The sequence below is a fragment of the Streptomyces sp. NPDC001480 genome (assembly GCF_042894725.1).
Classification (GTDB): domain Bacteria; phylum Actinomycetota; class Actinomycetes; order Streptomycetales; family Streptomycetaceae; genus Streptomyces.
Genome location: NZ_JBIAVX010000010.1, coordinates 288,966 through 346,636, shown reverse-complemented (window position 1 = coordinate 346,636; position 57,671 = coordinate 288,966). Strand labels below are relative to the sequence as shown.

Annotated in this window: 35 protein-coding genes and 1 pseudogene (2 of these 36 cut by a window edge); 11 read left to right on the top strand and 25 right to left on the bottom strand. The window is 69.7% G+C overall.

Annotation, left to right across the window (positions count from 1 at the left end; genetic code table 11):
• From ACFY01_RS26425 to ACFY01_RS26415, 3 genes are all read right to left on the bottom strand, one after another.
• A protein-coding gene (locus ACFY01_RS26425) for a glycosyltransferase family 4 protein (RefSeq protein ID WP_390738209.1) crosses the window boundary here: on the bottom strand, positions 1 to 1,168 show its 5' portion. The gene continues 17 nt to the left of window position 1, outside the view; 1,168 of the gene's 1,185 nt are visible here — the first part of the coding sequence; it begins with the start codon at positions 1,166 to 1,168; the stop codon falls past the left edge of the window.
• On the bottom strand, positions 1,165 to 1,563 hold the full coding sequence (locus ACFY01_RS26420) for a 6-pyruvoyl tetrahydropterin synthase family protein (protein WP_390738208.1): 399 nt from the start codon (positions 1,561 to 1,563) through the stop codon (positions 1,165 to 1,167). The genes ACFY01_RS26425 and ACFY01_RS26420 overlap by 4 nt, the downstream gene beginning before the upstream one ends.
• Positions 1,564 to 1,726: 163 nt before the next feature.
• Positions 1,727 to 2,707 (bottom strand): zinc-binding alcohol dehydrogenase, encoded by a 981-nt coding sequence (locus ACFY01_RS26415; RefSeq protein WP_390738207.1) that lies wholly within the window; start codon positions 2,705 to 2,707, stop codon positions 1,727 to 1,729.
• A gap of 121 nt (positions 2,708 to 2,828) precedes the next feature.
• Between ACFY01_RS26415 and ACFY01_RS26410 the strand changes: the two genes are divergently transcribed.
• Positions 2,829 to 3,653: a CDP-alcohol phosphatidyltransferase family protein gene (locus ACFY01_RS26410; protein WP_390738206.1), complete on the top strand. Its 825-nt coding sequence runs from the start codon at positions 2,829 to 2,831 to the stop codon at positions 3,651 to 3,653.
• Positions 3,654 to 3,762: 109 nt separating this feature from the next.
• Here ACFY01_RS26410 and ACFY01_RS26405 read toward each other — a convergent pair whose 3' ends face one another.
• The 5 genes from ACFY01_RS26405 to ACFY01_RS26385 all read right to left on the bottom strand — a co-directional run bounded on the left by ACFY01_RS26405 (position 3,763) and on the right by ACFY01_RS26385 (position 9,949).
• Entirely contained in the window at positions 3,763 to 4,515 is a 753-nt protein-coding gene (locus ACFY01_RS26405; protein WP_390738254.1) for a YcnI family protein, read from the bottom strand.
• Between the two features lie 76 nt (positions 4,516 to 4,591).
• Positions 4,592 to 5,203: a hypothetical protein gene (locus ACFY01_RS26400; RefSeq protein ID WP_390738205.1), complete on the bottom strand. Its 612-nt coding sequence runs from the start codon at positions 5,201 to 5,203 to the stop codon at positions 4,592 to 4,594.
• A gap of 125 nt (positions 5,204 to 5,328) precedes the next feature.
• Positions 5,329 to 7,383, bottom strand: a complete 2,055-nt coding sequence (locus ACFY01_RS26395; RefSeq protein WP_390738204.1) for an Hsp70 family protein — start codon at positions 7,381 to 7,383, stop codon at positions 5,329 to 5,331.
• On the bottom strand, positions 7,380 to 8,174 hold the full coding sequence (locus ACFY01_RS26390; protein ID WP_390738203.1) for a hypothetical protein: 795 nt from the start codon (positions 8,172 to 8,174) through the stop codon (positions 7,380 to 7,382). Before ACFY01_RS26390 ends, ACFY01_RS26395 begins: the two co-directional genes overlap by 4 nt.
• Positions 8,174 to 9,949, bottom strand: a complete 1,776-nt coding sequence (locus tag ACFY01_RS26385; protein WP_390738202.1) for a hypothetical protein — start codon at positions 9,947 to 9,949, stop codon at positions 8,174 to 8,176. The genes ACFY01_RS26390 and ACFY01_RS26385 overlap by 1 nt, the downstream gene beginning before the upstream one ends.
• A 362-nt stretch (positions 9,950 to 10,311) precedes the next feature.
• Between ACFY01_RS26385 and ACFY01_RS26380 the strand changes: the two genes are divergently transcribed.
• Complete coding sequence (locus ACFY01_RS26380) at positions 10,312 to 16,992, top strand: DUF3320 domain-containing protein (protein ID WP_390738201.1); 6,681 nt, start codon at positions 10,312 to 10,314, stop codon at positions 16,990 to 16,992.
• A 43-nt stretch (positions 16,993 to 17,035) separates the two neighbouring features.
• Here ACFY01_RS26380 and ACFY01_RS26375 read toward each other — a convergent pair whose 3' ends face one another.
• Positions 17,036 to 19,237, bottom strand: coding sequence for a DEAD/DEAH box helicase (locus ACFY01_RS26375; RefSeq protein ID WP_390738200.1), 2,202 nt, complete (start codon positions 19,235 to 19,237; stop codon positions 17,036 to 17,038).
• The gene (gene brxD, locus ACFY01_RS26370) at positions 19,237 to 20,589 is read right to left on the bottom strand and encodes a BREX system ATP-binding protein BrxD (protein ID WP_390738199.1); all 1,353 of its coding nucleotides are present in this window, start codon (positions 20,587 to 20,589) and stop codon (positions 19,237 to 19,239) included. Before brxD ends, ACFY01_RS26375 begins: the two co-directional genes overlap by 1 nt.
• Positions 20,590 to 20,768: 179 nt before the next feature.
• Here brxD and ACFY01_RS26365 point away from each other — a divergent pair, with 179 nt between their 5' ends.
• From ACFY01_RS26365 to ACFY01_RS26355, 3 genes are all read left to right on the top strand, one after another.
• Positions 20,769 to 22,586, top strand: a complete 1,818-nt coding sequence (locus ACFY01_RS26365) for a DUF262 domain-containing protein (RefSeq protein WP_390738198.1) — start codon at positions 20,769 to 20,771, stop codon at positions 22,584 to 22,586.
• Positions 22,583 to 23,629: a CBS domain-containing protein gene (locus ACFY01_RS26360; RefSeq protein WP_390738197.1), complete on the top strand. Its 1,047-nt coding sequence runs from the start codon at positions 22,583 to 22,585 to the stop codon at positions 23,627 to 23,629. Before ACFY01_RS26365 ends, ACFY01_RS26360 begins: the two co-directional genes overlap by 4 nt.
• Positions 23,630 to 23,857: 228 nt before the next feature.
• A complete protein-coding gene (locus ACFY01_RS26355; RefSeq protein ID WP_390738196.1) occupies positions 23,858 to 24,073 on the top strand; it encodes a hypothetical protein in 216 nt (71 codons plus the stop codon).
• 77 nt (positions 24,074 to 24,150) lie between these two features.
• Here ACFY01_RS26355 and pglZ read toward each other — a convergent pair whose 3' ends face one another.
• Together pglZ and ACFY01_RS26345 are read right to left on the bottom strand one after the other, a co-directional pair.
• Positions 24,151 to 27,054, bottom strand: a complete 2,904-nt coding sequence (gene pglZ / locus ACFY01_RS26350; protein ID WP_390738195.1) for a BREX-2 system phosphatase PglZ — start codon at positions 27,052 to 27,054, stop codon at positions 24,151 to 24,153.
• Complete coding sequence (locus ACFY01_RS26345) at positions 27,051 to 30,932, bottom strand: phage resistance protein (protein ID WP_390738194.1); 3,882 nt, start codon at positions 30,930 to 30,932, stop codon at positions 27,051 to 27,053. The genes pglZ and ACFY01_RS26345 overlap by 4 nt, the downstream gene beginning before the upstream one ends.
• Positions 30,933 to 31,206: 274 nt before the next feature.
• Here ACFY01_RS26345 and ACFY01_RS26340 point away from each other — a divergent pair, with 274 nt between their 5' ends.
• Complete coding sequence (locus ACFY01_RS26340) at positions 31,207 to 31,596, top strand: spore-associated protein (protein ID WP_390738193.1); 390 nt, start codon at positions 31,207 to 31,209, stop codon at positions 31,594 to 31,596.
• A gap of 77 nt (positions 31,597 to 31,673) precedes the next feature.
• Here the strand turns inward: ACFY01_RS26340 and ACFY01_RS26335 are convergent, their stop codons facing one another.
• From ACFY01_RS26335 to ACFY01_RS26325, 3 genes are all read right to left on the bottom strand, one after another.
• Entirely contained in the window at positions 31,674 to 32,537 is an 864-nt protein-coding gene (locus tag ACFY01_RS26335; RefSeq protein ID WP_390738192.1) for a hypothetical protein, read from the bottom strand.
• A 216-nt stretch (positions 32,538 to 32,753) separates the two neighbouring features.
• Entirely contained in the window at positions 32,754 to 32,945 is a 192-nt protein-coding gene (locus tag ACFY01_RS26330; RefSeq protein WP_390738191.1) for a DUF397 domain-containing protein, read from the bottom strand.
• Positions 32,942 to 33,775, bottom strand: coding sequence for a helix-turn-helix domain-containing protein (locus tag ACFY01_RS26325; protein ID WP_390738190.1), 834 nt, complete (start codon positions 33,773 to 33,775; stop codon positions 32,942 to 32,944). The genes ACFY01_RS26330 and ACFY01_RS26325 overlap by 4 nt, the downstream gene beginning before the upstream one ends.
• A 173-nt stretch (positions 33,776 to 33,948) precedes the next feature.
• Here ACFY01_RS26325 and ACFY01_RS26320 point away from each other — a divergent pair, with 173 nt between their 5' ends.
• Positions 33,949 to 34,563, top strand: a complete 615-nt coding sequence (locus ACFY01_RS26320) for an ATP-binding protein (protein ID WP_390738189.1) — start codon at positions 33,949 to 33,951, stop codon at positions 34,561 to 34,563.
• On the opposite strand, the gene pglX is transcribed toward ACFY01_RS26320, so the two are convergent.
• The 4 genes and pseudogenes from pglX to ACFY01_RS26300 all read right to left on the bottom strand — a co-directional run.
• On the bottom strand, positions 34,490 to 38,122 hold the full coding sequence (pglX, locus tag ACFY01_RS26315; protein WP_390738188.1) for a BREX-2 system adenine-specific DNA-methyltransferase PglX: 3,633 nt from the start codon (positions 38,120 to 38,122) through the stop codon (positions 34,490 to 34,492). The two genes, ACFY01_RS26320 and pglX, sit on opposite strands and share 74 nt — an antisense overlap.
• Positions 38,119 to 42,804: a BREX system serine/threonine kinase PglW gene (gene pglW / locus ACFY01_RS26310; RefSeq protein ID WP_390738187.1), complete on the bottom strand. Its 4,686-nt coding sequence runs from the start codon at positions 42,802 to 42,804 to the stop codon at positions 38,119 to 38,121. The genes pglX and pglW overlap by 4 nt, the downstream gene beginning before the upstream one ends.
• A 180-nt stretch (positions 42,805 to 42,984) precedes the next feature.
• Positions 42,985 to 43,170 (bottom strand): DUF397 domain-containing protein, encoded by a 186-nt coding sequence (locus ACFY01_RS26305; RefSeq protein WP_390738186.1) that lies wholly within the window; start codon positions 43,168 to 43,170, stop codon positions 42,985 to 42,987.
• 130 nt (positions 43,171 to 43,300) lie between these two features.
• Positions 43,301 to 43,420, bottom strand: a pseudogene (locus ACFY01_RS26300) (hypothetical protein); the annotation flags it as partial.
• Between the two features lie 72 nt (positions 43,421 to 43,492).
• Between ACFY01_RS26300 and ACFY01_RS26295 the strand changes: the two are divergent.
• On the top strand, positions 43,493 to 45,289 hold the full coding sequence (locus ACFY01_RS26295; RefSeq protein WP_390738185.1) for an HNH endonuclease: 1,797 nt from the start codon (positions 43,493 to 43,495) through the stop codon (positions 45,287 to 45,289).
• Between the two features lie 29 nt (positions 45,290 to 45,318).
• Entirely contained in the window at positions 45,319 to 45,684 is a 366-nt protein-coding gene (locus tag ACFY01_RS26290; RefSeq protein ID WP_390738184.1) for a hypothetical protein, read from the top strand.
• Between the two features lie 32 nt (positions 45,685 to 45,716).
• Here the strand turns inward: ACFY01_RS26290 and ACFY01_RS26285 are convergent, their stop codons facing one another.
• The 5 genes from ACFY01_RS26285 to ACFY01_RS26265 all read right to left on the bottom strand — a co-directional run bounded on the left by ACFY01_RS26285 (position 45,717) and on the right by ACFY01_RS26265 (position 52,375).
• Complete coding sequence (locus tag ACFY01_RS26285) at positions 45,717 to 47,603, bottom strand: DNA/RNA helicase domain-containing protein (protein ID WP_390738183.1); 1,887 nt, start codon at positions 47,601 to 47,603, stop codon at positions 45,717 to 45,719.
• A gap of 216 nt (positions 47,604 to 47,819) precedes the next feature.
• Positions 47,820 to 49,184: a GH1 family beta-glucosidase gene (locus ACFY01_RS26280; protein ID WP_390738182.1), complete on the bottom strand. Its 1,365-nt coding sequence runs from the start codon at positions 49,182 to 49,184 to the stop codon at positions 47,820 to 47,822.
• A gap of 29 nt (positions 49,185 to 49,213) precedes the next feature.
• A complete protein-coding gene (locus ACFY01_RS26275; RefSeq protein WP_390738253.1) occupies positions 49,214 to 50,053 on the bottom strand; it encodes a carbohydrate ABC transporter permease in 840 nt (279 codons plus the stop codon).
• A gap of 7 nt (positions 50,054 to 50,060) precedes the next feature.
• On the bottom strand, positions 50,061 to 51,053 hold the full coding sequence (locus tag ACFY01_RS26270; RefSeq protein WP_390738181.1) for a carbohydrate ABC transporter permease: 993 nt from the start codon (positions 51,051 to 51,053) through the stop codon (positions 50,061 to 50,063).
• A gap of 5 nt (positions 51,054 to 51,058) precedes the next feature.
• Positions 51,059 to 52,375 (bottom strand): ABC transporter substrate-binding protein, encoded by a 1,317-nt coding sequence (locus ACFY01_RS26265; RefSeq protein WP_390738180.1) that lies wholly within the window; start codon positions 52,373 to 52,375, stop codon positions 51,059 to 51,061.
• A 211-nt stretch (positions 52,376 to 52,586) separates the two neighbouring features.
• On the opposite strand from ACFY01_RS26265, the gene ACFY01_RS26260 reads away from it, so the two are divergent.
• Entirely contained in the window at positions 52,587 to 54,419 is a 1,833-nt protein-coding gene (locus tag ACFY01_RS26260) for a coagulation factor 5/8 type domain-containing protein (RefSeq protein WP_390738179.1), read from the top strand.
• 113 nt (positions 54,420 to 54,532) lie between these two features.
• Here the strand turns inward: ACFY01_RS26260 and ACFY01_RS26255 are convergent, their stop codons facing one another.
• Positions 54,533 to 56,701 (bottom strand): elongation factor G, encoded by a 2,169-nt coding sequence (locus ACFY01_RS26255; protein ID WP_390738178.1) that lies wholly within the window; start codon positions 56,699 to 56,701, stop codon positions 54,533 to 54,535.
• A gap of 966 nt (positions 56,702 to 57,667) precedes the next feature.
• Here ACFY01_RS26255 and ACFY01_RS26250 point away from each other — a divergent pair.
• Positions 57,668 to 57,671, top strand: the 5' end (the start) of a protein-coding gene (locus ACFY01_RS26250) for an MFS transporter (RefSeq protein WP_390738177.1). 1,253 nt of this gene lie beyond the right edge of the window; the window shows 4 of its 1,257 coding nt (coding positions 1-4); its start codon is at positions 57,668 to 57,670; its stop codon lies beyond the right edge, outside the window.

Sequence of the window (57,671 nt, the reverse complement as noted above, 5' to 3'; positions counted from 1 at the left end):
GTTCGTCGGGGAGTCGCAGCAGGACTCCGGCCAGGCTGCGGGCGGTGGCCGCCCAGCCGCCGAGTGCCGCGCGGCGGCCGCGGGCCGCTGCCTTCAGCCGGCGGCGCACGTCGGCCTCGCCGAACCAGCCGCGCAGTTCGGCGGCGAGGGCGGCGGGGTCCTCCGGCGGTACGAGGATGCCGGGCACGCCGCCGTCGGGGGCGCGGCCGACCGCCTCGGGCAGCCCGCCGACGTCGGTGGCCAGTACGGGGATGCCGCGCGCGAGGGCCTCGGTGACCGCCATGCCGTAGGTCTCGGCGTAGGAGGTGAGGACCATCAGGTCGGCGGTGGCGTAGCTGGCGTCGAGGTCGGCGCCGGAGCGCGGGCCGGCCAGGTGCAGGCGGTCGCTCAGGCCGTGCCGCTCGATGAGGGCGCGCAGGTGGGCGACGTACTCGGGGTCCTGGCTGAGGCCGCCCACGCAGGTGCAGGTCCACGGCAGGTCCCGTACCGCGGCGAGGGCCTCGACCAGCCGGTGCTGGCCCTTGCGCGGGGTGACCGCGGCCACGCACACCAGGTGGGAGACGCCGTCGGTGCCGGGGGCGAGGGGGGCGATGTCGGCGCCGGGGGCGGCGACGTGCACCCGTTCGGGGGCGAGGCCGTGGTGGGAGACGAGGCGGCGCACCGCCCAGTCGCTGGTGGCGATCACCGCAGGCACCGCCCGCAGCACCGCCCTCTCCCGGGCGTCGAGGTCGGCGGCGACGGACGGCTCGAGGCCGGTCTCGTCGCCGAGCGGCAGGTGCACCAGAACGGCAAGGCGCAGCCGTTCGGCCTCGGGGACGACGATCTCGGGGACGCCGCAGGCGACCAGGCCGTCGAGCAGGACGACCGCGCCGTCGGGCAGTTCCCGCAGGGTGCGGGCGAGCGCGTCACGGGCGGCGGCGCCGGGGCGGGGCCAGGCACCGTCCACGGGGTGCTTGGTGACCTGCCAGCCGAAGCCGGGCAGGTCCAGGCAGACCCGCCGGTCGTAGGCGTTGCCGCCGCTGGGGTTGGCCGGGTCGTCGACGCCGCCCGGCAGGACGAAGTGGACGGTGCGCAGGGACATGGGGATGATCCCGACGTTGTTCAGGGCCTCGCGCTGGGCGGGCACGTAGGCGAGGGCCGGGCCCCGGCCGATGGTCGTGTCGGTCACAGGGCACGCTCGTAACTCGCCCAGGCGATGTGCGACTCGTGCAGGGTGACCGTGATGCCCGCCAGGCCCCGGGCGCCCTCGCCGAGGGCGCCCTTGTGGACGCGTTCGGCGAGCCGGTCGGCGATGACCTTGGCGAGGAACTCGGTGGAGGTGTTGATGCCGGCGAAGTCGGGCTCGTTGTCGAGGTTGCGGTAGTTCAGCTCGCTCACCACGGCACCCAGTTCCTGGGTGGCCAGCCCGATGTCGACGACGATGTTGTCGTCGTCCAGCTGTTCGCGCCGGAACGTGGCGTCCACCAGGAAGGTGGCGCCGTGCAGCCGCTGGGCGGGCCCGAACACCTCGCCGCGGAAGCTGTGGGCGATCATGATGTGATCGCGGACGGTGATGCTGAACAAGTGACGACCCTCCAGGTGCGGCGCGTCCGGCTCCCCGGCCATTCCCTGCCGGGGGATGCCGTGTAGTACGGCTCTTCGCTTCCCCTTGTTCAGCCGTTCCTCACTCTTTTCTCAGGTCAGGCGCTCTTGCCGGGCCACGGGTCGTCCGGGATCGGACAACCCGTCAGTCGTCCTCGGCGTACCGCACCCGGTGGCACAGTGCCGGGATCTGCCCGGAGGCGAGCCCGGGCAGCACGTCGGGGAGCTCCTCGAACGCGGACTCACCGGTGACGAGCGCGTCCAGGGCGGGGTCGGCGAGCAGGTCGAGGGCGAGGGCGAGCCGGTCGGCGTAGGTGCGGCGGCGGCGGGCCGGGGAGACGGTGCCGACCTGGCTGCTGCGCACGGTCAGCCGCCGGGAGTGGAAGGCCTCGCCGAGCGGGAGGCTGACCCGCCGGTCGCCGTACCAGCTCAGTTCGACGACGGTGCCTTCGGGGGCGAGGAGTTCCAGCGACCGGGTCAGGCCCGCTTCGGTGGCGCTGGCGTGGACGACCAGGTCGCAGTCGCCGAGGGCGTCCGCGGGCGAGGCGAAGCCGGCGCCGAGCGCCTCGGCGGTCTTCGCGCGCGCGGGGTCGGCGTCGACGAGTTGCAGCCGTACGCCGGGGAAACGGGCCAGCAGGGCGGCGACCGAGCAGCCGACCATGCCGCCGCCGACCACGGCGATCCGGTCGCCGACCAGCGGGGCCGCGTCCCACAGGGCGTTCACGGCCGTCTCGACGGTGCCGGCGAGGACGGCCCGGTGCGCGGGCACGTGGTCGGGCACCACGGTCACGGCGCTCGCCGGGACGACGTAACGGGTCTGGTGCGGATACAGGCAGAAGACGGTGCGGCCGACCAGTTCCCCGGGCCCCTCCTCGACGACACCGACGCTGAGGTAGCCGTACTTCACCGGGCCGGGGAACTCGCCCTCCTGGAACGGCGCCCGCATGGCGGCGTGCTGACTGACCGGCACCCCGCCGCGGAAGACGAGCGTCTCCGTGCCACGGCTCACCCCGGAGTACAGCGCGCGGACCAGCACCTCGCCCTCGGCGGGTGCCGCGAGCGTCTCCTCGCGGATCTCTCCGTTCCCCGGCGAGGCGAGCCAAAACGCGCGGGCCGAGTGGTTCATCGGCATCCTCCTGAACGATCGGGAACTTGTCCACGTACCGAGGTGTGCACAGGGAGATGTGCACAGGCCGCGCACAGTACGCGGCGTTGATCGACTCTGTCACTCGGCCGGAGGATGTGCGGTGGCCCTGAACAACACGTACGACGCGAGGCTGGTCCAGCAGGAGACCGCTGTGGGAGCGGGCGTCCAGATCCTGCTGCTGGCCCTGCTGGGCTCTGCCATCGGGATGGGGCCGGCCGGCTGGCTGACGGGCCTGGTGTTCGCGATCGCCACCTGGGCGGTGCTCTCCCGGGCGCTGCACCGCTCCCGGCTGCGCTCCTTCGGGCCCGCCAACCGCGTCACCCTCGGCCGGGCCACCCTGGTCGGCGGGGTGACCGCGCTGGTCGCGGACTCCTTCGAGAGTTCCCCGCCGGTCACGCTGCTGGTCGGCCTGACCGCCGTCGCCCTGATCCTGGACGGCGTGGACGGCAAGGTGGCCCGCCGCACGGGCACGTCGACGGCGCTGGGCGCCCGCTTCGACATGGAGGTGGACGCGTTCCTGATCCTGGTGCTGAGCGTGTACGTGGCCATGCAGCTCGGCCCGTGGGTGCTGCTGATCGGCGGTATGCGGTATGCGTTCGTCGCCGCCGCCCGGATCCTGCCCTGGCTGAACGCGCCGCTGCCGCCGTCCTTCGCCCGCAAGACGGTCGCCGCGACGCAGGGCGTCTGCCTGCTGCTGGCCGGCGCGGAACTGCTGCCGCACGCCGCCAACCTGGGGATCGCGATGCTGGCGCTGGGGTCGCTGCTGTGGTCGTTCGGACGGGACGTGCACTGGCTGTACCGGACGTCCCGGACGAGCCCGGTGACGCCGATGGAGGAGCGGGCGCAGGCGCTGGTGCAGGAGCAGGCGCCGGTGCAGGAGCAGGCGGGCGCGGAGGAGCAGCTGCTGGAGCCCGCGCTGCGGTGAACCGCTCCGGCAGACGTGCGAAAGGGCCCCGGACCATCGACTGGTCAGGGGCCCTTCGCCTGTGCGGTGCTACGAGCGCTGTGCTACGGGCACTGCGCCGTGCGCGGTGCTACGGCCGTGCGGACCGGCCGCGTACGAGGGCGAAGGCCGCCGCCGCGAGGCCGAGCACGCCGACGATCAGGCCCGCGACGCCGAGGCCGCGCGCCGTCGAGTCGCTGCTGGAGGCGGCGGCCGACTTGGTGCCGGCGGAGCTCTTGGCGTCCGAGGACCCGGTGTTGCCGCTCGCCGAGGAGCTGCCGTCGTCCTCGGCCGCGCCCTTGGCGGTGAGCTTCAGCGCCGGCGCCGGGTTCTCCGGTTCGTCCGCGCCTTCCGCGGGCTGCTCGATCCAGCGGACCGTCTTGCCGTCGGAGTACGTCTGAAGGGTTTTGAAGGTCAGCTGGTCGGTGTCGTCGGGCAGCTGGCCGAAGGCGATGTCGAAGTCCTCGAAGTGCCCGGCGGTGATCTTGCCGCCGGTGAAGGTGACCTCGGAGGCGGCCTCGGTGATGGTGCCGTCGTCGGTCTTCACCGGCTTCTTGAGCTTGCTGGTGGTCACCTTGGCGGTCCAGCCGTCCCGCGGGGAGACCAGGACGCCGAGGACGGGGTGGTCGGTGGGGAGGAAGACCTGCACCTTGGTGGTGGCGGCGCTGTTCTCCTCGTTGGGCACGCGGAAGGTCAGCACACAGTCCGTGGCCCCCTTGGCGTAGCTCTCGGGGTGCACGGTGACGTGCGCGGAGGCGGCTCCCGCGGCGGCGAGGACACCGGCGGCGGCGAGAACGGTGACGAGCCCGGCGCGGCGCGCGCTCCTGGACGTGCGGGTGGACATGCGGGTGGACATGCGGGTGGACATGCTGATGGACATGGGTGAGTGGATCTCCGTACGTACTGAAAGGTGTAGGGGGTCAGATCGGGTACGGGATCCGGGCCGGCGGCCCGCGACGGCTCACCGCGTGCCGCAGTGGGAGCAGGCGGGGCGTTTCCGGGTCGGCCGGGGCGCGCAGCGGCCCGTCGAGGAGTCCGGGCAGCGGTGCGTCCCGCCACCAGGCGGCAAGGCCCGGCACCAGGGCGGCCGCCCGCCGCAGCAGCGAGAACAGCGCGGCCTCGCCGCGCCTGAGCCACCAGGAGGCGAGCAGGGCGGCGAGGATGTGGGCGGCGGTGGCGTGCGCGGTCACCGCGTGAACGGGGTGCGGATGGGCCATCCCCGCCATGACGTGACCGGGCATTGCGGTCATGCCCATGGCGTGCACGGACAGTGGCCCGGCCTGGTGTGCCGCGTCGAAGGCGATGTGCAGGCCCGCCTGGGTGGCGAGCATGGCCGAGCCGATCCCGAGCAGCGAACGCTCCCGCCCACCGAGCAGCCACCCGAGCGCGAACACGCCGAGGAAACCGGCGGCGTCGACCCGCACCGGCGGCATGTCACCCATGGCGAGCCCGTGCCCGGCGGCAGCCAGCAGCACACACACCGCGGCGAACACCGCGGCACGCAGGCTCCGGACGGCCGGGGACGCGCTCATGGTGAGGGATCCTCCCACGTCCGGGGGATACGTACGGCACCGATGTCCGGTTCACCCGTCGGCGGGGCGGGGGCAGCAGGGCCCAGCCGGCCCGGGGTACGGGGCCGAGCAGGGCACGGAGCGGCCTACACGAAGACCCAGTTCCTTTCGACCTTGGCCAGTTTCACGAAGCGTCCCTTCTGCGTCACCCAGGGATACGGGGTGCGCAGACGGGTCAGGTCGTCCATGGAGACGACCATGGCGTCGAGTTGTTGGGCCACGCTCAGAACGGCCTGGGGCGAGGAGGACGGAACGGTCACGACCAGGCCTTCCTCGATCGCCTTGTCGAGGACGGACTGCTCGTCGTACTCCACGGCGTCGACCAGGTCGGTCCCGATGACGGTCACCACGTGCCGGTCGTTGAAGCGACGCCTGATCTCGGCAAGTGCGGAGCCCAGCAACCGCATGCTCGGAGGACGCGGGGAGGCGGGGGTGCGTCCGGCCGTCATGATGCCGCGGCCGTCGACCACCAGAACGGGGGTGTCGCCTGCCGTCTCCTGCGGCTCGATCTCCTCGGGGACCAGCGGCGTCTCCGTGTGAGCGGGCGCAGGGGAGGCCGGTGGCACGGCGGGCTCCTCGATGCGCCGCAGGAGCCGCTCCAACTCCCTGTCGAGTCCTTGCGCGATGGGCGTGCCGTCGGGGCCGAAGCAGTCCAGTTCCTCGTCGAGAATGACGGTGCCCGCGTGACGGGACTTGGCGTGGATCTTGAGGATGCCGCTGCGGTCGTAGTGGTAGTCGACGTCGAACACGTTGCTCGACGGTTCGGCGTTGGGCTGGGGCACCGGCAGTTCGAGCCGGGCCAGCGGAAACGTCCGTTCGTCGTCCGCGGCGCGTTGTCCGTCACCCTCGACGATCTCCAGGATCACCTTGGAGGCTCCGCGGACGGCGGGCATGGCGCTTCGGGTTCCTCGTGCGGGCAGGGTCGAGTATCTGGGGATCAGAGTGGCGAAACCACGTCGTCCGCCCGCCTCGAAGGACAGTCCGAGGTCGTGACTCGTGGCCACCGAGATCGTCGTCTGCGGGATCAGTCCGTCGATCTCGGCCGCCGTGATGGCAGCGCCCCTGGCAACCGCCGTCATCGGTTTGCACAGCCGGGGGTCGACCACCTCTCTGCCCAGAGCCCGTTCGACTTCGCGCCGTACCAGGGGGATCTGCGAAGTACCACCGATCATCAGCACGGCGTCCAGGTCGTCGGCGGTGAGGCCCACGTCCTGGAGGCATTCCTCCAGGGGGACCAGCGCGCGGCGCACCAGGGGCTGAACGGCCTCCTCGAACTCCTCCCGGTGGATCACCACCGGTGCGAAGCCGCCCAGAGGCTCGAAGAGCACCTCGTCCGTCCCCGGCTGGGACAGCACGATCTTCGTGAGTTCGACGTGCCGTCGCCAGCGGCGGGCCTCCTGCCGGGTCAGTCTGCCCGGGTGGCTGCCCAGTTTGGACATCACCAGCTTCACGAGTTCCTCGTCGAACTCCAGGCCGCCGAGCGCGGTGATGCCGCGCGACGCCATCTCGTCGAAGATGCCGTCATAATGCTCGAGCACGGTGACGTCGATCGTGCCGCCACCCCAGTCGAAGACGAGGAACCGGCCCTCACCGGGGAAGTCGTGGGCGTAGCTGATGGCCGCGGCCGTCGGTTCGTTGATGAGCGCCTTGACCTTGATGCCGGCGAGCCGTGCCGCGGCCCGGGTCCGGTAGCGGGCGGCTCCGGTGGCGTTCGCCGGCACCGTGACGACCGCTTCTTCCATCTCCCGCAGGTTCCGGCGCACGCCGGTCCGCATCTGGTCGAAGAGGGCAGCGGCCACGGCGGTGCTGCGGAACGGCTCGTCGCCGAGCCAGACCTCGTGTTCCTCCGGCACCGTGCCGGCGGGTGCGATCTCGTCCTCGTCCATGGCTCGTGGCCGCGAGGCGAGCATCCGTTTGACCGCGTCCTGCGGCTCGGCCGTCTCGCACTTGGCGGACCAGCCGAAGCACAGCGTGCGCTGGATGTCCCGCAACGAGACCACGGACGGGAACAGTTCGTCGAAGCCCGGCCGGTTCCATTCCGCGGGCAGGGCCGCGGAGTCCACCCGGATCACCTCGGTGCCGCTGCCGGTCCAGCGCGCGACGACGGAGTTGCTCGTACCGAAGTCGATACCGAAGGTCATTCCTTCTCCTCTCCCTCGGAGCCGGTGACGGTGTCGGTGGGTACACGCCTCATCTCACCCCGCTGAACGATGCGGCCGGAGCGGCTGTCCGTGTAAGCGGGAGCGAGAACCTCGTACCGGGTGCTGCCCGCGTGCTCCGTCGGGTTGACCAGGTTGAAGCAGTCGGGATCCGGCTCGGTGACGCGAGTCAGGCCGGAACGGCGCATCTCCTCCTCGACCCGCAGTCTGACGGCACTGACGTCTGCCGCCGTCTGGGCTGTGCGGTCGATGAGCGCCAGTTGGGCCAGATGCTCCTCGTGCACCCGCGTGGCGTTGAGAACGGCGGTGCGCAGCGCCTCGTCCACCGCGGCTTGCACCGCCTGTTGCACGAGTGTGCCCATTTTCCCGGCGGTCGACTGCGCTCCAGCGATCGCCGCGTCGAGTTCCGCCGTGAGCCTCCGGCCGACTTCCTGGGCAGCGCTGGCGCCCGCCTTCATCGCCGCCCGGTCCACCTTTGCCGCGATCTTGTCGCTGAGGATGCGGAACATCACCTCGGGGTCCGACCGGGGGTCCACCAGCGGTGCGGCGTCGGCGGACCGGACCTCGACGTGTTCGCCGTTGCCCCGAGCTCGCGTGCTGTGCGTCGACTCCGTCCCCGAAGCGTTCTGTTCGTTGCGGACGGACCGCTGTGCTCCGTCGTACGGCCGGGCGCGCCGCGTACCGCTCTTGACGGGCTTGGGACGCACCCCCTCGAACTCCGGAATGCGCCGGGTCTCGGCGGCGGGCTTCTGCGGCTTCTTCTTCGGGGGCATCAGTGGTCGTTCCTCAGTCTCGCGGCACAGCGGCCGATGATCTCCTGTGCCGCCTGTTCGGCGGTCCAGGACCTTTCCTGCTCGGTGCTGGGCGGGGTACGGCGCGTCAGCGGGCGGGGAGCGGGGTGGAGCAGTTCGCCCCGGACGTCGGGCACCCACAGGAACTGCTCGTTCAACGGCAGTTCGTAGAGGGCCTCCCCGTCGTCGCCCAGGCGTCGCGCCGTCTCGATGCGCCGGATGCGGTCCTTGGCGCCGTTGATGTACTCGAGCTGCTCCGGCGGTACTTGCCGGCGCAGGTCTCGCCAGCCCTGCCCCCACTCGCTCGAGCCGTTCTCGACGCAGAGAGCGAAGTAGGGGTTGAGGACGTCGTGCGGCTTGCTCTTGAACCTCAATGCCTGGAGCAGTTCGCTGAGTGCGTGCATCCTGCGCCGCTGCTCCCCGTCCACTCCGCCTCGCCGTCCGCCCCCACGCTTGAGGATGTCTTCGAGAAGGCCGACTCCCTGGTCGAGCCGGACGCGGTCGCCCGGACGCGCGTGGAGGTACGCCAGGTACGCCTGCACCGCCCGTGCCTCCCGGTCGGCGGCGCCGGCGGCTCCTCGGGATTCCGGATTCCGCAGGACCGCGGCCTGCTGCAGGGTCGCCCGTACCACGCGTTCCGTTTCCTGCGGTTCGCAGGCCATCGCCCAGTGCACGTCGTCCAGGAGCCGGTACAACCTCCGGGTGCCCGCCCAGTAGTGGAACGCCGTACCACCGGAGACGAGACGCTTGCCGGGAAGGCAGTCCTCCAGCAGTCCGAACAGGGAGCGATCGTGGCCCAGGCGGTTGTCCACTCCCCCGCCCTGCCGGATGCGCTGCAGGGACAGCACCAGGTCGGCGAGGTCGCGGGGCAACTCCTCGCATTCGGCCGACCGGATGCTGTCCAGTACGGAGATCTCACCGCTGAGCAGTGCCGAGCGCAGGCTCCACTCGTCGTGCCGTCCGTCGACGGGTTCGCACGTGCCACCCGCCGCCAGGATGCGGCGGCACTCTTCGTCCTGCCAGTCGAGAGCCTCGATGTCGGTGTCGTCGAGACGTCCGGGGTCGAGGCGCGCTCGCACGTACCGGACGCGTTCCGTCTGCTCCGGCCAGGTGTGCGGCGCGTCGTGCACACGGAGGCTGCCCCGGTCGATCAGGTCGTCGACGACGGGCAGCGGAAGCTGTTCGACGAGCCGCTGCCAGGAGGCCGTCGAGAGCACCGCCCTGCCCCGGGCCTCGACGGCCTCCAGGTGCAGCTGCCAGGCGTCGACGGTTTCCGGTGCGGTCTGCGGTGCGGGCGCGCGGCCGGAGCGAATCGCCTCGGCACGCACCCGGTCGTCATCGGCGAGGACGGGCAGTCCGCCGGCCGCGAGGTCGAGCAGGTGCCGCAGAGCGGGCAGGGCGGTCATCCGGCCCAGCAGCCCGACCGCTTCGGCCGCGACGGCACGCGGCGGATCGGCAGCCGCGGCCGCTCGCAGCGACAGGCCATCGACGACCGCGACGTCCTCCCCCAGCTCGTCGGCGACCCGTCCGAGAACCTGGGCCACGCGCGGTGGCAGCAGAAACGGCTGGGGAGCCGCATCGCCCGCCGCATGAGCGTCTGTCACCCCGGCCGGAGTGCCACTCGCGGGCGAACGGCGCCGTGCGCGCAGGGGTGCGACAGTGCCGTTCTCCCGCGCCCGGCGCCGCTGCTCCCGGCGTTCCGTCTCCGCGCGTCGCAGATCCTCCACATTGCCCATGGCAAGCGGCTCGGACGTCATCGAAGAGTCCCCCCTCCTCCCGTGCAGACCCAGCCCACTCCCCATGGGCCCGGTCACGGTGATCGTGCCGATGGTAGAGCAGGCACCCACCGTGTTTGAAGTCGAGTACCTCATTCACCAGCGAAAACGTCCTGGGACCGCCTTGTCGCAGCGCCTGAACACCAGGTGCACTTCTGATTTGGATGGCATCACCATAGAATCCGTCCGTCCGTGGGGGGCGAGTGCGACAAGGCGAACATGTCGCACTGAGGGGAGTATTGCTCGGAGAACGCCGGGTTTGCCCGCGTTGCCGTGCCCCGGGAAGAAGTCTGTGCTTCTCCCCCGTCGGGCCCGAGTTGTGCAACGTGAGAGCAAGGACAACCGTGACGACCAATCCGGGTGCATTCGGGGGCGGCAGCGACCTGGAACGCCTCAAGACGATCCTCGCAGGCTGGCGAACGTCACTTGTGGACCTCAGCGGACGCAACAGGCTGCTGAACTTCAGGCATACCCGCAGCTCGACACTGGAGGTGTCGGCCCCTTCTCCGTCCACCCTGGTGACCCTGCTGGAAAACCGCGCCCTGCAATTCGCGGCGCTCCCGGACGAAGTACCCGCGGACGACGAGGAACCAGGGTTCCCTCCTCCAGGTGAAAACGATGTCGTCACGCAGAAGACCACCGCCCCCGCCCTGCAGAGGGCGCTGCGCTCCCTCCGGTCAAAAGCGACGCAGGTGTTCAACGACTACGGTCTGTGGACCCTGCACCTGGGCGTAGGCATCCTGCACTGGCGCGAGGACGGAGCCTCCACCGGCAGCCAGGCACCACTGATCCTTTTCCCCGTGGAACTCGTGAGGACGCCCACCGGGCAGGTGCTCCTCCAGGCGAACGACGACGAGGATCCGCAGCTCAATCCGGCGCTGCCCATCAAGCTGGAGCAGTTCGGCATCGACTGGGCACCCGTGGCCGAGACCGACTGCCGTGACGTGAGCGCGGTGGTCGAGGCCGTACGCAACGCCGTTTCCGGCAAGTTGCATTGGGAGGTGGAAGAACGGGCCGTCATGGCTCTCTTCGCCTCCCACAAGGAATCGATGTACCGGGACCTGCTCGAGAACGAGGAGCGGCTTCTGGCAAGCGATCTGGTGCGCGCGGTGGCGGTCGGGCCCGGCAGCTCGCCGGCCTCCGATCGCTTCGACTTCGAGGAGGTGCCGGCGGAGCGGGTCGACGAGCTGGCACCTCCGGAGGACACCCCGCTGGTCCTGGACGCGGACACCTCGCAGCGGCAGGCCGTCGCGGCTGCCGTGGCAGGACGGTCCTTCGTACTCGACGGTCCTCCGGGGACCGGCAAGAGCCAGACCATCACCAACATCATCGCCGGGCTGATGCACGCGGGCCGCAGCGTGCTGTTCGTCAGTGAGAAGGCGGCGGCACTGGACGTCGTGCTACAGCGCCTGAAGTCAGTGGGGCTGGATTCCTACGCCTTCGCCCTGCACAGCCGCAACACCAGTCGCAAGGCCGTGGCGCAGGAACTGGGCCGGGCTCTGTCCGAACAGCCTCAGGCCTGTGAACTTCCCGCCCAGGAAAGGACTCAGGCACGCCTCGACCGCGAGGCGCTGTCGGCTTACGCCACCGCGATGAACGAGGTCCGTCGGCCTCTGGGCCGCACGTTGCACGATGTCATCGGGCGGGTGGGGCACCTCGACGACGCCCCAGTCGCCTACCTCTCCACCTCCGGCGACAGCACATCCCAGCGGTTCGACGCTTCGTCCCTGTCCACAGCCGACCTGGAACGCGTGCTCCACGCCGCCGGCACCATCGCCGACGCCTGGCAGGCCGTGACCGACCCGGGCTTTCCGTGGCGCGGTCTGCGTACGGACCGGTCCCACCCCGGTCCCGTACTGGAAGAAGCGCGCACGGCCCTGAGCGGGCTCCTGTCCGCCCTGGACGGTTACGAAGCTCTCAACACCGACGGTGCGCCGTTCACGACGCCGGAGCAGGTCGATCGGCTCGTCCGGCTGCTGGGCCTGCTGGGCGAGCGGCAGCCCGTGCCGGAGTGGTGGCTCACCGACCCCGATGTCGCGCATGCCGTGACCGGTCCGGTCGAGTCCTTCCTCGACGCGCTGCGTCGTGTGCGCAGCGCCCAGCAGTCCGCGCGGGACCTGGTCGGTGACCGCTGGCAGGAGGTCTCTCCGCGTCTTCGTCCGGAACCGCCCGCCGCGGAGCGGGCTCTGCTCACCCTCGCCCCACGGGGTCTGGACCTGACCGGACTGACGGAGCGGCAGGCTGAAGACCTCGCTCGGGACGTACGAGCGGCCGCGGACCTGCTGGGAAGCGCCATGGTCTCGACCCGCGAGCTCGTCCGGATCCTGGGCGTCGACGAACCGGGCTCACCGGCCGAGGCAAGGGCCTTGTGCGATCTGGCGGACCTGTCCGGTGTCCCGCATCGCCCGTTGGAAGCGTGGTTCGCTCCGGAGGGCCTGACCGCCGCGCAGCAGGCGGCCCTCGAAGTCATGGCCGCGGCGGTGGGAGAGTTCGAGGCCCGCCGGAACCGTACGGTCGCGGCGCGGACGACGGCGCGGGAGCAGGCGGGTCCGGGATGGGCGGACGTGCCTCCTCACCTGCCCCGGCAGCCGGAGGCCGCGGAACTCGCCCTCAGCACCCTGCAGCCGCCCGGTGCCGATCTCACCCGGCTCGGCAGGAACGAGGCCGACTCCCTGGCCTCGCAGTGGCGCGCTCTCGCCGACATGCTCGAGGGCACCGCCAGGTGCGCGGTGGAAGCAGCGGAACTGGTCGGCTACGAACCGTCGGACACCGCTTCCGGCACGCGTTCCGTGGCGGAGCTGGTCGCACTCGCCGCCGCTCCCCGCCGAGCCCCCGATGCCTGGTTCGATCCGGCGGTACTGCCGCGGGCACGTCATGTGGTGGACGAACTGCACCGTCTCATGGGCGTCCTCGACGCGGCCCGGCAGGCAGCCCACGGAATGTTCGGTCCCGACACGCCTCACACGGCAGGCCTGACCGACGCGGTACGCCGTCTCTCGGGGAGCGGCCGCCGTTTCGCGGCGGGACTGTCCTCCCAGGTCCGGGCCGACCGGAAACTCATCGGCCGGATCAGCACCCACGGGTCCTGGAACAGCGGACTGCAGGAGGCGCTGCCCAAGGCGGAGGCCTGGTGGCAGGCACACCACGCCGTGCGGACCGCGGTGGCCGAGCACGCGGAACTGCTCGGTGCCCATGCCGGCGACGATCTGCCCGACCTCGACACCCTGGACGGCGCGCTGCGGCAGGCCGAGGAGGCCTGCAGACTCGCCCCGGCCGTGGTCGCCGATCCGGACCGCCGCTGTCACCTGACCGCCCAACTGGCCCACGGGACCACTCCTGACAGCTCGCTCCTCGCATGGGGCAAGCGGCTGGAGAGTGATCTCAGCACCTGGTCATCGGCGCTGCGCGAGGTGCGACTGCGCGAGCACAGCACGGCGCTGGGCCTTCTCGGGCCGGCCTCGGCCGCCGCATGGCTGCACGCCCATGTGCCGGCGCTGGAAGACGCCGTCCGACACATCGATGCCGTTCAGTCCGTCGGCGCCCGGGAGTTCAGCGAGGGCGCAGGACACACCCTCGCCTCGGCACGCGCGGCGGTCGTCGCGGCACATGCGGCGCAGCAGGAGGACCTGGTTTTCACCTCCCAGGAGGCCCATGACCGGGACCTGCTGTGCTCCTGGTACGCGGGCTTGGACACGCGTCTCGACGCCCGGGTGAACGCCGGTGGCGCCGATGCGGTGGAGGAGGAACTGCTGCGCCGGGCCGTGCGGCTGTCGGCCGCGGGCGGCGGGACCGTGACTCAAGCGGCTGCTCCTGAGTCGCTCGGTCTCCTGGGCGAGTACGCCCCGGATGGTCGGCCCCGCACGGCCGCTCTGTCGACGGCGCTCGCCGCCGCTTCCGAAGCGCACCGGCTGGCCGGGCCACTCCTCGCGGAACCGGTGCGGCGCGGCGCCCTCGTCCGCGCCCTCTGCGCCGGACGCCCCGTCGTTCCCGGTCTGCTGGAGACGGCCGCCCGCCTGCGCGCGGAGTGCGCCGACTGGGAGACGTTCACCGACACCCCCGCTCTCGCCCCCGCCGTCTTCGGCCTGCGAGCCCATTCCCTCCCCGAGAGCATGGCCTGGCTTCGTGCCCACCTCGACCCCTTGGACGAGGCGGCTTCCCTGATCCACTCGGTGGCTCGTGCGGCCGGTCCCTCCGCAGGAGGCGCGGACTGGTTGTCACTGGGCGCTGCCCGGTCCTCCCTCTCGGCGGTGGTGGCGGCACGCTCCGCCGAGGAAGATTTCCTGAAGAGCGAGGCGGAACACCGCGGCCTGCTCGGCGCTCTGTACGAAGGGATCCACACCGCCCGGGAGACACTCCTCAACGCCCTGGACTGGACCCTCGACGCCAGGCGTACCGCTTCCGGCACCGGGGTGGCGGCCCCCCTGACCCTCGATGCCGCCCGGCTGCTGGTGCACGCGAGCCCCGACTCGTCGGTGGAGCGCCGCTACCGCGACTGGCTGGACCGGGCGGAGATGCTCGCGGTCCGCTTCGAGCCGGCCCGGGCGGCGGAGATGCGTGCAGAGCTGGGGACCGGATTCCCCTCCGCCCAGGCGCTGCTGGACCGCATGTTCGCCGATCCGTACGGCCCGGACGCCTGGATCCGTTCCGCCGAGGCCCGCGACGTGCTCAGCGGCTACGGACTGGCGGATCTGCCTGCCCAGTTGGCGGACCGCGAAGTACCGGCGTCGCTGTTTCCCAAGGCCGTGGAACGCACGGTGCTGCGCGCCTGGGTTGAGCATCAACTGGACGTCGACAGCAGGCTGGCGGTAGTGCGGGCCACCGACCGGGATCATCTGGTGGAGCGGTACCGGCGGCTGGACAAGGGGCTGGTGCAGGCCGCTCATGCGACGGTGATCGGCGCGTGCAACGCGCGGCGTCCCCGTCGGGCGACGACGGGGCAGGCCGCGGTTCTCAGCCGCCAGGCGAAGCTGCAACGACGGCACATGCCGGTACGGCGGCTGCTGGACGAGACCCGGGACGTCGTGCAGCGGCTCAAGCCGTGCTTCATGATGAGTCCGCTGACGGTCAGCCAGTACCTGCCCGCGGACTTCCGCTTCGACGTGGTGATCTTCGACGAGGCGTCCCAGGTTCTCCCGCAGGACGCCGTCAACGCGGTCTACCGCGGCGATGCCCTGATCGTGGCCGGCGACCCGCGGCAGCTTCCGCCCACGTCCTTCTTCAGCGCCGGTGGTGACTCCGACGATGACGACGAGTGGGACGAGGAGACGCCCGACTCCTTCGAGTCCATCCTGGACGCGTGCAAGGCCAGTGGAGTACTGCGCGAGTTGTCGCTGCGCTGGCACTACCGCAGCAGGCACGAGAACCTGATCGCCTTCAGCAACAACGAGTTCTACGACAACTCCATGGTCGTGTTCCCGGGCGCGGTCACCGACGGCCATGACGTGGGAGTCGCCTTCTACAAGGCCGACGGCCTCTACGACCGCAGCAGCCGGCGCGACAACGTCCGCGAGGCCGAGGTCGTGGCCGAGCGGGTCATCCACCACTTCTCGACGCGGCCTCATCTGACCCTGGGGATCGTCACGCTCTCCAAGGCACAGGCCGAGGCCGTCGAGGACGCCGTGGCCCAGGCGCGCAGGACCCGGCCCGACCTCGACGAGCACTTCACGGAGGACCGTCTGGGCGGGTTCTTCGTGAAGAACCTGGAGACGGTGCAGGGTGACGAGCGCGACGTCATCATCCTGTCGGTGGGTTACGGCCCGGACGCACAGGGCAAGCTGCGCGCCCAGTTCGGTCCGATCAACCGCGAGGGCGGCTGGCGGCGACTGAACGTCGCCGTGACCCGGGCGCGGCACCGGGTGGAAGTCGTGGCCTCCTTCCACGGCTCGGAGCTCCCGGACAGCACGAACAAGAGCGTCCAGCACCTGAAGCGCTATCTGCAGTACGCGGAGCAGGGTCCTGCGATCCTGGCCACGGCGGCACCCGACGCGGGCGCCGCTCCGGAGAGCCCGTTCGAGGAGGACGTGCTCGACGTCCTGCGCGGCTGGGGCTACGACGTGCAGCCCCAGGTGGGCGTCGCCGGTTTCCGGATCGACATGGCGGTCCGGCATCCGCAGGCGCCCGGCTCGTACGCCCTCGGTATCGAGTGCGACGGGGCGATGTACCACTCCTCACGCACGGCACGCGACCGCGACCGGCTGCGGGAGGAGATCCTGCGCGGTCTGGGCTGGAACCTGCACCGGATCTGGGGAACGGACTGGTACCGCAACCGCAAGGACGCGCAACGACGGTTGCGCGAGGCCGTCGAGGCCGCCTGCGCCGTCGATCCTCACGCACCGGACCCGGAGCCGGTCCCGGCCATAGTGCCCGAGCCGGTGACGGCGGGTGTCGAGATCGTGCCCGTCGAGGAGTCGGACCGTTCGGCGTGGAGTCGGCCGTACCGTGCCATGCGTCGTGAGGAACTGTACGAGTTGCGGCGCGTCCTGGGCATGCAGATGGGACTCGGCGACATCGATCTCCGCGAGCCCCAGGCGCTCGGCCTGGTGGCGGAGGTGGCTCGTCACATCGTCTCGGTGGAGGGGCCCGTCGAGGAGGAAGTGCTGATCGGCAGAATGCGGGAAGCCTGGGACCTCGACCGGGCCGGGCAGATCGTACAGGCCAGCGTCCGCAAGGCACTGGCACGGCTCGGCAACAGGAAGCGGGCGGTGCGGGTGGAAACGGCGTGGGACCTGCCGGACCGCGAGGTGACGACGGCCCGTACGCCGAGTGCCGACTTCGACCGCAAGAAGGTCTCGCACGTTCCCCCGGCCGAGCGGCAGGTGGCCCTCCTGGGTGTGCTGTCCGAGTCTCCTGGTCTGCGGCGCGAGGAACTCGCCAGGGAGACGGCCCGGTTCTTCGGATGGCTGCGTCTGGGGGCTGACATCAAGGCGGCCTTCGGCAAGGACATCGAGGCGCTGCTCGGCAGGAACGCGGTGGAGGAAGGCCCGTCGGGGCTGGTGCCGGTGGAAGGTCCTGCCGGAGGTCACTGATCGGTACGGCGCGTCCGGCCGGAACTCCCGGCCGGACGTCCGGTCAATGACCGTGCTGGAAGCGCACCGCTTCACGCAGGGCCGCACCGGCGCCGTCGAAGTCCGCCAGGCGAGCCGCGACCGTGGCGACGGCGAGGCGTTCGGGCAGGGCTGCCGAGAACTTGAGGCCGCGTACGGCCCGACGGTCCACGTCCGGGAGGACGAGGGCCTCGCCGACACTCTCGCGCGCCTGTCGCCAAGCCTCTGGAGTGAGATCCTCGCGCAGGCGGACCCAGCAGTCGCTGGGACGTTGCAGAGGGTCGCTGACCGATTGCAGTGTGGCGGCGAGGGTGGCGTTGGCGCGATAGCCGGCCCAGGTCCACCAGCGCACGTCCCGGTCGGTGCGCGTCACCAGTGTGCCGTCCGGATGCACCGTGTCGGGGGCGTCGGTCTCGCGCTGCTCGAGCAGGCACGTCGTGGCGCGCCTGGTCAGGGAGACGGGTGGGTCCGTGCCCAGCAGAACTTCGCGCATGGCGCGCGTCAGGGCGTACGACAGACCGGCGACGCCGCCGTTCATCCACTTGGCGATACCGCCGCCGTCGGCGGGTTCGACGAAGACGCGTTTGCGCAGCCAGTCGATGTAGGTGACCTGCCAGCTGCGTCCGCCGAGCAGCAACCGCCTGGGTCCGGAGCGTTCCTCGGTGAGCACGCTCGGGTCGGTGCGGCCGATCTCCGTGCGCCCGGACAGGACGGTGAACTGGGGCGGTGCGGTGAAGGATGCGGTGAGTTCGATGAAGTGCCGCTTGCCGAAGCGGCGTTCCGCCTCGGGTCCGACGAACAGCATGCCGCCGTCGCTGTCGAGGAAGCCCTCTTCGGCGAGGAAGCGCAGGATGGGCGCGGCGGACTTGTCGAAGGGGGCGAGGCCGTTCCACTGCCGGTCCCACAGCTGGTCGCCGAGCTTGTGCTGCTGCAGGGTGACGGCGAGCAGTTGCTGGGCCACCAGGTGGCGCGGCTCGGGCGGCGGGAGGACCGGTTCGACCCAGCCGCGCGACCACAGCAGCAGCAGGCCCGCCGCCTGCAGCAGCGTGTCCTTGCGGGTGGTGAGGAACAGGCAGTTGCGGACACTGCCCGAGCGCCGGCCGGTGCGGCCGATCCGTTGCAGGAACGACGCGACGGAGGCCGGTGAGTCGATCTGGATGACACGGTCCAGGTCGCCGACGTCGATGCCGAGTTCGAGGGTGGAGGTGGACACGATGACGCAGTCGCGGGCCTCGGCGAATGCCTGCTCGGAGCGGGTTCGTTCGTCGACGGAGAGGGAGGCGTGGGACAGGAAGACGGTCACGTCGCGCGCCCGGAGCGCGGCGCCCAGCTCCTCGACCTGGCGGCGCGAATCACAGAACACGAGCCGCTTCTCGCCCCGGTGCAGGGCTGCGATGAGCTTGGCTGCGTTGTCCAGGGAGCCCACATAGTCGAGTTCCACTTCGCCCGCGGGCTTCGGGACTTGGTCGGCGCCGGCCTTGTCGGGGCGCCCGGCTGCGTCGGACGCGGAAGGCAGCTTTACTCCCGGGGCGACCACCTGCCCGGCACGGTCTCCGGCACCCGAGCCCTGCAACCAGTGCAGCAGCTGACGGGGGTTGCCGACGGTCGCCGAGAGTCCGATCCGCTGGATGGACCGGCCGGTGACCCGTTCCAGCCGTTCGAGCACGGCGAGCAGGTGCCAGCCCCGGTCGTCGCCCGCGAAGGCGTGCACCTCGTCGACGACGACGGCCCTTACGCTTCCCAGCAGTTGAGCGTGGTCGGTCTTGACGCCGATCAGCATCGCTTCGAGCGACTCGGGCGTGGTCAGCAGGAGGTCCGGCGCCTCGGTACGGATGCGCTGCCGCTGTGACTCCTTGGTGTCGCCGTGCCAGAGTGCCGCACGCCGCCCCAGCCACTGAGCGTAGGTGTCGACCCGGCCGACCAGGTTGTTGAGGAGGGCCTTGAGTGGACACAGGTACAGCACCGAGGTGCCGGTCCACCGCTGCTCGGTCATCGCCGACAGCAGGGGGAAGCAGGCCGCCTCGGTCTTGCCGCCCGCCGTCGGCGCCAGCAGCACGGCGTCGTGTCCGTCCATGAGCGGCGTGATGGCCGCCCGTTGGAGGGGGCGCAGGTCGGGCCAGCCGAGGGTGTTGACGATGTGGTGCACGACGACAGGGTCGAGCCGGTCGAGCACGTCGGCCCCGTCCTCTCCCGGCACTGTCCCGGCGGCGTCCCCCGCGTCCGCCATCACAGCTCCAGGTCGATGTCGTCGGCCGAGACGGACCCGCCGCCGGACACCGCGGCGGCGAGGTTCCGCTCCACGTCGCTGAGTTCGCTGCTCGCGACCGTCAGCCGGTAGTGCTGCCGGGGGTCGAAGTCCTCGAACTGGTCCACGCGGTCGAGCACGTCTCCGACGAGCTTCTTCAGGAACAGCCGCGGAGCCACCCCGACCTTCCCGCCCAGCGCCCCGCCGACGGCTCGCGCGAGGTCGGCGACATACACGTCGTCGACGACCGTCTTCACGCGCTCGGGCGACGCGGCGGCCTCCGCGTACAGCTCGCGGATGGTGACGCCGAGGCCGACCAACGAATCCTGATCGAAGCCGGGAAGCCGGATCTGCACGGCACGCGGGTTGTCGAAGCGCGGGTCGGTGGTGAAGTCGGTGGCGAGCCGCTGGGCGAGCGGGGCCAGACGCTGCACGCCCTGCTGCCCGTCGTAGAAGGCGGGCGTGCCGGTGATGACGAGGTACAGGCCGGGGAAGCGGCCGGAGTGCACCTCGTCGATGAGCTGCCGCAGCGCGTTCAGCGCCTTGTCGCGTGCGTCGGACCGGACCCGCTGCAGCGTCTCCACCTCGTCGAGGACGACGAAGAGCCCGGTGTGCCCGGAGTCGCGCAGCACGGTGAGGAGTCCCTGCAGGAAACCGAGGGCCCCGAAGTGGTCGAGGTCGCCGCGTACCCCCGCGGACCTGCGGGCGGAGGCCGCGACGTGCGGCTGGCCGCCCAGCCACGCCAGGACGGCCGCGGCGGTCGCCTCGTCGCCGTCCGCGAGGGCGGCCCGGTAGCCCCGCAGGGCGGTCGCGAACGACGGGGCGTGCCTCGACACCTCGGCGAGCCGCGCGACGAGCAGCTTCTCCACCTCGCCGGGCAGCTCGTCCTCGCTCGCCCCGGCCGCGAGGGCGTCCTCCTCCAGGGCGTAGAACCAGGCGTCGACCACGGGCCGCAGCGCGCTGGGCGGGAAGCTGGAGGTGGTGAGGCGTTCGGTCAGCCTCCGGTAGACCGTCTCCAGCTTGTGCAGCGGGGTCTCGTTCTCCGAGACCTGGATCTCGGCCACGGCGAAGTTCCGGCGCTTGGCCCGCTCCCCCAGCCAGCGTGTGAAGAACGTCTTGCCGGACCCGTACTCACCCCGTACCGCCTTGAACACGGACCCGCCGGACGCCACGGCGTCCAGTTCCGCGTCGAGGGCGGCTTCGAACCGGTCGAGTCCGGTGGCCAGCAGGTCGAGTCCGCTCTCGGGAACGGCGCCGCGCCGCAGCGCGTCGATGACGGTCCGGCGGCGGGCGGCGCTCACCTGGGCGAGGCGTGGGGATCCGGTGGTACTCACGGGCACCAGTCTTCCATTTCTCCCAAGGCCACCGGAAAGGTGCGGTGGCGTTCAGCCGTCCTGGGGCAGAGAGTGCTCCGGTCAACGCCGCCCGACTTCGGTGAATCGGTTGACGTTCACCAAAGAGCGCTGCTGGAATCACTCTCCGTAAAGACGGACAGGGTGGGAGTTGGAGTCGCATGGCGGCGCTCGACAATGTGAAACTGAAGGACGTACTGGCGGACGTCGCCTCGGGCGCGTTACAGCTGCCCGACTTCCAGCGGAACTGGAAGTGGGACGACGACCGCATCCGGGCGATCATCGCGACCGTGACGCTGGACTATCCCCTCGGCGTGGTGATGACGCTGCAGACCGGCGGCGCCACCCGGTTCCGCTCCCGGACGCTCACCGGGGCCCGCCCGGACGGGAATCCTTCCGCGGACCTCCTGCTGCTGGACGGACAGCAGCGCCTCACCTCGCTCTTCCAAGCCCTGTGGCTGGACGCCCCCGTGGAGACGGCGGACGCCCGGGGCAAGCCCATCGAGCGCTGGTACTACGTCGACATCGCGAAGGCCGTCGGACCGCCCGCCGACCGCGACGAGGCGATCCTCTCCGTCCCCGTGGACAAGGTGCTCCGCACGGACTTCAACCGCACAGTGGTGCTGGACCTGAGCACCACCGAGGACGAGTGCGCGGCCGGCCTCTTCCCCCTGCACCTCGTCTTCGACGCCCAGCGTGTGAACCAGTGGAAGAAGGCGTACATCAAGGCGGACGAGGACCGTAACTGGGACCTCTGGGGCCAGTTCGACGAGCTGGTCCTGCAGCAGGTCCGCGCCTTCCAGGTGCCGATGATCCGGCTGGCCGCCTCCACCTCCATGGACGCCGTCTGCGCGGTGTTCGAGCGCGTCAACACGGGCGGCGTTCCCCTGAACGTCTTCGAGCTGCTCACCGCGACGTACGCCGGGGACCGCGAGTACGTGGAGCGGACCGGGGACTACTACCAGCTTCCCGAGGTGTGGAGGGAGACCAAGCAGGCTCTGGCGGGCAAGTACCCGGTCTTCGGCCGCCTGGAGAGCGGTATCGAGAACGGGCTCAGCAGCATCGATTTCCTGCAGGCCATCGCTCTGGTGCGCACGTGGGAGCGAAAGCAGGAGGGCGTCGGAACGACGGTGTCCTGCAAGCGGCGGGACCTGCTGGACCTCCCGCTCACCGACTTCATCCGCCTGGCACCGAAGCTCGCCGACGCCTTCGCATGGGTGGGCGACTTCCTGGAACGGCAGTGCATCGTCCGCCCAGGAGACCTGCCGTACAAGACGCAACTCGTCCCGCTCGCGGCCGTCCGCGCCATCCTCGACACCGCTGCGGACGGTCTCGGGGCGGAGGAGAAGGTCGAGCAGTGGTACTGGTGCGGGGTCCTCGGGGAGATGTACGGCGGGTCCACGGAGACGCGTTTCACCCGTGACGTCGAACAACTCGTGCCCTGGATCAGACAGGACGACCGGGCGCCCGACACGGTGACCGACGCGTTCTTCTTCGCCGACCGCCTCGACAGCCTCACCACCCGCAACAGCGCCGCCTACAAGGGGATCTACGCCCTGCTGATCAAGCAGGGTGCGGTCGACTGGCACTTCACCGCCGCCCCGCTCAACCCGGCACGGCTGGACGAGTACAGCGTGGACCTCCGACAGATCTTCCACAAGGCGTGGCTCAAGCGGGGCAACAGCCAGGGCCTGCCAACGAACTCGATCGTGAACAAGACCCCGCTGTCCTACCGTGCCGCGATGGACATGACGGGAGCGCCGGCCTCCTACCTGTCCACGATGGTCGCCGCCTCCGACATGCGTCCCGAGTGGTTCGACGACGTGCTCGCCACCCACCTGATCGATCCGGAGGCGCTGCGCGACAACGACTACGAACGCTTCTACAACGACCGTTCCAAGCAGTTGCAGGACCTGGTGCACGCCGCCATGGGCAAGAAGACCATGCTTCGTGACCTCCCGGAGGGCGACGCCCGATGACCACCAGGCCGAGCGAGCAGGATGTCGCCTCGCTCAAGGGCAGGACCGTGCCCGTGCAGGACATCCTCGACCTGTTCCGGGTGCGGGTCCGCGACCACCGGACGGTACACCTGATCTCCCAGGCCCTGACGGACGCCGGTCTGACGACGCTGCCCGACTTCGCCGTCTGCGGCCTGCGCAGCAACGTCGACGTGGTCCCCCTCGCCTCCGTCCCCACGCAGGGGACGCCGGCCGATCCGGACGACGAGGAGGAAGAGGAGGCTCTGCCCTCGCACGCCCTTCCGCAGCGTCTCCTGCTCGGCGACATTCCGTCGGCGCGGCGCGGCCTGGTGTCCGTAGGCCCCGGCACACCCCTGGCGCAGGCCACTTTCCTCATGAAGACCGAGGGTGTCTCTCAGATCCCGGTGACGACCGGCATGGCCAAGGTCCACGGCGTGGTCACCTGGGGGTCCGTCGCCAGGATGTACGAGGCGGGCAAGCCGCCGACCCTGGACAACGCGATGGAGAAGGACTCCCTGCCCCTCGCCGACGCCCGCCAGGAGTTCTTCTCGGCTCTCCCGGTCATCCGCGAGCACGGCTACCTGCTGGTCCGCGGCGACGACGGCTGCCTGTCGGGCATCGTCACCGCCGCCGACATCACCGACCGCTTCGAGGGCGCGGCCCGGCCCTTCTTCATCGTCGGCGAGATCGAGTCCCTGCTGCGCCGCTGCCTGGGCGCGGCACTGGACCAGGAGGACATCAGGGCGGTCCAGACGAACAAGAAGCCCGAGCACCGCAGCGGCCAGGTGTCGGACCTGATGTTCGGCGACTATCTGAAGCTCCTGGACGGCGACCAGACGAAGCAGTCCATGGCGGAACGCGCCGACGCCAACTGGGAAGCCCTGAAGTGGCCCAACATGCCGCGGGAGCAGTTCATCGGCCGGTTGAAGCGGGTGAAGGACATCCGCAACCGCATCGCCCACTTCGACGAGAAGCCGCTGCCGCCGGAGATGCTCGACGAGCTGACGACGTTCGCCAAGGTGCTGCGGGCGTTCGTTCCGTGAGGATGCGATTGATGAAATGCGCTGTTTCATAGGCCAGTTGGGGGATACCCTTCACCCGTATCCATCTCTCCGTCTTGGGGGCCTCTGTGACTTCCTCGCTGAACGCGCACCTACCAGCTACCTGCTGGTTGCGGGCTCCGTAGAGCCTGAACGCGCACCGCTGGGGGCACGACTGACCTCGGTCAGGCATGCCCGTTTCCAGCGAGCGAGTATTTTCATGGAGGAACGGTGTCGATCCACTCGACCCAGCAGACCTGTAACCACCCCGCGCGTGACCTCACCATCGTCGCTCTCGCGTCCGGTGTGGTTTCCCTCGGCACTGCCGTCGCGACGATGGCGCTCCACGCGAGCCCGTTGGCGAGTCTCACCACCAGCGGCGCCGCGTTCATGGCGGTCCTGACCGCAGGGATGAACGTGCTCAAGCACATCAGGCGCGACTCGTAGCGTGTTCGGGGGCGGCCTCTCCGACTGGTGCCGCCCCCGGCCCGCTTCCCCGGCCCTACTCCGCTCCCCTGACGCCGTCAGCCCACCCGGAGCGCGAACTGCTCGCGCAACAGCGCCTCATGGAGTCGTAGGGTCCGCCCGTCCGGCAGGGTCTCCAGTACCTGTACGCCGTCGTAGTTGAGGAGCTGCCGCAGGACCGCGGCGAAGCCGTCGCCCCGGGTGGTGGGCATGCCTGCGCGCTGGGCGAGTGCGGTCACGGGCAACGTGCCGCCCGCGTCGAGCAGGGCGGCGAGGGCCTTGTGGACCTGCTCCTGCTGGGGTTTGCGGGCCAGACCGCCGAGCTGCCCCTGGTACGTCTCGGAGTCGAGCAGCGCCGTCACGAGCGCCTCGGTCCGGGAGACGACGGTCGGCGTGAGCAGGGCGTCGTCGCCCCCGGCCGTCAGCTCCACGGGGAAGAGCGCGTCAGGCTGTGTGCCTGGTTCGGGCTGCTTCTTCCGGGACTTCGTCGGCGTCTTCTTCGCGGCGACGACGGCCGCCTGAGCCGCACGTTCGTCCACCGGAGGCCTGCCGGCCTCTTCGGGAGCCCACCAGGTGGGCCTCTGGTCGCCCAGCTCCCGCCACCCCTTCGGCGGTTCCGATCCGAATCGCAGGAAGGCCAGCACCGGAATGGTGAACTCGGCCAGGGACGCCCCGCCGTGATAGCCGGCCTTGAGGGCGGTGTAGCGGGAGTCGGTGTCCCACAGCGCGACGATGGACGCGCCGGGTTCGGGCCAGACGACGCGCGGACCGGAGAGGGCGACCTCCCGTGCGGCGAGCGGCCCGCCGGGCAGTCGGTGCCGGGCGGACGCGGGCTCGGTGGCGGCGTCGGCCTTCGTACCGTGCCGGTCCACGACATGGCCGTGGTCGCTGGTGACGACGACGGCCATGCCTTGGGCCGCCGCGACCCCCAACAGCTCACGCAGACCAGGCACTTCATCGACCCGCCAGGCCCCGTCGCCCAGCTTTTGCTCCTTGCCGAGCCGGTCGTCGATGGCGTTGAGGACGACGGCGACATGGGTCCGGCCGTCGCCCAGCGCCTGAGTCAGCGCCGGGCCGAAGGTGTCGCCCGCGGTCTCGGTGCGCAGGTCGTCCTTGTGGAACACCGCGGCTGGTGCCCCGCCCCACAGCTTCAGCGCGGGGAAGAGCCGCTTCTCGTCGGCCTGGGTGCCCTTCACCAGGGTGCCCGCGAACAGTGAGGTGCGGGACACGGCCGTCAGGGTGGGCAGTGCGGCGGCCATTGCCCGCCGGAGCGGGGAACCCTCGGGCAGCGGGTCGAACTCCGCCCAGGAGCGGCGCAGTTCCTCGCCGAGTTCGTTCGCTATGGCCGCGCTCATGCCGTCGAGCACGAGCAGCAGCACCCTCCGTTCCTCATCGCGCCGGACGAGCGGTCCCACCACGCGGTCGAGGAAGGTCTCGACGGTGAGCATGCCGCCGGGCTGGGTACCGGCCTCCGTCCAGGCGGCCAGTGAGCGTGCGAAGGACGCGTCGATCTGCTGCCGCCGGTCCCTGACGCGTGCGCCGAGGGTGTCGTACGCCGCCTTGAGGACGGGATCCGGGTCGCCGCCGGCCTCGATGTGCTCCAGGGCGAGGTCGGCCCAGCCGGTCTCGGCGACGTGCCGCTGTATGGCGTCGGCGACGGTGGGCGCGTCCGTGGGCGGATCGCTGGCCAGCCAGCGGGCGAGGCGCTGTCCCATGCGGGCGCGTTCGATACGGGCGGACTCCTCCGGATCGCCGGCGAGCCGATGGTCCGCCAGACGCCGTACGGCCTCCGTCACAGCGGCCGTGTCACCCGTCGCGAGGGCTTGGCCGACGGAGGTGAACCGGGCGTCGAGTCCGCCGCGCAGGACAGGGCTCGCCGCGACGGCTGCCTCCGCGCCGAACTGGCGGGCCAGCACGGCCGCCCGGTCGAGCAGGATGCCGCTGGTGCGGCGTGCCTCGCGGGCCTCGTCGGGGTCGACACCGGCGTTGCGGTGCCCGACTGCCAGCAGCGTGATCACATACTCCTCGGCGGACCGGCCGAAGACGGTCACCAGGGCGTCGAGCTGTTCGCCGGTGGCCGGGGGCTGGTCGCCGAAGTAGCGTTCGGCGCGGCCCCGCGCCTGGTACGTCTCGGGGGCAGGTTCGGCATGCTGCCAGAGTGCCGCGCATACGAGGCCGAAGGCGGCGGCGTCCGCGCCGCGTTCGGCGTCGACGAGGGCGAGCAGGGCGCGTCCGGCGAGACCGGCCTGGTCCTCCTCGCCGAGGAAGGCGGTCAGTCCGGTTCGTTCAGGGCCGCGCAGGCCCAGCAGCCGCTCGGGTGCGCCGGCTCGGGTCGACCAGTGCAGCAGGGTCTGCGCGTCGAGCCGGTCGTCGCCGAGGCGCCACGTGCCGCCCTCGGTGTCGTAGCGCCCGAGGCGCAGGCGGCGCTGGGCGAGCGCGGTGAGGGCGTACTGCCGGGACAGCCAGCCACCGGGCACGGGCTGCCAGCCACCGGGCGGAGTCGCGTCGAGCAGGGCTTCGGCGGCCCAGTTGACGTCCTTGAGCCGGGGGTCGATCTGCCGGGCGCCGAACGCCTCACGGACCACGTCCCAGCTGTCGACGGTGTCGATGCGCAGCTTGTGGACGCGGGCGAGGATCGCCGGATCGAGTTCGTTCTGCTCGCGGTCGGAGAGGACGACCAGCACGGCCGGGCCGGGGCGCCTGCCCGCGAGGTGGTCGAGAACGAGTTCGTGCACAGCGAGCGGTGAGGGCGCCACCGCGACACCGGCCGTCCGGCCCTCGCCCCAGGCGGGTTCGGCGGGGCCGTCCCACTGGGGTGCGGACCGCAGCAGCACGACGCGGCGCCTGCCCCCGCCCTCCCCCGCGAGAGAGGCGGCGAGGGACGACTGCGAGGACAGGTACTGGGTGACGGTCGCGGTGTTCAGCCGGACGGCGCCCGGGGCGACAGCGACGGTGTCCGTCATTCGACGACCTTCCAGGTGATCTCGATGGTCGCGTCGGGGTGGCGTGCGGCCAGCTCGGACAGCTCCGCCTGAAGGTCGGCGACGGCCCGCGCGGCGGTCGTGCTACGGCGTCCGGACTTCTGGGCGGGGCCGCTGCTCGCGGGGGGCGTCACCTGCGGGGTGTACGGGATCCGCGGGTCGCTGGTCGGCGTGTCCAGGGACTGGCCGTCGGCCGTGGGGGTCTGGGGCGTGACGGGTGCGGGCTGCGGGGTGGCGGCGGCCTGGCTGCGCTTGACCAGGGCGACGACCTCGCGCTGGGTGCGGGTCAGGGCCTCGCGCAGGTCGGCGGTGCGCTGGTCGTCGCGGGCCACGTTGCGCAGCGAGTCGAGCAGCGCCTCGCCCTCGGGGCCGAGTCCGGCGGCCAGTTCCAGGGTGCTCCAGGGCGCGGAGGCGACGGCCTCGGCGACGCTGCGGGCCTGCTTGACGGAGGTCCCGTACCGGTCGGCGCTGGTCTCGCCCAGGTCGAAGTCGGCCAGGGCCTCCACGGTCTTCTTCGCCCCGGCCGCGCCCTTGCCGGCCTCCGCCGTGAGCGCGTCCAGCAGTTGCAGCGAGCGGCGGGCGAGGGCGAGCCGTCCGATGTCGGTGGTCTGGTCGAGGCCGAGGAAGGAGGTGTGTGCCTCCAGCTGGTGCACCAGGTCGGCCGCGTGGTCCCGGTGGGCGCGGGCGGACTCGATGATCTGGCGGGCGAACTGGTTGACCATCCGGCCGCGCCGCAGCGCGGGCGCCTTCTGTCCGAAGATCGTCTCGAAGCGCTGCCGTGCCGTGTCCCAGTCGGACTCGGCGGGCAGCGGCTGGCTGCGCAGCGCGTCATGGTCCTTGATCGCGGACAGTTCGGGCGCGGGGTCGAGTACGGTGCCGACGCGCACCCACACCCGGTCGTCCATCTCGGCGAAGGCGGCGACGACGAGCCGGGCGAGGAAGTCGGGCAGGCCGCGCGGGTCGGGCTTGTCGGTCCAGTCGGTCAGCGTGATCAGGGACAGGTCCCCGGTGGCACCCTGTGCGCTGGCGAGCTGACGGAAGTGGTCGGCCCAGTAGCGGGACAGCTCGAAGTACGCCTCCTTCTGCTGCCCGAGCCGGAGGGGCCCGGCGATCCGCTGCATGAGCTTGCGGTCGGCGGCCGGGACCTCCACCCGCCCGTCGCGTGCCTCGGCGGCGGCCCGGACGTGCGCGAAGACCTTCTTCGTGTCGATGGGCTTGACCGCGATGCCGGTGACGTCGGGGTCGAGGTCCGGGTGCGCCGGGTACTGGTGGGCGAGCAGCTTGCCCGCGACGTGCCGGATGCCGTCGTGCAGGCTCTGCCCGAAGGACAGGGTGAGCCCGTCCACGTCCGGGACCGGGACGAGGTGGTCGTCGAAGTCGGGCACGACGTCGGCGGCCTGCTTCTGGGCGAGGCCGTACGCCTGCTTGAAGGCACCCTTGACCTGCTTGAGCAGGGCTTCGCGCTGGGTTTCGAGGAGGCCCTTGGCGCGGCTGCGGTTGTCGGCGTTGAGATGGCCGGCGTACTGGGTGTCGAAGCGGTGCTCGTCGGCGAGTGCCTTGTCGATGACGACGAGGCGCCGGAAGTCGGCGAAGCGCTGAGCCGACAGGTGCGCGGGCAGCCAGGCGACGGTACGGGACCGCTCGCCCTGCTGGCGCTCACGCAGCCGCCGGATGCGGTTGACGTCCTCGACGGGACCCCATTCACCCTCGTCGAAGGGCAGGTCTATGGCGATCCGCCAGCGGCCCTCCTCCTGCGGCATCAGGTCGTGGTCGGGCAGCTCGTCCTCGTCGGCGACGTTGCCGAAGACGATCTCGGCGCTGCGGGCGGTGCCGCGCCAGGTGAAGCTGAGCTGGTCGCTCAACTGGCCGTGCTCGACGCCCAGTTCCTCCGACAGCAGGCGGCGGGCGAGCGCTACGCGGTTGCCGGGGTTGTCGTTGACCTGGGCGTTGGCGATGACGGAGTCCACGTCGACGCCGGACAGCTCCAGCCGTACGCCGGGGTTGGCGTCGGTGCCGGTCTCCTTGATCTCGGGGAACCGGGCCGCCCACTCGGCGACCTTGTTCTTGATGATGCCGACCTCGGCACCGGGGATCGGCGCGAGCACCGACCCGTGGTTGAGCGCGCCGAGCCGTCGGATGGTCAGCTCGGCCAGCGCGGGCACGCTGGGCGCGAGCGCGGACAGCAGGAGGGTGCAGACGAGCCGGTTGTCCCCGGCGAACATGCGGCAGCGGTTGGCGCGCTGCGGGTCGGTGATGGCCTCCGGCCGGTTGACGTACTGCTCGACGTCGTCCTCGGTGATGTCGTACGAGCTGAGCAGATAGGGCCGCAGTTTGGTCTTGTACAGCTTGTCGGCGGCCTCGAAGACGACCTTCAGGCTGTCGGTGAACGGCTTGTCGCCGCCCTCCGCGATCACCGGGTAGAGGTCGCCGACCGGGATGAGCTGCCCGAGGCGGATCTCGTTGCGGTGGTCGGCGAGGAGCTGGCCCATCAGCTTCAGACCGGTACGGGAGCGCTGCAGCGCGGACGAGATGTGGACGAGGGTGTCCATGAACGCCGGCGAGAAGGGGTACGTCAGCCGGAACGACTCGGCGTCGGCGCCGGTCGTGCCCTTCTCCGAGCCGAGGAGGGTGTCCCAGACCTGCGGACCCACCCGCTTGGTCTGCTCGAAGGCCGCGTCGACGAGGCGTTCCGCCTCGGGGTCCTTCGCTTTGAGAAGGCGGGCGTGGGCGATCTGCGGAAGGTTGCGGTCCTCCAGGGTGATCTTGTCGAAGCGGCCGGAGGCGAGGTTCAGGGTGTCCTGGATGGACGACTCGGCGGCGCCGGAGACCTCTTCGCCGACCAGTTCGCGCAGGTCGCGCTGGCGGGCGATGAACGACACGACGGGGATGGCGCGGCGGGCGTCACCGCCCTCCACGAAGTTCGTGATCTTGCTGGCCTCACGGGCGACGAACTTCTGGTCGTGGATGAGGGTGGCGAGCCAGAGGATCAGCTCGTCCATGAACAGGATCAGGCCGTCGTAGCCGAGCGACTTGGCGTGCTCGGCGATGACGGACAGACCGGCGTCCAGGGAGATGAAGCCGTGCTCGTCCTCGGCGGCGTTCTTCGCGAAGCCGGGGAAGAGGTTGGTGCTGGCGTCGTTGACGAGCTTGGCGCGCAGTTCGGCCGGTGTGGAGGGGTTGCGGAGGTTGAGCAGGACGCCCGCCTCGTGGTTCTCCTCGGCGGCGAGTGCGGTGTCCAGGAGCTGCGGGGTCCAGGCGAAGCCCTCGCCCCACTCGTCCTCCTCGCCGTCGTCCGCGTCGCCGCCGCCCAGACCACGGACGACCGCCTCGTCGCCGTAGGTGGCGCGGTTGGCCCGGATGTCGTCGAAGAGGGAGTCGGTCCGGTACACCTGCGGCGTCGGGGCGTCCGGGTGCAGCTTCTTGACGTGCGTGACGTACCCGCCGAGCACCCGCTGTTCCAGGGCCTTCGCGCCAAGCATGTGGTACGGCACGAGCAGGAACTTCTTGCCGTCCGTGGTCAGCCACTCGTGCCTGGTCAGCACCGGGTCGAACTCGGTACGGGCGCGGGCGGCCGGGTCGCCGCTGAGCAGCGCGTACAGCACGGCCATGAAGTGCGACTTACCGGAACCGAACGAGCCGTGCAGGTACGCGGCCTTCGAGCGGTGCCCGTCGAGCGAGGACTTGATGAGCTTCAGCGCCTCGTCGAAGTTCTCCAGCAGCCGCTCGGTGACGACATAGTCCTTGAGCGCGTGCGCGGCGCCCTCGGGTGTCGTCGCCTCGGCGAGGGACAGCACGAAGTCCGAGGTGGAGATGGACTCCTTGATGTCGATGACATCGCGGAGGAGGGGCGACTGAGCCATTACCTGTCACGCTCCCCGTCTGGCGGCTCCCGCCGCCGCTTGTACTCGCTTGCTGGTCAGAATCGTAGGCGAGGATCCGGAAGCCCTTACCTCCCCGTACGAGACCCGGTCCCCCTTGATCACACATTTCCTGTGAACGCGGTACAACCATGCGAATGCCTCACGGGTCATACGAGAAGAAAGCAATCACCGCCAAAGTCCACAAGGGGGAAATGTGGTATCGAATCGTTCCATCCTGGTTGCCTCCGCGTTAGCGGCCCTGTCGCTCGGCACCATGACCGCTCTGGCAGCGCCGGCCTCCGCCGCGGCCAGCACCACGCCGCAGAAGGTCTGCGGAAGCGGCTACAAGACCGTGAACTCGGCGCCCCTCGGCTCGCTGGGCACCGTCTACCTGACGTACAACTCCGCGAACGGCAAGAACTGCGTCACGACTATCCGCAGCAACCCCGGCGCTGTCCTGGACATGTCCGCGTGGATCTACGTCCCCGACAACGAGCAGAACAGCGACGACTTCGGGCAGTACGCGTCGTACGCGGGGCCCACCTATGTCTACGGCAAGGGCCACTGCGTCACCTGGGGCGGAAACATCAGCAACGTGTACGTGCAGGTGAACAACTCCAACTGCAGCGCCCTGAAGGAGAGCCGGGTCACCTTCACCCGTTGACCTGTGGCTCCCGCCCGGCCTCCGTCGAGGTCCGGCTCGCCCTGGCGGAAGTCGTGGAGTTCCGCCAGGGCGGTGAGCTAAGAGGATTGAGGATTTCCCAGCTCCTTGGCAGTGCGGTCCACGTCATGTTGCTCGGTGTGTTCTGTGACAAAGGACTCGTCGATGTCTACGACTTCCACATCCACGAATCGGTGCGTCGGCTTGGTCAGCTCCAGGCTGGAGAGGTGCTTCTTCAGCCTTTTGGCCATAGGAAGGTAGGTCGCAAAAGTGAGCCCGCCGGCGACGACGGCCCCGACGACAGGGATGGCCTTCGAGACGGTCCTCGCGAACGTCTGCTTCGTCATCTGAACGCCGAGGTACCCCGCGACCTTTTTCACCATCGGGTAGATGACACCCTGAGTGAGTGCCTTCTGGGGTAGCTTCTTGGCTACCTGCTTCGACATCATCCCCGCGACCTTCCCCACCGCGGCGTTCGCCGATTGGGTGCCGAACATCACGCCGAAGAACAGCGTGAGCACTCCCATGGTCGCGTCATCGAGGTCGTCGCCGTCGTCGGAGAACAGATCGGGCCAGCTGTAGAGGTAGGCGAGTTTCTGCGCGATACGCAGCATGTGGCCGAAGTACTGGGCCACATCGGCGGGCACCGTGGCGGGAAGGGCGATGATGCCGGGTATTCCAGCGGCCGCGGAGAGGGCGCTGACCTTGGCGGTCTCGTAGCTGATGGAGTCATTGGCCGCTTTGTCCAGAACCTCGATGGGGATACCGGCCGTTGCGGGGCTCTCTTCGATTGCTTCCCGGATTTGATCCTCGGAGCAATAGCGAGCCAGCGCCTTTCGGAGGTACGCCTCCCTGTGGATACGCACGCCCGGAAGCTTCGCTGCGGCCAGCAACACTGCGGAGAAGCGCGACTCGGGGTTCTCGATCACTTTACTCGTGGCCATAGCAAGAAGTTACAGCACCTGGGGGACGTTATCTGCCCAATCGGTCTGTCTGGTCGAGGGGTTGACATTCGCTCTGGCCTCCGCTGACCAAGGTGCGTCGGCTCAGTGTGGGCCCTATGTGGGCGATGGGCGGGCCGGCCGCGCCGTACAGGGGTGATCACCACCAGGAGGGAGGGGCCCTCGGCAAGCGCGTGCCTGCCGAGGGCCTTGCCCTTGTCAGAGTGCCGCGAATTCGATGAAGGCTGTCCACGCCGCGGGCTCCACGGCTAGTGCGGCGCGGGTTGTGTCCTTCGAGTCGCGGACGTGGACCTTGGCGAGGGAGGCGACCTCGACGCACTCCCCACCTGCTCCACTGCTGTAACTGCTCTTGAACCAGGCAGACTCAGGTACCGGCTGTTCGACGTTCATCTCTCTCCAAGCAACTTCTCGACGAAGGCCAGCGACTCGCGCGGAGTGAACGCCTGGGCCCGAAGGAGTCCGTACTGTTCCTCGATCTCCCGGACTGGCTTCCGCGCCGTGTAGAGGCGACTGTCCTGCTGAGCCTCCACATACGCGATCCTCCGCCCTTCCTTCGTCTCGATCAAGGTGAACGGCCCAGCCAGTGCGGCATGCTCGTCCCGCTCCATCGGCATCACCTGGATCTCCACGTTACGCCGCTGTCCATGGAGCAGGATCTGCTCCAACTGCCCGCGCATGATGCCCTGCCCGCCCAGCGGCCTACGCAGAACTGTCTCCTCGATGACGAAGCTGATGGTGGGCAACTGCGTCCGGCAGAAGATCTCCTGCCGGGCCAGGCGCGCCGCCACCCTCTGCTCGACCACATCTTCGTGCAGCAAGGGCCGCCAGTTGATGAAGACCGCCCGCGCGTACTCTTCAGTCTGCAAGAGTCCAGGCACCGCCTGGTTGGCATACACGTGAAGCTCAACCGCTTCGGCCTCCAACTTGGCCGCATCCCGAAAGAACGCCGGATACTGAGCCCGAGCCACCTCCTCCTTGCTCGCGCTCAACACCCCACCGGCCCTCAGCGCTTCATCCGCCTGGTCGATGAACTTCGGCGGCGGAATACGTCTCCCCTGCTCAAACGACGCGATCGTCGATGCCGAGTACGCGGTCAGCGACCCGAACTTCGCACGGTCCATCCCCGCCCGTTCCCGGAACAGCTTCAAATGCCGCCCGAACAGGCACAGTGTGCCCGTGCCGACCTCGTACTCCGGCTGCTGATGAGCCTCGTCGTCCACGCCGCAGCTCCTCCCACGACCATCACAGTCACCGGCCTCAGCCCGCCCAACGCACGGTCCGGAAACCGGTCACGCCCGACACCGCGTACAGCGCCCCGCCCACGTGTACAGCCCGCACCCTTCAGCACGTCGCTCCTGTTCGACGCTACGCAGAGCCCGCGACCTTTGACCGCATGAAGTCAGCAACTCCCCCGAACGGGCATATGCCGCAGCACCCCGCGCCCGAACACGAGTTCGGTATGCGGTTCACCTCGACCCCACGCGGTGCTCGCCTCGCCCGCCGACTCGTCTCACACCGCCTGAACGACTGGGGCCATCCCTACGCGACCCCGGCCAACGAGACGCTCACACTCATCACGGCTGAACTCACGGCCAACGCCGTACGCTACGGCCACGTCCCCGGTCGGGACTTCGACGTCCAACTCACCCTGACCGAGGACACCTTCCGCATCGAGGTGACCGATACCCGCGCCGAGAAACAGCCCTCGCCCGCTCCCCCGGCCCTCGACAGCCTGTCCGAGTCCGGCCGCGGCCTCCACCTCGTCGCCGCTCTCGCGGACGACTGGGGCGTCAATCCTCGCCCGTCCGGCCCCCGCAAAACGGTCTGGGCCGAGCTGCGCGTGCCGACCGGAGGCCACCCGCACACGCACACGGTGGCCCCTCGTCCGGCGGACTCGGCATCGACGTGCGAGCACAACGCCGAGTCACTCGCGGCTACTTCTTCACAGCGGCACGACGGCCTCGAGTTGCGGCCGGGGGACGCCAGTTACGGAGGTCTTCGTCGGTGAGTCCGTGCTCGCCCTGCTTCTGCTGGCGGTAACCGGCGAAGAAGTCCGCCGGGGAGCCGCTGTAGAGCATGTCGAACTCGTTGTGCCACTGGGACAGCCACGGCTGCAGTTCCAGCAGGCCGGCAAGGAACGGCGTGATCTCCTCGGTCGACAGCGCGGTGTTGGTGAAGTACGTGGCGAGGGCCTGCGCCTGCTCCTGGTGGTCCCAGCCGGCCCACCCGTACAGCTCCGGGGTGGCCGCGTTGGTCCGCCCGTAGGAGATGAACCGCTCCTTCGGCACGTCGAGCTTGCCGCGCGCCTTCCAGTAGGAGGGGCGGAGGAAGTCGGCCGAGGTGTACTTCGGCGGCATGGGGATGGAGTCCCGGATCTTGCGCTTGGCGGGCTCGTCGGGCACGGCGTCCTCCTTGCGCTGGAGGTCCCACACCTCTTCCCAGTCGGCGCGCTTCTTCATACCGGAGGGCTTGTAGCGCAGGGCGGAGAGGAACGGCACATGCTCGTCGGTGATCAGCTCGGCGACCACCTTGGCGAGTTCATTGCGGGGTGCGTAGAGCTTGGCTACGGAGACGAAGTCCTCGTCGCGCGAGACGGCGTCGGTGAGGCGGGCCAGGGTGAGGATGGTGGGCTGGCCGTTCTCGTCGAACCAGAGGTCGCGGTTCTCCATACGATCGAGCAGCCAGGAACGCAGAGCCTTCTCCTGAAGCGCGTCCCAGCCTTCAGTAGCCCAGCGGCGCTTGTACTCGGGGCGCTCGACCATGCCGATGGCACGGTTCGACTCAATGGCGTCGATCCGCTTCTGGACGATCTCGCGGTAGGGAGCGGGCCAGTGGGCTGGGATCTCCGACATCGGGGTGGAATTGTGCCGCTTGAACCACTCGTCGCTGGCCTCTCCAGCGGCTACGCGGCGAGCGAGGACGATTTCGAAGGCACGTTCGCCTAGGGCGAGTTCGGGGATTTTGGGGTCCTCAGGATCCTCAGAAACTCGGAGGTCTTCGGAGTGGAGGTCGTAGAGGCCGTAGACCTGCCAGTCCAGCTCTTCCTGGAGGGCGATCATGCGGCCGCGAGTGGACTCCCAGCGTGCCCTCGCCTCACGAAGTAGGCCAGCAATCGGGACAGCCTCAGCAGCCACTGACACCGGGCTGGCCGCGACAAGTCGCTGGGCCAGGGCATCGAGGGTGGAGCCGAGGCCGGTTGGGTACTCGGAAGGAAGTGGGAATTCTTGGAGCTTGGTTCCGGTGAACTCGTACCTGTCGGACCAAGGATGCACACTGACCCGCGCACCCTCGACGCCAACCGGATCGCCGCCCTTCGGATAGCTCACCATCTTGAGCCAGAACCCCGCTGTGGAGCTGTTGAGCAACCCGAGCAGCCGCAGGTGTTCCTCCTCACTCGCCCCCTCCCGCAGCTTGATCACCGGTGCTGTCCTGGTGAACGCACACCCATTGCGGTCAAGAACCACATGGTTATGAGTCGCCACAAAGGCGAAGTTCAGCGACCACGCATGGGCACCCACATCCTTAGGAAGCTGATGCCACTCCCACCAAGGCCGACCATCCGTGAAGTACGTGCCGCCCGAGAACGTGGCGCGGCCTCCCAGTTCGGTCCGGTACGGCCACAGCCAGCTGGCCAGGTTGGGAAAGGCATCTGTACTGACCAGATCGCGTCGACTGCCGTACGGGTGGAAGGCGTCGTCGCCGTCCATGATTTGGAAGTCACGCACCTCGTCTCCCACTACAAGGCGCCGGACGTACTCAGACTCGGCGTTGATCCTCTTGAACGTGCGCGGAACGGCGCTCATGGCGTCGTCCGCCCCCATGATCCCGTAGAACCCGATCCGGTGCAGGTCGCGCTTCAGGATCGCCTGCCGGGCCGTGTTGATCTGCTCCAGCATCTCCTGGCCGCCATCTGCAAGGACCCACGGCTGCTTACTGAAGTACTTCTCGCGGTCCAGATCATCCACGGACACCCACTGGCTCACGGAACCTGGCTTGTCAATCTGCTCGACAATCGCCCGCCAAACCAGGCCATCCTCGGCATTATCCGGCGCGGCAGGCTCGCCCTGCACACTGCGGACGGTCCGAATAACCCGCGACCGTCCATCCCCGCCCCGCCTCGTACCCACGAGAATGACCGTCGGCGTACCGTGCCCCGGGATGTAGGCACCGGAGGTATCAATGACTTCGGTCAGCTCTACTGCGTGGCCGAAATAGCCCTCGATGAGCTTTGTGCCAAACTCGCGCTTCATGAAGGAGTTGGCGGTGATCTGCCCGACCATGCCATAGCCGCGTCCCTCGGAATCCCCCCGCTTGGCCAGTTCGAAGAACCGCTGAGCGAAAGGAACCGACAGTGCATATTTGCCCGCACAAGCCGGATACAACTCTCGGTACAGGACGTTGAGATTCTTGTCCTTGACCGTAATGTACGGCGGGTTCCCCACTACGACGTGGTAGCGCCCCGGCCCGAGCATCTCCGGGTACCCACCCAGGTCCTCCGTAGCATACTTGAACTCAGCCAGCTCATCCGCGAGATCAGTGTCCACCTCGCCGAACAAGCTACCCTGCTGGGAGCGGGACTTGATCAACGAGTCCCCTACCGCCAGATGAACTGGCCACTCGTATTTCGAGGCCTCGTCCAGCGTCCGCACGCCGCTCGCTGCCATCGCGGCAACCAGCAACCGGAACCGCGCAATGGCCACTGCGAACGGGTTGATGTCTACACCGTGCACCGAGTCCAATGCAGCCCGCACCCGCTCGTGCACATCTTTGGCCGGCTGCCCCTCCCTCCACAGCCGCACCAACCGCCGAAACGCCCCCAGTACAAAGTGCCCCGACCCACACGTAGGGTCGATCATCTTCAGTTCTTCGTGGCCAAACTCCCGCACCGCCGGATTCATAGTCCGATCGAGGATGAACTCCTGTACGAAATCCGGCGTTTGGAGCAGCGCATACGTCTTCCGCGCGGCTTCGCTCAGGTCCTGGTACAGGTCCCCCAGGAACCGCGTGTCCCACCCCTCCGTACCATCATCATTCAACGGGTCGGTGAAGTCGTGAACGAGGACGCCCGTCTCGTCGCGCTGTCGCCAGAATTCAACCAGCTCTCGCGCGCCGTCGTGCGAAAGCGGAATCTGGTACAGCGGGTTATGGGTGCTGTCGAACAGCAAGCGACCGGCCTGGCCATCACCCAACTCAGCGAAGGCTCGTCGCAACCAGCCGCGGTAGGTGGGATCGTCGTCCGACTCCACGTACGCGTCGTACCGAGACTCCGCCAGCTCCCGCCGGTCCCCCTCCGCCCCCGTCAGGTACGGCTCCGGAATCAGCCGGTTGTCCTCGCAGAACCGCACGAACACGGTCCCCAGCACCCACGCCACCGCAACCTGCGTGACCCGCTCGTCCAGCCACGAGTTCCACGTCGCCGCCGTACGCCCCAGCTTGCGCGCCTGGTCGTACTCGGCCCGCAACCTCGCGCCGACATCCCCCAGCGCCTTCACCTGCTTGCCCAGGTCGGTCTCAACCGCCTTGACCTGCTGCTTCAGGTCGTCCAACAGAGCCTTGCGGTCGATCACTTGACGTCTCCCTCGACACCACTTGCCACAACATCACCGGACCCCCGATGGGCGTTGCCCACCCACGTGTCCGGAAGCTGAATCCACTCCCCCAGGCCAGCCTGATACGGCACAGCCACCTGCCCCAGCCGGGGCTCGCGCGACGGGTCGGCCTGCGGGACCAGGAGCCACAGCCCCCGCCCACCCCTCCGGGCCGCCGACGCCAGCCGGTCCAGGACGCCCATCGCGTCGTACCGGGCGAACACCCCGGCCTCCGTCAACAGAACAGGACCAGCATCGCCACCGTTACCCAGCAGCTCCACGATCCGGGGCTCCACCGACCCCCAGGCCGTGCGCGCGTACTCCGCGAACCGCACCGCACCCTTCGAACCCGGCTCGGCGGCATCCGCCTTGAGCAGGGTCTCCCAGGTGGGCTTGGTCCCGGGCGTGACCTGCCCGTGCAGGGCCTCCAGGAACAGCTCCGTCACCGACACCGCATCCGCGCCCAGCCGCTCGGCACCCAGCTCCCGCACCGCATCCCGCACCAACTGCTGCCGCACGGTCAGCACCCGGTACCCGTCCCGCCGGGCAGACGCGAGCAGCCGTTCCTCCGCGCGCACAGCAACAGCGAGCTGCGGGTCGTCCGCGTACCGCGTCACCGCACCCGTACGCGTCGACTGCCGCCACGCACCGGTCGTGAGGTAGCTGGACGCGTCGTCCACCCGCGTCGGCAGGTAGCGCAGCACGCCCTCACGTTCGTGCATGCTGAGCGACAGTTCGAAGCCGGCGTCACGCAAGGCCTTGGTGAGCGGGCCGCCCGTCGGCAGTTCGTGGGTCGTGCCGCCACGCCCGTCCGGGACGACCATCTCCGGGAAGCGAGCACGGACCCGCTCGTGCACGGCCTCGCCCGTCAGGCCCGGCTGCTGCCCCTCCGGCATGCCCGGAATCCAGCGGACGAGCCCGGCCTGGGTGAGGCGCAGCGCACGGACGAGCGACAGGTCGCGTGGGTAGATCTCCAAGCGCGGAGTAGCAGCCGCATTCACCGATGCCGCTGCCGCCAGCTCCACCATGCGCCGCTCGTCCCAGTCGACGGCGCCCGGCGGCACCGTCAGCGCGCCCAGCTCCGCCAGCACAGTGGCCGCCGTCGGCATGGTGTCCAGCCTGGCGAGCCGGTCAGCCGTCTTACCCAGCCGGGTCGCGTACTCCAGCAAGCCCGGCGCGGTCGGAGTGTCCGGACCGTCGTTCTCGCGCACGTCGAGCGCGAGCAGGCCGGCTCCCAGGGACTCGTCCGTCGCCTTGCGGTTCGGCTGGTGCTGGAACTCGGCCTCCTGCGGCAGTAGTTGCTCCACCTCGACCACGGCCCGCACAGCGGCCAGCGCCATCGCACGCCGCTGCTCACGCCCGGCGAGATGCGTACCGCGGCGTACAGCCAGGGCATCCGCGATCTCCACCGCAGAGGCGACACGCCCCATGCCCACCAGCAGGTCGATGATCTCCTCGCGAAGCGCCTGGACGGCAGGCTCGGCCTTCCAGCGCTTGCGCTCCTCCTTGAGCATCTGCGGGATACGGCCGTGGCTCAGCCCAAGGCCCTCCGCGACATCCTTCTGCTTCGGCCAGACACCGATGTCGGGCAGCACGCCATGCTCGTCGGGCAGGCGCAGCAGCAGCCGTACCATCTCCGCCTTGTTGCGGTTGGAGCCGTTGTTGTTGACGGCGGGCACGAGGACGGTGGCGAGGGTGTCGAGGCTGACCGAGCGCAGCGTGCGGGCGGGCAGCGTACCCGCCGATTCGCCCGTCGCGAGGCGGCCCACCAGGGCGGACTCGGCAGCCGTGAGCTGATCCAGCTCCTCCTTGGCCTCTGCCCGCCCCTTCGGCGTGAGCGGCGAGACGGGGATCTCGCGCAGCCGCTCGCCCCACTCCCGCTGGCGCTGCTGGACCTCGTTACGGGTCTTGGCACCGAGGCCGGGGGCGTTGACGAGCTTGCGGCGGCTGTAGTCCAGCAGTTCGCCGACCGTCGTGATGCCCAGGCCGTACAAGAAGGACTGCGCGGCGGGCGTGAGACCGGAAACGGTCAGCGGGGTGTCCCGGGTGACCTCGGCGGCGAGCCGGTCGCGCTGCTGCTCGGCGGTCTCCGGCTCGGCGTCCGCGATCTTGGCGGCGGCGGCGACCTCCGCGGGCGTGCCCTCCCCCGTGGTCACAGCGGCCGGGGGGCGGGTGCGGTGGCTGGACGGGACCGTCTGGGAGGCGTCGAGGAAGACCTTGCGCCAGGCGTCCCGCATCGGCTTCAGCTCGGGGTACCGCTTGCCGGCGTCGCGGTGCAGGGCCTTCTGGAAGAAGGCGACCAGCCCGTCCCGCACGGCCGGGTCGAAGGCCTCTGCCGCGATGGTCGGGTACGGCCACTCCTTCGCGTCGGTCATGCGGGGCAGGAGGCTGCCGTCGCCCCACTTGGGCAGCTCGCCGGAGGCCATCTGGTGCAGGGTGACGGCGACGGCGTACCGCTCGGCGTGCGAGTCGTACGAGCCGCGCGTGATGACGTCGACAAACGGGTCGAGGTAGCCGTCGGTGCCCGCGTCGGTGTTCTTCGCCGGGTAGCCGGCGAGCGAGAAGTCGATGAGGACGAGTTCGCGGGTGCGGTTGGGGCGGACGCGGACGGCGATGTTGTCCGGCTTGATGTCGCGGTGCCAGACGCCCTCGCCCTCCAGGAAGTCGACGGCGCTGAAGAGGTAGTCGCCGTAGGCCTCCAGCTGGTCGACCTGCAGACGGCCGTTCTCGCGGAGCTGGCGGGCGACGGTCTCCTCGCGGCGGCGCGGGCGCCCACCGCCCTCGGCGCCCTGTCCGTTGTCGTCGCGCTCGTCACCGACGTACTCCAGCACCAGGACCGTACGGCCGCCCATGTGCAGCGGCTCCGGTTCGACGAGGCGGATGATGCCGGAGTGGGGGCGCAGGCGGCCCATGGCCTCGGCCTCGCGCGCCAGGATCTCGCCCCGGTTGTCGGAGAGGGCGACCTTCAGCACGGCCAGCGGGCGGGTCTTGCGGGCCTCGGCCTGAAGGTCGCGGACGAGGAAGGCGCGGCTGGTGGAGCCGGTGCCGAGGCGGCGGCGGATCTCCCACCGGCCGGCGAGCACGTCACCGGCGACGGCCTCCAGCGGGTCCTTGTCGGCGGAGGTCCCGTCCTCCTCGCCCGGCCCCTCCGCACCCGTGGCCGCCGGGGCCGGGGCGGTCAGGGAGTCCTCGACGACCTCCAGCAGCTCCAGGAACTCGTCCACGCTGGAGAGGCGCTGACCTGGCCGGTAGGCGGTGGCGGCCTGCACCAGTTCGTCGACGTCCTCCGAGAGCCCGTCCACCAGAGAGCTGGGGCGCAGGCCCTCCCCCGCCTCCAGTCGGGCCAGCAGCTCGGCCTGGCTGGCGGCCGGGGCCTTGCCGGTGACCAGCAGGTAGGTGAGGACGCCGAGCCCGTACACGTCGAGGTAGACCGGGTCGGGGTTGAGGGCGGTGAGTTCCGGGGCGAGGTAGGCGTCGGCGTCGTCGGCCAGGTGCATGGCGGACAGGGCGGTCGGGGCGAACCGGGTCATGCCCTGGCCCTGGGAGGAGTCGCCGCTGCGCTGGGTGGCGATCTGCCAGTCGGAGATCTGGAGCCGCGGGCTGAGCCAGGCGGCCTCCTCACCGACGGCCTGGCCCTTCCTGCCGCGCGGCCGGGGGACTACGTGCACGGAGCGGGCGGCGAGCGCCCGGTGGTGGATGCGGCTGGAGTGCGCGGAACGCATGGTCTCGGCGAGCTGGCGTACGAGCGCCATCCGGCCGAGGATGTCCAGCTTCTCGCCGTACTGGACCAGGTACTCGTCCAGCTTCAGCGTGTCCGGGTGGTAGTCGAAGATCAGCGCGGGGCCGGCCGCGTGGCCGGACGGGAAGTACTGCTTGAGTTCGACGACGCCGGGGTGCTTGAAACGGCCCAGCACCGCGGCCTCGCGCCGGGCGGCGTTCTCGACGGACTGCCGCAGCGAGGCGTCCGAGCCGCGCTCGCTCAGGTAGATCCGGACGCGGGCGGCCTCGGGCAGGTCACTGTGGCGGGCGAGGTGGTCCGCCCAGGTGGGGCCGGAGTCGAAGGACTTCCGCTCCAGCTCGTACGGACCGACCTTGTACTGCGCGTCGCTCTTGCGGATGCCGATGTTCGTCAGGGCCGCCGCGATCTCGCGCGAGCCGATCGCGGTGATGCGGCGCCGCTCGTCGCGCGGAGGCTGCTTGAGCATCTCGACCAGCTCGTCGACGGTGTACACGCCGTTCTGGTCGTAGGCGGGCAGCCGTACCCGCAGGCTGTTGTCCGTGAAGCAGACGGCCTCGGCGACCCAGACCCGCTTGCCGCCGCTCTGCGCGAGCAGGCCCGCCAGTTCCTTGGCCTTGCGGTTGACCAGGTGCAGCGGGTTGCCGTGCGTACGGCGGTGGCCACCCGGCGTGGTCTGGACCCAGGTGCCGTTCTCGGAGGTGACCGAGCCGTGCCAGTCCTTCAGTTCGATCATGCAGAGGCCGCCGGGGGCGACGACCAGCAGATCGACCTCGCGGACGTGGCCGGTGTTCGCCGTGAAGGTGAAGTTCGACCAGGCACGCCAGGGGTCGGAGTCCGGAAGCTTCTCCCGGATCGCCTCCAGGCCGCGGCGTTCATGATCGAACTCGGACTCGGTGACCGTGACCCACCGGCCTTCCCGCATGCCTGTCCCCACTCGTTCGTACCTCTGGGCCCGCCGTTCCCCAAGGTCGGACCTGCCGCAGATCCTAATGGTTGCCTGCTACATGGGAAGACCTCGTGAAAGACGGGACTATAGGACATTCGACCCGCGAGACGGGAATCACCCGTTCCGTATCACCCGGACCGAGCCGTCGCAGGCTGATTATTCTGTGACGCATGCGAGGAAATCGCCCCATACCGATGGGGAGCTAGCAAACCGCGACCCTTCCTTCTTCCTGGAGTCCCGCACATGCACGGCACCAGGCGTGTGTACGACCTCCACACAGTCGTCGCCCTCGGACCCGCTGTAGCTGCTCTTGAACCAGTCCAGCTCGCTGACGGTGCTCATAGCGCTCCCCGCATCCGCTGCAACAACTCCGCCGAGTCCCGGCTCCGAGTACCCGAGCCACTGGCGGCCCGAGGTCTCCAAGAGCCGCATAGGCGACGATGAAGCTGAAGGCGATCGGCGGTTCGCGGCGCATCAGTTCCTGCCGGGCCAGCCGGGCAGCGATCCGCTGCTCCAGTTGCTCCGCGGTGGACGGGGGACCGTGAAGCGGCTGGGCGCGGTTACGCGCAAGGCTCAGCCAGGGTCCGTACACGCGGCTTGTACGGAGCCCAGTTCGTTCGATGCGGATGAGTGATTGTCATACCCTCCTACTAATCTCCGTGGCATGGGACTTGGGGATGTGACGCGTGCAGGAGTGCTGGCTGCGGTTGCGGAGTGTCAACTCCTGGGACGTGAGGTGTTCCGCCGCCGGTACGGCTTCGGCCGGGCGACAACGTATGAGCTGGTGTGGGACGGAAACCACTACGACTCGAAGGCCATCGCGGGCGTAGCGCATCTGTACTCGGCCGGCGAGTTGCTGTCCGCCGACGACTTCAGCGGGGGTGCGCGCACCGTGGCGTCTCGTCTGCGTGCGCTTGGCTTCACCGTGACGGACGGGACCCCCGTCGCGGAGACGACGCAGCAGGTAGCGCCGCAGCTCGTTCTCCAGCCTCGCGGCGGGGCTCGGGATCGTGGTCCACAGAACTTCGCCAGGTCGATACGACAGGGCATTCCCGTGGCAGACATCAGGGACGCACTCGGCGATCAAGCGGAAACGCTGACCGCCCTGTATCCGGATGGGATCGCTCGGCTGTGGGGCTCCACTCCCACCACGCAGGTCAACAACGAGAAAGTGCGAGCTTTGCAGAATCGTCGTGTCGGCGACGACGTGTTCTTCTATGCGGAGAACCACTTCTTCGCCCGCGCCCGCATTCTCCATCTGTTCGACAGCCTGCCCGTGGCGCAGAGGGTCTGGGGAGCCGACGAGAACAACGCCACATGGGAACACATCATGGCTCTGGGAGAAGTCGAGGAGTTCACCACTCCCGTTCTTGCCGCTCCCATATTGCGGCGCCTGCGCGTTCCAGCACCTCTGCGGAGCCTGACCTTGCGATCCGCCGAGGAGTACCGCCGCGTCACCCAACTCCTTCCGACGAGGCGCCCAGCGATCCCACCGCAACGACCGCAGCCCGCCCCGTCTCCCCAGCTCACCGCAACGGAATTGCTGGATCGGATGTGTTCTCTCAACGCTCCTCACCGCCCGGAGAACAGAGCTGACGATAGCCACCAGCCGCTGGCTCTGCTGTGGGCGGTATCCCGGATAGCCGCGGGAAAGCCTCGTCTGGCGCCGTGGACCGAATTTCGCGCGGAAGTGGGTCCACTCCTGGCCCAATTCGGACTGCCCGGTTCCAAAGCCGCCCCCGAGGCCCCCTTCTGCCAACTGCAGGAAAGTGGCCTGTGGGAGGTGCACGGGATACCGAGCGAGGCAGACCCCATGCCGCCGGTGGGGACCCTCGACACCGTCCAGCCCGTCGCAGGTCTCACCCATGCAAGCGCTGAACTGCTGCAGAACCCTCTCACCCGACTTGAGGCCGTGGTCAGGCTCTGCAGCACGTATTTGGACGACGTCGACCATCGCGAGTTGCTCAGTCGGGTGGGCCTCGCCGGGTACGCGACGGCCGAAGGCCTGCCCGACGAAGATGAGGACGGTCAAGACCAGGAGGCCGCCGATGCGGAGCGGCCGACTGGTCCGACCGCGCGCCGGGATTCCACCTCCTCGCGGCTGGTTCGCAATGCCGCGATCGCCAACCGGGTCAAGGAGCTGCACAACCATGCTTGCCAGGTGTGCGAGACCCGTCTGCAGTACAAGCGCAGGCCCTACAGCGAGGCCGCCCACATCCGTGGCCTCGGATCCCCGCACGACGGTCCAGACGAACTGCCGAACCTGCTCTGCCTGTGCCCCAACCACCATGTTCTCTTCGACGGTCTGGAGATCTACATTGACGTTGACGGCTTTGTGAGGCAGACGCATGGGGGTGATTCCGTGGGGCGACTTCGCCGACGCACCGACCACCAGATCGATGAGGCGTATCTGCAGTACCACCGAACCCTGTGTGAGCTCAACAAGCTGACGAGGAAATAGCAGCCTTCATGATCCGGGGGGAAAAGGACATGCCGAGCGAAGCAGAACTCAAGTTCCACGACGACGTGCGCAGGGGTGCCGAGCGCCTCAAGCGTGAGATCGGCTACAACCCGACACGGTTCACACAGATGCTGGGAGAGCTCGGCGGTGTCGGAGCCGCCAAGCAGCTCCTGCGCGGCGGCAACGCCTCGGACGGGTTCACCACCCTGTGGGAGGCGAACCGTCTCGAGCTGAGTGTCGAGGCGTTCGTCCTGCTGCCCTGGTACGAGCACCTCTTCGAGGAGCACCACCTGGAAACCGCTCGGCATCGGCTGGGCGAGCACCGCTTCGATGTCGAACGCTTCTTGCGCACAGCCCGGCAGAATCCGCCCGGCTGGGCTTCCGGCAGCGTCTGACCGTACCGTCCGACACCACGGGAGCGGGTCCGTCAGGCCGGCACCGCCTCCTGTGGCACCACGACCGCCAGCTCCCGGAGCTTCTCCCGCGTCTCCGGATCCGTCGAGTACACGATCGTGCCGATCATGCCTCGGGTCAGCAGCACCTTGTAGGTGTTCCGGATCAGACGGTCCACATCGGCGTCAGAGGTCGACTTCTTGAAAACCGGATCCTTGGACTGCGTACGGTCCGTGATCCAGCGGTCGCCGCGCCAGACGAGGTCGGGGCCGATGATCACGCCGGACCAGTCGTACTCGAAGCCCTGGGCGGTGTATACACAGCCGACCTGGCCGAAGCCGGCCGGGTCGGTGGCCCACAGGGCCGACGGCGGCGCCCCGGAGACCGAGCGCTCGCCGCGGAGGTTCCAGGGGCGGGCCCATTCGCCGATCATCACGTCGGCCGGAAGGGGATCGCCGGGCTTGGGTTCCGGGGACCAGGGCCAGCAGTAGCCGGCCGACATGCGGGCGCCGTAGCCCTGGGCTCGGCGGGCCTCCAGAAACTCCTCCATCTCCTGGGGACTGTCGGCGACCAGCAACTGCATGCGGTCGTCGGGTTCCCAGACCACCGGCCCACCGGACTGCAGGCCGAGTAGGCGCACCACCCACCGCAGATACGCGTCGCTGCCACCGCAGCGGAACTGGCTCTCCAGCGGTACGACATGGCACTCGAGGCCCTGGGCCGCCGCGGCCGCCTTGATGTCTTCCACCGTGCCCATCTCGCCGGGACGCACCACCTGGTGTTCGTCGAGGAGGAAGACGGGGACACGGGCGACATCGATGAGTTCGTCGATCTGCCGCTTGCCGGTCCGCTGGGCCGCCGGTGTGTAGCGGTTGGCGGAGTTTTCGCGGATGCGGTGGGCCTCGTCGCAGATGAGGACGTCGAGGGAGTTCTGCTCGGCCGTCATGAAGCTGTTGAAGTACTTGAAGAGGTCTTGTACTTCCCGCTTGCGAGTGCCCGCGACCTTGCGCATCGTCTTGGTGAACGACTGGGAGCCCGTGGCGTGCAGGGCCGGGACCCCCTGCCTGAACAGCTCGCCGAGCAGGGAGAGCGCGATGACGCTCTTGCCGGTGCCAGGACCGCCCGTGACGACCACGACCTCCTTGTGGTTGGACTGCTTGGCCTTGCGTACCGCGTTGAGCACCATGCGGTACGCGACCTGCTGCTCGTCCAGGAGCACGAACTGCTCGCGCTCGCGCACCTCTCGGGCCGCGACGGACATCAGCTGCTTCGACGGGACCGTCCTGCCCGACTGGAGTTCGTCGGCGGCCCGCGCACCGGGCACCTTGGCACTGAGTCTGGCCCGGAGATAGTCGATGAACTCGCCGCGCCGCTCACCGGTGAACATCTGGCCGGCGCTGTCGAGTTCGATCGCCCGGAGGCCGCCCACGCCGAACTCCGTGGCGTTGTGCAGATAGGCCACGCCGCTGACCCTGCCCGGGTGCTCGGCCACCGCCCCGTTGAAGTTGATCAGGTATTCGCAGTAGCGGCGTACCTGTTCTATGGGGTTGAGGACCGGATGTGCGTACGTGTCGATCCGGCACAGCGCCGGATCGTCCTCGTCCGGCTCGGCCTGGCTCCACTGCTTCAGCTCGACGACGACGTACGACGGCTCGCCCGTGGCGGGGTGCACTCCGGCGAGGACCGCGTCGGCGCGCTTGCTGTTCAGCGGCAGCGCGTACTCCAGCATCACCTCGACCTCGCCGAGGCCGGCGTCGTTGAGCGCGGCAGCCAGGGCAGGGATGCTCCGTTCCCAGGAACGCACCTCGGCGGCGCTGGGTCGGTAGCCGTGCATGTGGACGAACTGTTCGGTGAGGTGGAGGTAGAGCGAACTGTCGAGCGCTCTTGCGGCGATCGTTTGCGCGGACTCACGGAACAGCAAGAACTTCCCCCAGGCAGCACGAACTGACTCGTGCGGGTGGGGGCATGTCCTTCGAGACCCCGCCGCGGCGGAGCGGAAGCCCGTCGGGCCGCTATGACGACGCGATCAAGCCTACCTGGCCCCTGGCCGGGAGGCAGGGGCACTCAGTCCTTGCCTCCGTACGGACCGGTGGGCACGGGCTCCCGCACCCGTGCCCACCGGTCGGCCAGGCCGGGCTCAGGCGGCCCGGCGTGCCTGGCCACGGTGGACGCGGACGATGTCCGCGTACCGGTGACCGGAACCCTTGATCGTCCGCACCTGGGTGCGGTAGTCGACGTGGACCAGGCCGAAGCGCTTGTCGTAGCCGTAGGCCCACTCGAAGTTGTCCAGCAGCGACCAGGCGAAGTAGCCGGCCAGCGGGGCGCCCTTGCGGGCCGCGGAGGCGCAAGCGGCCAGGTGCCGCTCCAGGTAGTCCTGGCGCTCGGGGTCGTCGACGGTACCGTCGGGGCGGACCACGTCCGGGAAGGCCGAGCCGTTCTCGGTGACGTAGATCTTCCGCGCGCCGTACTCCCCGGTGAGGCGCAGCAGCAGTGTCTCGATGCCGTCGGCGTCGATCTCCCAGTCCATGCCGGTGCGCGGGGCGTCCGGGCGGCGTACGGAGCGGGCGCGCGGGGCGGGGCCGTCGGGGTCGTCGGCGACGTACGCCGGGAAGTAGTAGTTCAGGCCCAGCCAGTCCAACGGGGCGGCGATGATCTCCAAGTCGCCTGTCTTTGAGGGGAGTTCGGCGCCGTAGGTGTCGACCATGTCGGCCGGGAAGCCGCGGCCGTGCACCGGGTCCAGCCACCAGCGGTTGACGTGCCCGTCGTGGCGGCGGGCGGCCGCGACGTCCTCGGGGCGGTCGGTGGCGGGGTGCACGGTGGACAGGTTGTTGACGATGCCGATCCGCGCGTCGGGGGCGGCGGCGCGGATCGCCTGGGTGGCGAGGCCGTGGCCGAGGAGCAGGTGGTAGGAGGCGCGTACGGCGGCGGTCAGGTCGGTCAGGCCGGGGGCCATCGTGCCCTCCAGGTGGCCGATCCAGGCCGAGCAGGACGGTTCGTTGAGCGTGGCCCAGTGCTTGACGCGGTCGCCGAGACGGGCGGCGACGACCGAGGCGTACTCGGCGAACAGGACGGCGGTCTCCCGCTCCGGCCAGCCGCCGCGGTCCTGGAGCACCTGCGGCAGGTCCCAGTGGTAGAGGGTGACGGACGGGGTGATGCCCGCGTCCAGCAGCGCGTCCACCAACTCGTCGTAGAAGGCCAGCCCCTTGGTGTTCACGGGTCCGTCGCCGCCGGGCCGGACGCGCGGCCAGGCGACGGACAACCGGTAGGCGTTGGTGCCGAGTTGCCGCATCAGGCCGATGTCCTCGCGCCAGCGGTGGTAGTGGTCGCAGGCGACGTCGCCGTTGTCGTCGTTCGCGATCTTCCCGGGGGTGTGGGAGAAGGTGTCCCAGATGGAGGGCGACCGGCCGTCCTCGGTGACGGCTCCCTCGATCTGGTACGCCGCTGTGGCCGTGCCCCACAGGAAGTCATGCGGGAGTGCGGCGAGGTCGATGCGTACGGACACGAAAGTCCCTTCGGAATACGGGGTGTTGGTCACTTGACGGCGCCCGCCGTCAGTCCGGCGACGAGATAGCGCTGGAGCAGCAGGAAACCCGCGACCACGGGCACGCTGACGACGAGCGAGGCGGCCATGATCTGGTTCCAGTAGACGTTGTTGAGCGTGGAGTAGCCCTGGAGGCCGACGGCCAGGGTGCGCGTGGTGTCGTTGGTCATCACCGACGCGAAGAGCACCTCTCCCCAGGCCGTCATGAACGCGTAGACGGCGACCGCGACGATGCCCGGGACCGCGGCCGGCACGACGATCCTCAGCAGCGCGCCGAGCGGCCCGCAGCCGTCCACCAGCGCCGCCTCGTCCAGGTCGCGCGGCACCGAGTCGAAGTACCCGATCAGCATCCAGATCGAGAACGGCAGGGAGAAGGTGAGGTACGTGAGGATCAGCCCGCCGCGCGAGCCGAACAGGGCGATGCCGGTGGCGTTGCCGATGTTGACGTAGAGGAGGAAGAGAGGGAGGAGGAAGAGGATGCCGGGGAACATCTGCGTCGAGAGCACGGTGACCGTGAAGACGCGCTTGCCCCGGAACTCGTAGCGGCTGACGGCGTAGGCGGCGAACACCGCGACGACCACCGAGCAGACCGTCGCCGCGCCAGCCACGATCAGCGAGTTCACGAAGTACCGGGCGAGCGGCACCGTCGACCAGATGTCGATGTACGGGCGGACGGTCAGGCCGCTGGGCAGCCAGCGGAACTTGCCGGTGACGTCCGCGAGGGGCTTCAGCGAGCTGGAGACCATCACGTACACGGGGACCAGTACGAAGCCGGTGAGCAGGGTGAGGAAGATCCGCCGGGACCACAGGAACGAACGGGGCGGTGCCATGGGCGAGTCAGACATCGGCGGCCTTCCGTCCACGCGAGGTGAGCAGCAGGTACACACCCGTCACGACCAGCAGGAACATCAGCAGCAGCACGGACATGGCCGAGCCGGTGCCGAAGTTCCAGGTGACGAAGGAGGCTTGGTAGATGTGCACCGAGATCAGGTCGGCGGCCTCGGGGGCGGCCTTGCCGAACAGGACGTACGGCGTGTTGAAGTCGTTGAACGTCCACAGGAACAGGACGAGGACCAGCACCTGGTTGACCGGGCGCAGTGACGGCAGGGTGATGCGGCGGATCTGCTGCCACATCCCGGCACCGTCCAGTGCGGCGGCCTCGTACAGCTCGCGTGGGATGTTCTGGAGTCCGGCCATGACGATGAGGAAGGCGAACGGCCAGCCCTTCCACACGTGCACGACCAGCAGGGCGTAGAAACTGTTGTCGCCGATCAGCCAGAAGGACGGCTTGCCGGTGAGGTGCAGTTGGTCGTGCAGGACGTGGTTCACCAGGCCGTTGTCGTGCTGGAACATGAACACCCAGGTGATGACGGCCGCGTAGACGGGCAGCGCGTACGGCACCAGGAACAGGGCGCGCAGCAGGCCGCGTCCGCGGAAGGTGTCCTGCATGAAGACCGCGGCGGTCGTTCCGATCAGCCAGCACAGGGCGACCGACAGCAGGGTGAAGCCGACGGTGACGAAGAAGGAGTGCAGGAGTGCCTCGCCGACGGGGGCGTCGAAGTCCACCGAGACGCGGTAGTTGCCGAAGCCGGACCAGGGGGCGGTGCCCCAGTCGCGGATGTAGAACTGCGTCAGCTCCTTGAAGCTCATCACGATGCCGATGACCATCGGCACCAGGTGGACGAGGAGTTCGAGGAGCAGGGCGGGCAGGAGCAGCAGGTACGGCAGTCCGACGCGGCGGATCCGCCCGGTGCGGCGGCGGGGTTCGCGTGCCGCCGCACCGGGTGGGCCGTCGCCGTGCACCGTCTCCTTCAGGGCGGTGGTGGTCATCGTGCTCACTTCGCGGGCATCTGCTGCTGGGCCTTGGCGAGCTGGGCCTTCACCGAGTCGGCGGTGACCGCGCGTCCGGCGGCGGCGTCGGCGAACAGTTCCTTCACGGCCGTACCGACCGCGGTCTCGAACTGCGACTCGTCGGCGACCTGGGGCAGCGCGGCGGCGCTCTTGGCCAGGGTGTCCTTCAGGACGGCGTTCGACGGGGTGGTGAACGCGGCGTCGGACTGGGCGGACTTGACCGGCGGGATGGTGCTGTAGGCCGTGTTGAGAATCTTCTGCTCGGCGTCACCGGTCATGAACTTCACGAACTTCGTGGCGCCGTCGAGGTTGTGGGTGTTCTTGAAGACGGCCAGGTTGATGCCCGCGACCATCGAGTTGACCTGTGCGCCGGCGCCGGGGGTGCCGGACTGGACGGGCACGGGTGCGATGCCGTACTGGTCCTCGCTCATGCCCTGCGACTTGAGGTTGGAGGACGCGGACTGCCACAGCAGCATCGCCAGCCTGCCCTTGGCGAAGTCGCTCACGGACTGGTTCTGCGCGTACTCGGCGTCGCCGGTGGGGATGACCTTGTCCTTCGCCATGAGACCGACGTACTGCTGGACCGCGGCGACCACGCCGTCATTGGTGAAGTCGGGCTTGCCGTCGGCGGTGAAGAAGTCGGCGCCGTGCTGCTTGGCGAAGACGAAGACGTGGTGGATGTTCTCCGAGACGTTCGCGCCCTCGGCGCCGAGGGCCGACTTGCCCTTCGCGTTGATCTTCTTGCCGTCGGCGACGAGTTCGGCCCAGGTGGCCGGGGGCTTGGCTACGCCGGCGTCGGCGAAGATCTTCTTGTTGTAGTAGAGCGCGTACGCCATCGAGTACAGCGGCACCGCGGCCGGGTCCTTGCCTGCGGCGCCGGTCGAGCCGAGAGCCGAGTCGACGAAGCGGTCCTTGCCGCCGATCTTGCCGAAGTTCTTCGCGTCCCAGGGCAGCAGCGCGCCGGTGGCCTGCAAGGAGGCGCTCCAGGTGTTGCCGATGTTCAGGACGTCGGGGCCCTGGCCGGAGGTGGTCGCGGTGAGGATCCGGTTGAGCAGGTCGGACCAGGGGACCACCTCCAGCTTCACCTTGATGCCGGTCTGCTTCTCGAACTTGTCGAGTTCGGGCTGGAGGACCTTCTTGTCCACCGCGATGCTGGCGCCCTGGTTGGACGCCCAGTACGTCAGCGTCTTCGGCGAGTCGTTGGATCCACCGCCTGTCGATGAACCACCGCCGCAGGCCGTGGCGGCCAGGGCGAGAGACAGGGTGACGGCCCCGACGGCCGCGACTCGGATTCTGCGCATGGCTCCCGGTGTCCCTTCAGGGATTGCAATCATGGCTTAATTTAGGACGTGAGTTAAACCTCCGGAGGTGCGCTCGTCAAGGGGTACGGCAACCCTTGTGGAACTCCGGCCCCGCCTCTTGACGCGCCCGTTCGGGTAGTTGAAGCATTCACCGGCAAGAGAGCGCTCCCAAACCCCACCCCGTTCACTTCCTGAACAGGAGAGCCGCCCCATGCCCCAGCCCGCCCCAGGCCGCAGAGCCGTCCTGGCCGCCGCGGCCGCCGCGGCCCCCGCCGCCGTGCTCGGCCTGTCCGCCCCCGCGACCGCCGCCCCGCCGACAGGGAACACCCCGACCGGGAAGACCACGGGCGGGAAGACCCCCGCCGGGAGGACCACAGCCGGGAAGAAGCCGCGCCTGCTGCCCGGCGGCGGCGACCTCGGCCCGAACGTCCTCGTGTTCGAACCGTCGACACCGAACATCCAGGCACGACTGGACGAGGTGTTCCGGCAGCAGGAGTCGGCACAGTTCGGCACCGGCCGGTACGCCCTGCTGTTCAAGCCCGGCACCTACCAGGGCCTCAACGCCCAACTCGGCTTCTACACCTCCATCGCCGGCCTCGGCCTCTCCCCCGACGACACGACCCTCAACGGCGACGTGACGGTCGACGCGGGCTGGTTCAACGGCAACGCCACACAGAACTTCTGGCGTTCGGCGGAGAACCTCGCCCTGGTCCCGGCGAACGGCACCAACCGGTGGGCGGTCGCGCAGGCGGCACCCTTCCGGCGCATGCACGTACGCGGCGGCCTCAACCTCTCACCCACCGGGTACGGCTGGGCCAGCGGCGGCTACATCGCCGACAGCCGCATCGACGGCCAGGTCGGACCGTACTCGCAACAGCAGTGGTACACCCGCGACAGCGCGATCGGCAGCTGGCTCAACGGCGTCTGGAACATGGTGTTCTCGGGCGTCCAGGGCGCACCGGCCCAGAGCTTCCCGAACCCGCCGTACACCACGCTCGACACCACCCCGGTCTCCCGCGAGAAGCCGTTCCTGTACGTCAGCGGCAGCGAGTTCCGCGTCTTCCTGCCCGAGAAACGCACCAACGCCCGCGGGGTCACCTGGGGCAACGGCACCCCCCGCGGCACGTCCCTGCCGCTGTCGCAGTTCTACGTCGCCCGGCCCGGCGTCACCGCGGCGACCCTCAACCAGGCCCTCGCACAAGGGCTTCACCTGCTGCTGACACCGGGGATCTACCACCTCGACCAGCCGATCCAGGTGAACCGCGCGGGCACCGTCGTCCTGGGCCTCGGTTACGCGACCCTGGTCCCCGACAACGGCGTCACGGCCCTGAAGACGGCCGACGTCGGCGGCGTACGCCTGGCCGGACTCCTCATCGACGCCGGACCGGTCAACTCCGCCACCCTGCTGGAAGTCGGCCCAGGCGGCGCCACCCGGGACCACTCGGCCAACCCGACCACCGTCCAGGACGTGTTCGTCCGCATCGGCGGCGCGGGCGCCGGCCGGGCCACCACCAGCATGGTGATCAACAGCCGCCACACCATCGTCGACCACACCTGGGTCTGGCGCGCCGACCACGGCACCGGCGTCGGCTGGGAGACCAACCGCGCCGACTACGGGGTGGTCGTGAACGGCGACGACGTACTGTGCACGGGCCTGTTCGTCGAGCACTTCAACAAGTACGACGTCCAGTGGAACGGCCAGCGGGGCCGCACGATCTTCTTCCAGAACGAGAAGGCCTACGACGCCCCGAACCAGGCCGCGATCCAGAACGGCTCCGTGAAGGGCTACGCCGCCTACAAGGTCGGCGACGCCGTCACCACGCACGAGGGCTGGGGCCTGGGCAGCTACTGCTACTACAACGTCGACCCGGCCATCGTGCAGCACAGCGGCTTCGCCGCCCCGAACCGGCCGGGGGTGCGCTTCCACGACCTGCTCGTCGTCTCGCTCGGCGGCAACGGCCAGTACGAGCACGTGATCAACGACACCGGATCGCCGACGCAGGGCACGTCGACGACGCCGTCCACGGTGGTGTCGTACCCCTGACAGGTCGCGACGACGGTCCCGGGCGGGTCTGACAGCCGTCCGGGGCGCGTCGCGACGGCGGCACCGGCGGGGGCCACCGGAGGCCGGCGGGGGGCGGGGCGGGGGCCGTCCCGCTACCGCGCCGGAGCCGGTCCGGCAGTCGCGGCCGCGGTCGCCGACGGGGCCGGCGCGTAACCGGTGGGCCGGGCCGTGAAGGTGCCCCGGCCCTGCGTCCGGCTGCGCAACCGGGTCGCGTAGCCGAACAGTTCGGCCAGCGGCACGGTGGCGGTGAGCACCGCCGCACCGCCGCGCGACTGCGAACCCGTGACCCGGCCGCGCCGCGCCGCCAGGTCGCCGAGCACCCCGCCGACGGCGGCCTCGGGCACGGTGACCGTGACCTCGGCGACCGGCTCCAGCAGCACCATCGCGCACGCCCGCAACGCCGCGCGCAGCCCGAGCCGGCCCGCCGTGCGGAACGCCGCCTCCGAGGAGTCCTTCACATGCGTCGACCCGTCGGTCAGCGTCACCCTGAGCCCGGTCACCGGCTGACCGCCCAGCGGCCCCTCGGCCAGGGCGTCCCGGCAGCCGGCCTCCACCGCACGCATGTACTCCTGCGGCACCCGGCCGCCGACCACGGCCGACCGGAACTCGAAGCCATTGCTCCCGGGTTCGGCCGCGAGCGGCTCGACATCCAGGACGACATGGGCGAACTGGCCGGCCCCGCCGTCCTGTTTGACGTGCCTGAACACCAGCTGCGACACCCCGCGGACCACGGTCTCCCGATACGTCACCCTCGGACGGCCGACGGTGACGTCCGGCCCTGAATCGCGGCGGATCTTCTCCACCGCGACCTCCAGGTGCAGTTCACCCATGCCCGACAGCACCGTCTGGCCCGTCTCGGGATCCGTCCGCACCACCAGCGACGGGTCCTCCTCCGCCAGCCGCGCCAGCGCCGACGCCAGCCGGCCGGTGTCGCAGCCGCGACGGGCCTCGACCGCCACCGACACCACCGGGTCGGCGACCGACGGCGGCTCCAGGAGGAGCGGAGCGGCCGGATCGCACAGGGTGGAACCGACCCGGGCGGACTTCAGGCCCACCACGGCGACGATGTCCCCGGCGACCGCCCGGTCCACCTGGGCGTGCCGGTCGGCCGTCACCCGCAGGATCCGCGCGACCCGCTCGGTGCGCCTCGTGCCCGGATCCCATACGGTGCCTCCCTTCTCGATCGTGCCCGAGTAGACACGGACATACGTCAGCCGGCCGGTGGCGGTCGCGTTCACCTTGAACGCCAGCGCGGCGAACGGCGCCCCCGCGTCGGCGGGGCGGAACTGCTCGGCGCCGTCGTGCGTCCCGCGTACGGGTGGGACGTCGAGCGGGGACGGCAGGTAGGCCACCACCGCGTCGAGGAGCGGCTCGGTGCCGCGGTTGCGGTAGGCCGAGCCGCAGAGCACGACGAGGCCGTCTCCGGTGCGGGTCAGGTCGCGCAGGGCGGTGATGAGGGTGGGCGTGGATACGGCCGGCGGGGGCGTGCATACGATCTGCGGCGCGGTGGATGCAATCGACACGGATGCAGTCGGCATGTCGGCAGTCGGCTGCATACAGAATTCCTCCATCGCCGCCGGATGCAGTTCGGCCACGGCCTCCTCCAGCGCCCGGCGCCGCCGCCACGCCTCCTCCCGCAGCCCCTCGGGCACCGGCTCCTCCTCCACCGTGTCACCACCGTCGGCCCAGACCAGCGCTCGCATGCGCACCAGGTCGACCACACCGGTGAACGCGTCCTCCGCCCCGATCGGCAGCTGCACGACGAGCGGCGCCGGGTGCAGACGTTCCCGGATCGACGCCACGGCGGCGTCGAGGTCGGCGCCCGCCCGGTCCATCTTGTTGACGAACGCGATACGCGGTACGCCGTGCCGGTCGGCCTGCCGCCACACGGACTCGCTCTGCGGCTCGACCCCCGCGACGGCGTCGAACACCGCGACCGCGCCGTCGAGCACGCGCAGCGAGCGCTCGACCTCGTCGGCGAAGTCGACATGGCCCGGCGTGTCGATCAGGTTGATGCGGTGGCCGTCCCAGGCACAGCTCACCGCGGCGGCGAAGATGGTGATGCCGCGGTCGCGTTCCTGAGGGTCGAAGTCGGTGACGGTCGTGCCGTCATGGACCTCGCCGCGCCGGTGCGTGATGCCGGTCGCATACAGGATCCGTTCTGTGACGGTGGTCTTGCCGGCGTCGACGTGGGCGAGGATGCCCAGATTGCGGACGGCGGCCGACGGAGTGGTGGAGTGCGGACGGGGTGCGGTGCGCATGGCCCGATGCCTTTCGCGTGGATGCGGAATGGGCGGCGCGATTCCCGGGCAGACAAAAGCCGATCGACCGTCAACAGGGGGTCGTCGGTGGGCACCGAAGCGACGGATGTGGCATGCGAATGCGGAATACGTCAGCGGTGTGCCGCGGGGTTCCGGTGCCGGCCGCGCTGCGGGCACCGGACGGACGAGGACACGAGGATCACCTCGTACCCGGAACGGGGAACGGCGATGGCGGCGTGGTCACACACGGCGCGGCTCCCCTCACTCGTCGGCTGGTCACGAACGGCGCACCGGGCTGGGCCGGCGGTGCGCGACGCATCGTGAGTGTAGGGAGGACGGCCGCCCCGGGGCACGGAATTTTTTTCGGCGCCCGGTATTGCCGAAGCTCCCGAACAGGCGGAGAAAACACGGAGATTCCCGTTCGGCACCGTTTCTCCGCGCTCTTCCGGGAATTCGTTCCACCGGCCCGACATTTTCCGGACATTCGACCGACGGGCATCGGCCGACTTCGGGGCGGCGGCGAGGTGTTGTCGAGCCGGGGCCGGCGCCCCGGGGGCTGTGCACGGGGAGGGCCCCTCCGTACCCGCGCTTGTCCGAAAAACGATGGTCGCGTGCCGCTGACAGAACACCGGTGGACAGTGACCGGAGCACCGGCCCGCCGGTCGGAATGGCGGTGATCACACCCCGGGCACACGGCAGTTGCGCCGCGGCGGCCCGCGGACGGGCGGCCGGGACGGCCGTCGAAGCCCGGCATTCCGCGGTACCGGAGCGCCGGACGCCCATTTCCGCCCGGTACCGGACATGGCCGAGAAGCCGGGATACCGGTGCCCGGGCCGAGGCTCCTCCAACACCGCCCGGGCGGTGTCCGGGGGGTGGCCGGTGGACGCCCTCCCGCTCCTGGAGCAGACCTAATCTGTTCCGCAGCAGCCTTGAAGTGATCACGGCAAGCAGATGGATTGGACTCGATTGG

Coding starts and splice junctions, on each gene's coding strand:
- ACFY01_RS26415 (WP_390738207.1), bottom strand. CDS start 2,707: ATGAACCACTCGGCCCGCGCGTTTTGGCTCGCCTCGCCGGGGAACGGA.
- ACFY01_RS26405 (WP_390738254.1), bottom strand. CDS start 4,515: ATGTCCACCCGCACGTCCAGGAGCGCGCGCCGCGCCGGGCTCGTCACC.
- ACFY01_RS26400 (WP_390738205.1), bottom strand. CDS start 5,203: ATGAGCGCGTCCCCGGCCGTCCGGAGCCTGCGTGCCGCGGTGTTCGCC.
- ACFY01_RS26395 (WP_390738204.1), bottom strand. CDS start 7,383: ATGACCTTCGGTATCGACTTCGGTACGAGCAACTCCGTCGTCGCGCGC.
- ACFY01_RS26390 (WP_390738203.1), bottom strand. CDS start 8,174: ATGCCCCCGAAGAAGAAGCCGCAGAAGCCCGCCGCCGAGACCCGGCGC.
- ACFY01_RS26385 (WP_390738202.1), bottom strand. CDS start 9,949: ATGACGTCCGAGCCGCTTGCCATGGGCAATGTGGAGGATCTGCGACGC.
- ACFY01_RS26375 (WP_390738200.1), bottom strand. CDS start 19,237: ATGGCGGACGCGGGGGACGCCGCCGGGACAGTGCCGGGAGAGGACGGG.
- ACFY01_RS26365 (WP_390738198.1), top strand. CDS start 20,769: ATGGCGGCGCTCGACAATGTGAAACTGAAGGACGTACTGGCGGACGTC.
- ACFY01_RS26360 (WP_390738197.1), top strand. CDS start 22,583: ATGACCACCAGGCCGAGCGAGCAGGATGTCGCCTCGCTCAAGGGCAGG.
- pglZ (WP_390738195.1), bottom strand. CDS start 27,054: ATGACGGACACCGTCGCTGTCGCCCCGGGCGCCGTCCGGCTGAACACC.
- ACFY01_RS26345 (WP_390738194.1), bottom strand. CDS start 30,932: ATGGCTCAGTCGCCCCTCCTCCGCGATGTCATCGACATCAAGGAGTCC.
- ACFY01_RS26340 (WP_390738193.1), top strand. CDS start 31,207: ATGACCGCTCTGGCAGCGCCGGCCTCCGCCGCGGCCAGCACCACGCCG.
- ACFY01_RS26335 (WP_390738192.1), bottom strand. CDS start 32,537: ATGGCCACGAGTAAAGTGATCGAGAACCCCGAGTCGCGCTTCTCCGCA.
- ACFY01_RS26330 (WP_390738191.1), bottom strand. CDS start 32,945: ATGAACGTCGAACAGCCGGTACCTGAGTCTGCCTGGTTCAAGAGCAGT.
- ACFY01_RS26320 (WP_390738189.1), top strand. CDS start 33,949: ATGAAGTCAGCAACTCCCCCGAACGGGCATATGCCGCAGCACCCCGCG.
- pglW (WP_390738187.1), bottom strand. CDS start 42,804: ATGCGGGAAGGCCGGTGGGTCACGGTCACCGAGTCCGAGTTCGATCAT.
- ACFY01_RS26305 (WP_390738186.1), bottom strand. CDS start 43,170: ATGAGCACCGTCAGCGAGCTGGACTGGTTCAAGAGCAGCTACAGCGGG.
- ACFY01_RS26295 (WP_390738185.1), top strand. CDS start 43,493: ATGGGACTTGGGGATGTGACGCGTGCAGGAGTGCTGGCTGCGGTTGCG.
- ACFY01_RS26290 (WP_390738184.1), top strand. CDS start 45,319: ATGCCGAGCGAAGCAGAACTCAAGTTCCACGACGACGTGCGCAGGGGT.
- ACFY01_RS26275 (WP_390738253.1), bottom strand. CDS start 50,053: ATGGCACCGCCCCGTTCGTTCCTGTGGTCCCGGCGGATCTTCCTCACC.
- ACFY01_RS26270 (WP_390738181.1), bottom strand. CDS start 51,053: ATGACCACCACCGCCCTGAAGGAGACGGTGCACGGCGACGGCCCACCC.
- ACFY01_RS26265 (WP_390738180.1), bottom strand. CDS start 52,375: ATGCGCAGAATCCGAGTCGCGGCCGTCGGGGCCGTCACCCTGTCTCTC.
- ACFY01_RS26260 (WP_390738179.1), top strand. CDS start 52,587: ATGCCCCAGCCCGCCCCAGGCCGCAGAGCCGTCCTGGCCGCCGCGGCC.
- ACFY01_RS26255 (WP_390738178.1), bottom strand. CDS start 56,701: ATGCGCACCGCACCCCGTCCGCACTCCACCACTCCGTCGGCCGCCGTC.